The sequence below is a fragment of the Xanthomonas sp. 1678 genome (assembly GCF_031455575.1).
Lineage (GTDB): Bacteria > Pseudomonadota > Gammaproteobacteria > Xanthomonadales > Xanthomonadaceae > Xanthomonas_A.
On the sequence record NZ_JAVDSZ010000014.1, the window covers coordinates 56,338 to 112,014 of the forward strand.

Here is a 55,677-nt window from a genome sequence, read left to right on the forward strand (position 1 = left end):
TCGGCGGCGTGGTCACCGCGGTGCCGCTGATCGGCTTCGCCTACGGCGTGCGGCGCATCCCGCTGTCGCTGGTCGGGCTGCTGCAGTACATCGCGCCGAGCCTGCAGTTGCTGCTTGGGGTGTGGTTCTTCCACGAGCCGTTCGACACCGGCAAGGCGATCGGCTTCGCCGCGATCTGGATCGGCCTGCTGCTGTTCGCCGGCGAGAGCCTGTGGCGGTCGGGCTGGGGGCGGCGAGGGGCCGGGATTGGGAATTCGGGATCGGGGATTCGCAAGAGCCGAAGCCGCTCCCCTTGATAGCGCGGCGGCCTGCGCAGTCCGCTGTTACGAATCCAATCCCCACTCCCTGCTCAACCCCGGCCGACGCTCGCAGCCGGGCTGCCGGTCAACTGCTGCCCGGCGTCCACGCGCGGCGCCAGCGGCGACGGGCAGTGGCCGTCGTGGCGCTGCGCCGGCAGTTCGGCGAACCAGTCCTCCACGGTCGGCGCCAGCAGGTCCAGCCGCATCGGCAGGCTGATGTGGTTCTCGCCGGGCATCTCCAGGTAGTGCGCGCGCGGCGCGTCCAGCGCCAGCAGGCGGCCGTGCGCGACCGGGATGTGCTGGTCGGCGCCGCCATGCAGCAGCAGCACGCAGGCCGGGGCGGCGCGCGCGGCGGCGGTCACGTCGACCTGGTCCAGGTTCAGCGCCAGGCGCTGGTTGGCGTTGGCGATGACCGCATCCAGGTTCTGCCCGGCATAGCGCCAGCGCGCCAGGTCCATCGCCGCGCTGGCCATCAGGCCCTGCGGGCGGCTGGCGAGCATGTGCGGGATCATGTCGCGGATGCCGCGGCCGGCGTTGGCGAAGGATTCCATCGCGACCACGCCGTCGACGTCGCCGCCCAGCTTCTGCGCGGTGAACAGCGCGGTGGCGGCGCCGTAGGACACGCCGAACAGGTACAGCGGACCCTGCACCTCGCCGCGGGCGCGCAGCGCGCGGATCACAGCGACCACGTCGTCGGACTCGCGGGTGCCGTAGCCGGCCGGGCCGCCGCCGGAGCGGCCGTGGTTGCGCAGGTCGATGCTGATGCTGCGGTAGCCGGCCTGGGCCAGGTCCAGCGACCACGGCAGCAGCGAGTCGCCGTCCATCATCCAGCCGTGCAGCAGCACCACGGTGCCGCGCGGGGCGGCGTGCGCGCCGGGCTGCGGCGCGGCCACGTCCATCGCGAAATCGGCGCGCTCGTGGCCGTTGGCGTCGCGGCCGGCATGCTCGTAGCGGTAGCGCATGCGGTAGTCGCCCGGATCGATCGCCCGCCAGAAGATCGGGATGCCGCCGGGGGTGAGCACGTGCCCGCTGCGGTTGGGCAGGGTCGACAGCAGGCCCTGGATGCGTTCCTCGTCCATCAGCGGCGACACGCCGCCCGGCGCGACCAGGCGGTCGCTGAGCGAGGTGGAGGTGCCCGCGGCCACGCAGCAGGCCGCCAGGCACAGGCTGGCGCAGAGGACGAGCAGGAGGCGCAGGCGCGACGACATGGCGGTAGGCGGTGGATGAGCGGCCGCGCAGGCTACCGCCTTCGCCGGCGCGGCTCTACCGCAATTGGATGACGAAACGATGACGCGGGTCGGCAGGGTGCGCCGAGGCGGGACCGCCAGCCCGGTTTTTCCCGCTGCGGCCTGCGCTGTGGCGCATCCACCCGTCCCGACCGGGCCGTGCCGGGCCTGGCCGGCACCCGGTCGGCGTCGCGCGGCAGCGCCTCGCGTTCAGGTCGGGCCGCGTGGCGCCGGCCCGCGACACGCCGGGCCAGACCCGCGGGTCGCATTTGCGCAGGTGGAGGCCGACCCGCGACCTCGCTTCCGTGTGCCAGGCAGGTGCCGCGGTGCCCGGAATGGCGGCCTTACAGCGCGCGCAAGGCGGTGGTGATCGGCAGCCGCGCCGCGCGCAGCGCCGGGAACAGCCCGCCGACCAGGCCGATGCCCAGCGCCCACTTCAGCCCGCTCCACAGCAGTTCCGGCGACACCTTGAACTGGAACACCACCTGGCTGAAGTTGCTGCCCAGCGTGGACACGCTGTAGCCGTTGAACACGACCCAGGCGATCAGCCCGCCGAGCAGCCCGCCGAGCAACGCCAGCAGCATCGTCTCCAGCATCACCGCGGTCACCACCGGCAATCCGCGGAAGCCGATCGCGCGCATCGTGGCGATCTCGCGCGCGCGGGTGGCCACCGCCGCGTACATGGTGTTGAGCGCGCCGAACACCGCGCCTACCGCCATGATCGCGCCGATCACCGTGCCGAGGATGCTGATCAGCTTGCTGAGGTTGCCGCCCTGCTTGGCGTAGTAGGCGCGGGTGGTCTCCACGTCGAGCTTGAGCCGCGGGTCGGCGGCCATCGCCGCCTTGAACTGGGCGTAGCCGTCCTTGCCGGCGGTGCGCACGTTGATCGACTGGTAGGCGCTGCGGTTGTAGGTGGAGGCCAGGGTCTGCGCGTCGGCCCACAGTTCCGAATCGTGCGCGTCGCCGGAGGCGAACACGCCGACCACGGTCCACTGCTCGCGGCCCAGGCTCAGCGTCTTGCCCACCTCCAGCCCGCGGAACTGCGCCTTGGCGCCCTGGCCGACCACGATCTCGCGCAGGCCGGCGGCGAAGCGGCGGCCTTCCACGATCCTGACCTTGTCGTGCACCATCCAGCCGGCGTCGCCGACGCCGCGGAACTGCACGTTGGTGTCGGTGCCCTCGGCCTTGCTCGGCAGGTTGATCACCTGCGACAGCTCCGGGGAGACCAGCGGCTTGCCGTCGGCGCCCTTGGCCACGCCGGCCAGGCTGGCGATCAGCGGCACCTGGTCGCGGGTGATCACCGAGTTGGTCTCGGCGCCGGAGCCGCCGCGCAGCACGATGGCGGTGGTGTCGTCGCCGGTGCTGCTGAGCGTGGCCTGGAAGCCTTCGCCCATCGCCAGCATCGCCACCAGCACGCCGACCACGCCGGCGATGCCGACCACGATCACCGACGAGGCGCCCCAGCGCTGCGGCAGGCTGGCCACGCCGATGCGGGTGGCGGCCAGCGCCAGGCGGCCGCTGCGGGTCAGCAGCAGCCACAGCGCCACGCCGACGGCCAGCGCCAGCACCCCGTACCAGGGCAGCGCGATCCACAGCGCCAGCCCGAGGGCAAGCAGCAGCAGCGAGAGCAGATTGCCCAACCATTGTTTGAGTTTCATCAGTGCGTCTTCCGAGAATGCGATAGGGAACGATGCGGCGGCGGGCTCAGCGCCCGGCCAGCGCGTCCACGATCTTCAGCCGCTGCGCACGCAGCGCCGGCAGCAAGCCGACCACGATGCCGATGGCGACCATCAGCCCCAGCGCCACCAGCCAGGTCTGCGCCGGTACGCCGCGCATCGGCATCATGCCGCCGCTGGCTGCGGCCACGCCGGGGATGATCAGCGCCGCCAGGCCCATGCCGATCAGCCCGCCGAGCACGATCAGCAGCACCGACTCGACCATCACCAGGCTCAGCACGGTGCCGTCGCGGAAGCCGAGCGTCTTCAGCACCGCCAGCTCCGGGATGCGCTCGCGTACCGCCTGCGCCATGGTGTTGCCGGTGAGCAGCAGCAGGGTGAAGAACACCGCGCCCATGATCGCGGTGACGATCAGGCCGATGTCGGCGAACTGCTTGGCGAAGGCCTGCGAGAACGCGGCCTCGGTCTGGCTCTTGGTCTCGTGGTCCGAGTTCAGCGACAGCGCGTCGATCGCCTGCGCCACCCGCGAGGCCTGGTCGGCGCTGCCCAGCTGCACGGTGTACCAGCTGACCTTGTTCTTGATGTAGTCGTTGGACTCGTCGAAGTATTTCCAGTTCATCATCAACTGGTTTTCCGCCTGCGCGTTCTTGGCGTCCTTGACCTTGAAGATGGTGGTCAGGGTCAGCGGCCAGTCGTTGCTGCCGCCGCGCGGGAAGATGGTGGCCTGCAGCGGGATGGTGTCGCCGATCTTCCAGCCGTGCTTCTTGGCCAGCGCGGCGCCCACTGCCGCGGCGGTGCGGGTTTCGCGGAACGCCTTGAGCTGCGCCGGCGGCACGTCGTACTCGCTATACACGTCGAAGAAGTTCGGCGCCACCGAGAAGTTGGGGAAGAAGTTCTTCGGATCCTGGTAGATGCCGCCGAACCACATCGCGTAGGTGACCTTCTTCACCCCGGGCACCGACTCGATCTGCGATTGCAGGCTGACCGGCAGCGACTGGGTGATCGACAGCCGCGAGGACACGATCAGCCGGTTGGCGCCTTCGACGCTGCCGCCGGAGTTGAACGCCACGCGTACCGAGTCGAGCATGCCGAACAGCAGGAACGCGGCGACCACCGACAGCAGGGTCAGCAGGGTGCGGGTCTTGCTGCGGAACAGCTGCGCCCAGACCAACGAAAAGTATTTCATGTTCGATTCTCCAGGGAACGGTACGCCGTGGCGCGGTACGCGCGCAGCGGCTGGCCGCGATGCGGCAGCGACCGGTTCAATGCGCCACGAGCGGCGCGTCGGCCAGCTCGCCCTTGTCCAGGTGCACGGTATGGCTGGCGTACTCGGCGGCCTTGGGGTCGTGGGTGACCATGATGATGGTCTTGCCGTGTTCGCGGTTGAGCTGCTGCAGCAACTGCAGGATCTCTTCGGCGGCGTGGCGGTCCAGGTCGCCGGTGGGCTCGTCGCAGATCAGGAAGGTGGGATCGGAGACGATGGCGCGGGCGATCGCCACACGCTGCTGCTGGCCGCCGGACAGTTCGTTGGGGCGGTGGCTGCGGCGGTCGGCGAGGTTGACCAGGGTCAGGGCGATCTCGGCGTTGCGCTTGCGCTGGGCGGCGCTGAGGTTGGTCAGCAGCAGCGGCAGTTCCACGTTCTTCTGCGCGGTGAGCATGGGCATGAGGTTGTAGAACTGGAACACGAAGCCGACGTGCTGGCTGCGCCAGGTGGACAGTTGGCCGCCGCTCATGCGGTCGATGCGTTCGCCTTCGATCTCGATCTCGCCGCCGCTGGGGGTATCCAGGCCGCCGATCAGGTTCAGCAGGGTGGTCTTGCCGGAGCCGGAGGGTCCCATCAGGGCGACGAAGTCGCCGCGTTCGATCTCCAGGTCGATGCCGTGCAGGACTTGTACTTTCTCGGGCCCGCGCTGGTAGGTCTTGGTGACGTTGCGCAGTTTGACGAGGGTGGACATGGTGGTTTTCCTGGCAGTGGACGGAAGTAGATGTGCCGGTTGCGGTGAGGCAGTTTGCTGACGCTGGTGCTGTTTGCTGTTTGCTGTTTGCAGTTGCAGTTGCAGTTGCAGTTGCACTTGCACTTGCAGTTGCTTTGCTCTTCAGCTTTTTTGCTCTACCGGGTCCCTTACGTAGCGGCGAATAGGTCGGGAAAAACCCCGAAGGGGCGGCGCACAGGGATGTGCGCCGTTCGCGGCAGGGGCAGGATGCCCCTTCCGCGAATCCCGTCCTATTCGCGGACCCGGAGCGCGCAGCGCGGAGGGCGCGGAGTAGGGTGTGCTTTCTTTTGGTTACTTTTCTTTGCACAAGCAAAGAAAAGTAACTCGCCGCAGGCGAAAGCTTTGCTTTTGCTCCTTCAGTGGTGGAGCTCTTGTAGGAGCGGCTTCAGCCGCGACACTTTCCTGACAGAACCAGTCGCGGCTGAAGCCGCTCCTACAAAAGCAAACGCCCAAGCAAAAAAGCAACAGAAAAGCAAAAGCTTCCGCCCTTGGCGGGTCACTTTTCTTTGCTCGCGCAAAGAAAAGTAACCAAAAGAAAGCGCGCCCTGCCTACGCGCCCTCCGCGCTGCGCGCTACGGGTCCGCGGATGCACCGGGGATTCGCGGAAGGGCATCCTGCCCCTGCCGCGAACGGCGCACATCCATGTGCGCCGCCCTTCGGGTTTTTCCCCGGTCCATCCGCCGCTGCGGAAGGGAACCCGGAAAGTCAAAAGCCACAGCGGAGCAACAGCAACAGCAGAGCGGCAGCAACAGCGGAGCAGTAGCAACAGCAGAAGCGCAATAGCAACAGCAGAGCAGTAGCAACAGCAGAAGCGCAGTAGCAACAGCAGAGCTACAGCTACAGCTACAGCTACAGCAATATCAAGAGCGGTGTGGCAGTTGGAGCTTGTGCAGCCAATTGCAGGCTTGATCCAGCACGAGAAGAAACTAAAAGATGCGATGAAACGACTAGCTGGGGCGATACGCGGTATGGCAAGAACGGGACGGAAACAAAGCGAGCGCCGCCGTCTTTAGGGCGATGGAGCAAGGCGGTGGCGACAGGAACGACAGCGGACGACATGCAGTGATTCGCGCCAAAGCGCGGTACCTCACACGCGTCCGCCGCTATTGCTCGGTCGTCTCCGCCATCTTCACCTTGACCCCGTCGCGCAACGTCTCCGGCGGGTCCAGCACCACCGTGTCGCCCGCCGCCAGGCCCGACAGCACCTGGCGGTCGTCGCCCAGGGCGATGCCGGTCTTCAGCGCGCGCCGCTCGACGGTATTGTCTTCCTTCAGTGCGAACGCCACGTCCTGGCCGTCGCGCTTGACGATCGCCGCGCCCGGCACGCGCACGCCCTGCGGCTTGTCTTGCGCCTGCGCCTGCGGCGCTTCCAGGAAGCTCACCCGCACGCCCATCTCCGGCACGATCCGCGGATCTTTCTGCTTCAGCGCCACGCGCACCTTGACCGTGGCCTTGCCGCGGTCGGCCGAGGGGATGATCGCGATCACTTCGGCCGGAATCTTCCACTCCGGGTAGGCGTTGAGCGTGGCTTCAACCGGCATGCCCGGCTTGACCCGGCCGATGAAGGCCTCGCCCACCTCGACCTCGATCTCCAGCGATTCCATGTCCACAATGGTGCCGATGCCGGTGCGGGTGAACCCGCCGCCGGCCGACAGCGGCGACACGATCTCGCCCGGCTGCGCCGCCTTGGCGGTGACCACGCCGGAGAACGGTGCGCGCACGATGGTGTTGTCCACGTTGAGGTCGGAGATCGACAGCTGGTTGCCGGCCACCACCACGTTGCGCTGCGCGCTCTGCAGCTGCGCGCGCAGGGCGTCGCGCTGCGACAGCGCCTGCTCGTACTGCGAGCGCGACACCAACTGCTGCGTGGACAGGGTCTGCAGCCGCTGCGCATCGGCCTCGGCCTGGCGCAGCTGCGCCTGCATGTTCGCTACCTGGCTGCGCGCCGCGTCCAGCTGCGAAGCCGACAGCTGCCGTTGCGCGCCGGCGTCGATCGGGTCCAGCGTCGCCATCACCTGGCCCTGCTCCACGCGCATGCCTTCCTCGATCAGCACCTCGCGCACCTTGCCGGTGATCTTCGCCGACACCGTGGCCATGCGCCGCGCCACCACGTAGCCGCTGGCGTCCAGCACCGAGGCGCTGCTGCTGCCGGCGGCGATCGCCACCACCGGCGCGGTGGTCACCTCGATGGCCTTGCCGCGGCCGAACAGCAGCCAGCCGCCGACGCCGAGCGCGAGCAGCAGCACCAGGACCACGGCGATCCACAGCCCGCGCCGCGACGGCGGCGCGCTCGGCGGGGCCTTGCGGTCGATACGGAGTTCTTTGAGCAGGTCGGCGGAGGTACTCATCTTGTCCCTGGACGAATCGGTAGGCGCAGTGTGGACGGCGAGGGGTGCGCTTCCCAGTTGCCGGAAGTCACTTTCTGCGTGCGCTGCGGCAGGTGCGGCGCCATTCCCCGTGGCGTGGAGCGCAGCATGCGGCAATCGCGCAGCCATCGCCAGTGACAGCTGTCACCCGCTGCGGCTGACGGGCCGCACTGGGATGGGCCGGCGCCGCGGCGCAGCATGGCCACTCCCGCCACGACCGGTTCCTGCCGATGCACGCCGCTCCCGACACTCTCCCGCTGGCGCAGCTGCGCGCCGTGCACAAGCGCTACGGCGCGGTGGTCGCGCTGGACGGCGTGGACCTGCAGTTGCAGCGCGGCCAGCTGCTGGCCCTGCTCGGCGCCAACGGCGCGGGCAAGAGCACCGCGGTGGCGCTGCTGCTCGGGCTGCAGGTGGCCGATGCCGGCAGCGTGCAGCTGTGCGGGCAGGATCCGCGTGCGCTCGGCACGCGGCGCCAGGCCGGGGTGATGCTGCAGTCCGCCGGCTTGCCGGACACGCTGCGCGTGGGAGAACTATTGGACCAGGCGCGCGGCTACTACCGGCGCCCGCGCAGCGTCGCCGATTGCGTGGCGCTGGCCGGGCTGGATGGCCTGATGCCGCGCCGCTACGGCGGCTTGTCCGGCGGCCAGCAGCGGTGCGTGCAATTTGCGATGACGATCTGCGGGCGTCCGCAGGTGCTGTTCCTGGACGAACCCAGCACCGGCCTGGACATCGAGGCGCGGCAGGGCCTGTGGCGGGCGATCCAGGAACTGGTCGCGGACGGCTGCGCGGTGCTGCTGACCACCCACTACCTGGAGGAGGCCGAGGCATTGGCCGACCGGGTCGCGGTGCTGCAGCGCGGCACGCTGATCGCCGAAGGCAGCGTGCAGCAGCTGCGGGCGCGCTACGAGCAACGCACGATCCGCTGCCGCAGCGCGCTGGCCGCGGTGCAGGTGGCGGGCTGGCCGCAGGTGCGCAGTGTGGAAGCGCGCGAGGGCGTGCTGGAGATCGTCGCCGAACCGGCCGAGCCGGTGGTGGCGCGACTGCTCGCCGCCGATCCGGCGCTGGGCGAGCTGGAAGTCCGCCGCGCCGGCCTGGCCGACGCGTTCCTCGCCATCACCCGTGCGGAGGCCGCATGAACGCGCCCGATCCACGCCGTACCGGGCATGCCGCGTCCCCGGCGCATGGCACGGCGGCCGCGCGGCCGACCGACGCCGCCGCGCCGCCGTTGCGCGACCACGCCACGCTGCTGCGGCGTGACCATGTCGCGCTGCTGTTGCGCGAAATCCGCTACGAGTTATTACGCTGGATGCGCACGCCATCGTTCGCGCTGCCGACCTTGCTGTTCCCGCCCATGTTCTACCTGCTGTTCGGCGTGCTGCTCAATCGCGGCAATGCCGCCGCTGCGGTGTACCTGATGGCCAGCTACGGCGTGTTCGGGGTGATGGCGCCGGCGCTGTTCGGTTTCGGCGTGGGCCTGGCGCTGGACCGCGAGCGCGGCCTGCTCACCCTCAAGCGCGCCATGCAGGTGCCACCTGGGGCGATCCTGCTGGCGCGCACCGTGCTGGCGATGCTGTTCGCGCTGGCGATCGCATTGTTGTTGCAGCTGCTCGGCGGCATGCTCGGCGGGGTGCGGCTGGCGCCGTCGCAGCGCGCCTGGCTGTTGTTGATCGAAGTGCTGGGCACGCTGCCGTTCTGTGCGATCGGCCTGTACATCGGTGCCCGCGTCGGCGGCAGCGGCGCGCCGGCCGTGGTCAACCTGATCTACCTGCCGATGGCGTTCCTGTCGGGCCTGTGGATCCCGCTGCAGATGCTGCCGTCGCTGCTGACCACGCTGGCGCCGCTATGGCCGTCCTATCACCTGAGCCAGCTCGCGCTGCGCGTGGTCGGTCACGACGACGGCAGCGGAATCACCGGCCACATCGCCGCGCTGCTGGCGATGACGGTGGCGTTCTATGCGCTGGCGCATTGGCGTCTGCGCCGCGGCTGATGGCCGGCCTCCGCCGCGCCGCCGCCGCGCTGCCGGCATCGCCGCTTCCCGCCGCGCCGCGCGCCATCCCCATGCGCTCGCTATCCTATGCACCGCGGCGGCGCGTCCGCCCCTGGAGCCTGCCGTGATCGATCTGCTGCAAGCGTCGCCCGAATCGCTGGTCGCCCAGCGGATGAGCTGGACCACGGCCAAACGCAGCACGCAGTGGTTCGTGTGGCTGTCGCTGGTGTGGTCGATTTGGCTGTTCATCACGCCGCTGTACGAGCGGCACATCTTCCGCGACTGGTTCTGGCCGACGATGGTCAGCTACGCGGCGTTCCTGGTCCTGTACTACTGCGCCTACTACCGTGATCGCCGCTACCTGCGCTGGTGCGTGGCCGGCATGGCCGTACTGGCGTTCGTGCTGCTGCCGTACAACCCCGGTGCGCAGTGCTACATGATCTATGCCTGTGCATTCCTGGCGTTCTGTTTCCCGATCGGGCGCGCGCTGCTGGCGATGCTGTTGCTGCTCGGTGCGTTCGCCGCGGCCTGGATGCTGCAGGGCTGGTCGCTGCTGTACATGACCAGCGCGGTGGTGGTCGGCCTGTCGGTGGGGCTGATGAACATCAGCTTCGAACGCCGCGCCCGCGCCGACGCGCAGCTGCGCCTGAGCCACGAGGAAGTGCGGCGCCTGGCCGCGGTCGCCGAGCGCGAGCGCATCGGCCGCGACCTGCACGACCTGCTCGGCCACACCTTGTCGCTGGTGGCGCTGAAGTCGGACCTGGCCGCGCGCCTGCTCGCGCGCGATCCGGCCGCGGCGCGGCAGGAGATGGAGGACGTCGGCCAGGTCGCGCGCGAGGCGCTGGGCCAGGTGCGGCGCGCGGTCAGCGGCATCCGCGCCGCGCAGCTGGCGGCGGAAATGGCCTCGGCCAAGCTGCTGCTGGAATCCTCCGGGGTCACCTTCCGCTATCAGGTCGATGCCTTGCCGCAATGCGCGCAGCTGGAGACCGTGTTCGCGATGGTGCTGCGCGAGGCCGCGACCAACATCCAGCGCCACGCTGGTGCCGGCAACGCGCAGCTGCGGCTGTGGTGCGAACGCGGCCAGGCCTGGCTGGAGATCCGCGACGACGGCCGCGGCAGCGCGATGCAGCCGGGCACCGGCCTGGCCAGCATGCGCGAACGGCTGGAAGCGGTGGGCGGTTCGTTGCGGATCGACTCCGAACGCGGCCAGGGCACCCGCCTGCTGGCCGCCGCGCCGTTGCCGCGGACCGCCGAACCCGCACCCGGCGTGCCGGTCGCGCCGCCGCATGCCGGGCAGGACGCTGCGCTGCACTGAGCGCCGCGCTGCCGCGCTCTACAATGCGCGCACAACATCGGGGGAAGGCGTGATTCGACTAGTGCTGGCGGAGGACCAGGCGATGGTGCGCGGTGCGCTCAGCGCGCTGCTGGGCCTGGAAGCGGATATCGCGGTGGTCGCCAGCGCCGCCGACGGCGAAGCCGCGTGGCGCGCGCTGCAGGCGCACACGCCGGACCTGCTGGTCACCGATATCGAGATGCCCGGCCTCAGCGGCCTGGAACTGGCGCAGCGGGTGCAACGCCAGCAACTGCCGGTGCGCGTGGTCATCGTCACCACCTTCGCCCGTCCCGGCTTCCTGCGCCGCGCGCTGGATGCCGGCGTCGGCGGGTATCTGTTGAAGGACGCGCCGCCCGAACGCCTGGTCGATGCGATCCGCCAGGTGCACCGCGGCGGCCGCGCGATCGATCCGGAACTGGCGCTGGAGGCCTGGTCCGAGGCCGATCCGCTCAACGACCGCGAACGCCAGGTGCTGCGCCTGGCCGGCGAGGGCGCCTCGGCCGGCGACATCGCCGCCCGGCTCGGGTTGTCGCACGGCACCGTGCGCAATTATCTGTCCGAGGCGATCGGCAAGCTCGGCGTCGGCAACCGCATCGAGGCCGCGCGGCTGGCGCGGCAGAAGGGCTGGCTGTAGCGCGGCCGCCAAATGCGAAGGCCGGTGACGCGGCCCGCCGGCACTCGGGTCGCATCCAGGTCCGTCCGCTGCGTCACGACGGATGGCAGATCGGACGACCAGGTGAAGCGCAGCGAGCCGCTGCGCGGTTCGCCCGATGCCCGTAACCGTAGATCCGACCGGTTGCCAGCTCACTCACGTCTGCGTTGGATCTGCGGCTCGGGCTTCACCACACGATGGGCAACGCCGAGGCCGCATGGCGCCTTGCCGCACGATCGGCATCGTGCCGCCCGACGCGCGCCGATGCCGGCTCGCGCCGCAACCGCCGCTGCCGAGGATCGCCGGGTATGCCGGTTCGACAAGCGCCTATGAAATTGTGCGCAGCCGCGCGGAAGCGGCGCCGCCAGTGACTATGCTCGCCTGCATCGGTCGACGGGAGTGCGAGATGAAGTGGATGCGTGCGCTGTGCTTTGGGTGGTCGCTGCTGGTGGCGTGGTCGTTGCCGGCCGGCGCCGCGCTGGCGGCCGACGGGCAGTTCAAGGTGCTGGTCGCGGCGATTCCCAACAAGTACCACCACGACTACATCCCGGTGGCCAAGCCGCAGTTCGAAGCGCTGGCGCGGCAGCACTATTTCGAGCTGGTATGGGTCTGGAACGCCGAGGCGTTCGACGGCGACCTGTCGCAGTACGAGGCGATCGTGCTGCTCAATACGCCGGCCACCGACCTCAATCCGGCGCAGCGCGCCAATTTCCAGAAGTACGTGCGCGCCGGCGGCGGCGTGGTCGCGGTGCACAAGGCATTCGCGATCGCGCGCGGGCAGTGGGACTGGTACGACCGCCTGATCGGCCGCTCGTTCCGCACCCATCCCTACTTGCAGACTGCGATGGTCGACGTGGTCGACCACAATTTCCCGGCCACCGCCGGTCTGCCGCAGCGCTGGATGTGGTCGGACGAATGGTACGAATACGACCCGCCGTACAGCGACGACCTGGTCACGCTGATGACGGTGGACGAAACCAGCTACGACCCCACGCTGATCTGGCCCGGCCAGGTCGCCAAGGGCATGGGCAAGCAGCACCCGGTGGCGTGGTACCACCACTTCGAAGGCGGCCGCGTGTTCGCCACCGCGCTCGGCCACCAGGCCGAGGCCTACAACGACCCGCGCTACCTCGAACACCTGTACGGCGGCATCTACTGGGCCGCCACCGGCCACGGCATCGCCGGCGAGACCAAAGCGGCAACGCCGCGCCCACGCTGAATCCGCAGGCGCCACGCTTTGCTTTTCTGTAGGAGCGGCTTCAGCCGCGACAGAAACCGGACCTTCGCCGGCGCCCTGTCGGGGCTGAAGCCCCCCTACAGCACACCCGGCCCACACGTCCCGCGCTTTTTGTAAGAGCGGCTTCAGCCGCGACAGAAACCGGATCTTCGCCGGGCACTCTGTCGGGGCTGAAGCCCCTCCTACAGGAGCGCCCGGCCGGCACGCCACGCGCTTTTTTGTGGGAGCGACTTCAGTCGCGACGGGCATCACCGACCAAGCCCATCGCGACCGACGGGCCAGGTCCACCCGACGTCGTAGCAGAGAACAAACCCCTTAGACCTGTTCCCGCGACGCTGCCTGGTCCGCCACCACCGGCGCCGTCCCACCCCGCGCCATGCTCGAAAACACCCCGTCGCGGCGCACCCAGGCATGGAACAGCGCCGCGCACAGATGCCCCAGCACCGTGGCGAACAACAAATACGCCAGCCAGCCATGCGCGCTGCGCAGCCACGCATATAGCGCCGGGCTATGCGGCGCGATCGGCGGCAGCTGCGCGCCCGGCCACAGCACGATCGGATAGCCGCCGGCCGACAGCAGCGACCAGCCCAGCAGCGGCATCGCCAGCATCAACGCATACAACAACCAGTGCGAGGCCAGCGCCGCCGTCTTCTGCCACCACGGCAGATCGGCCGGCAGCGGCGGCGGCCGCTGGCGGAGGCGGTTGCCCAGGCGCACGATCGCCAGCACCAGGATCGCGATGCCCAGCGGACGATGCAGGTCGAGCAGCCATGGCCGCTGCGACACCGAGGCGACCATGCCTACGCCGACGAACAGCATGGTCAGGATCATCGCCGCCATCAGCCAGTGCAGCACGCGGGCGGTCAGATTGAAATGTCCGGAGACGTTCGCGCGACTCATTGCGCACCCCCATGTGCCTGGCCGGTCGCCTCGGGCGCTTGGCCGCGGCCGATCTCGCGCTCGCGGCGGTTGAACGAGTGCGAATACACCGCCGAGCGCGCGGCCAGGATCGGGTCGTCGGAGCCGGCGATGCCGCGCGGCAGGATCAGCGGGTCGTAGTTGAGGTCGCGGCACGGGCCGGTGGCCTGCGGCTCGGCATGGTCGAGCACCAGGGTGCCGGCGACCATCTGCTGCCGGTCCTGCGGCCAAGGTTGAGATGGATCGTTCACCGGGTCGCCGGGCGCGGCCACGGTCAGCACCAGGTCCCAGCGCAACGGGCCGCGCGCCAGCCGCGCCTGCAGGTCCTCGCCGAGGAAGTCGGCATCGGCCTGCGCACGCTGCGCCGCGGACAGTTCCTTGAACGGCGTTTGCGGCCGCATCGACCAGCGCACGAAACGGCTGCTGCCGTCGGCGGCGATGAAGCGGAAGCTGTTGACCCCGTTGTACTGGGTGTTGGCCCAGCTGTCCGACCAGGGCGCGGTCTTGGCCCACTGCTGGAACTTCTTCGCTTCCGGATAGCGTTGCACGAACGCGGCCATCTTCGCCGGGTCCGGCTTGCCGGTGGCCGGGTCCGGCTGCGCGGCCAGGGTCTGCGCCATGAAACCCTCCGGCGTGGCCACCACGAAGAACGGGAAGCTGTTCATCGCCGTGCGCCACTGCTGGCCGTCGTCGCTGCGCAGCAGCAGCGCCATGCTGCGCACCCGCGCGCTGGCATCGGCGCCATGCGGATCGCCGCCGCCGATCGACAGCCGCCCCAGCACCGGCACCGAGGTCTGGGCGAACACCCGCGCCGAGGACAGCGCACTGGCCTGGCCGTTGCCCTCGAAATGCCCGCTCACGCACATGCCCTTGCTGTGCGCGCGGCGAAAGCCCGGATGCGGCGGACCGCCGGCCTCGATGGCGTCGGTCATGCGCTGCGCGGTCAGCCGCTGCGGCCCGCCCAGCCAGCCGGCGCTCCAGGCGAAGGCGGCGGCGAGCACGGCGGCAATCGCGGCGATGGCCGCCAGCGGCAGCCAGGGCTGCGGGCGTGGTGGCGAGGGCGGGGCGGGGTCGGGATGGGACATGGGGGAACTCCTGTGGCGGCGGCGATTGGCAGTGAGACGTGCGGCGCCGCGGTCTATTCCCGGCGCAGGCGCTTTTTTTTTTTGCGTTGCCTGAAGGGGACTGCTGCCTCCGTTCCCTGCCGGCCGGCCGGCACGGGCGCGTGGTGGGGCGATCGCGACGGGCGCCTAACCCGGGCTTGGGGAATAATCCGTCTCGCCGCGCGTCCTAACCTGCGACCACCCTCACTCCGAACGCTGCCGAACCCAGCCATGCATGACCTCGACGACGAATCCCTGCGTGCGCTGATGCCGCGGTTGCGGCGTTTCGCGCAGTCGCTGAGCGGCGACGCGGCCAGCGCCGACGACCTGGTGCAGGCGGCGCTGGAGCGCGCGCTGCGGCGCTGGTCCACCCGCCGCGATGCCGATGCGCTGCAGCCGTGGCTGTTCGCGATCGTGTACCGGCAATTCGTCGACACGCGCCGCCGCGCGCAGCGCTGGCAGCGGGTGCTGGCGCTGTTCGCGCCGCAGCAGCCGACCCAGGCGCCGTCGGCCGAACAGGTGCACGACGGCCGCGCGATGTTGGCCGCCTTCGCGCAGTTGCCGGCCGAGCAGCGCGCGCTGCTGTTGCTGGTCAGCGTTGAGGGGTTCAGCTACCGTGACGCCGCCACCGCGCTGGACCTGCCGATCGGCACGGTGATGTCGCGGCTGTCGCGCGCGCGCGAGAAACTGCGCCAGATCGGCGAAGGCCGCAGCGGCCCCGGCCCTGCCTTGCGAGTGCTCAAATGACCGTGCTGCGCCCCGACGACGAAACCCTGCACGCCTATGTCGATGGCCGCCTGGACCCGGCGCGCCGCGCCCAGGTCGCCGCCTGGCTGCAGGCCCATCCCGCCCATGCCGCGCGCGTGGCCGGCTGGAAGCAGGACGCCGACGCGCTGCGCGCGGCCTGGGCCGGCGCCGAAGCGCTGCCGCCCAATCCCGCGTTGAGCGCATCGGCGCTGCGCGGCCGCGTGCGCCAGCGTCGCCGCACGCTGGCGGCGATGGCCGCCAGCTGCGTACTGATGCTCGGCCTGGGCACCGGACTGGGCTGGCAATTGCGCGACAGCCGCCTCGGTGGCGAACGCCTGCCGATGGCCGACGCGGTGGCCGCGTATCGCCTGTTCGCCGATGGCGAGCAACCGTTGGAATTCGATCCGGCGCGGCGGGTGGCCTTGCAGGGCTGGCTGCGCACCCATTTCGGCGAGGCCGGCGCGGTGCCGGACCTGCAGGCGCAGGGCTTCGCGCTGCGCGGCGGGCGCCTGCTGTCCACGCCCGAGGGCGCCGCCGCGATGCTGGTCTACCAGGACGCCGACGGCGCACGCATCGGCCTGTACCTGCGCCCGGGCAGCGCCCGCCTGCGCGACGGCGAACGCCGCGACGGCCGCCTGCTGGCGCAGTACTGGTCCGAAGGCGGCACCGCCTTCGCCCTGGTCGGTCCGGCCACCCAGACCCGCATGCGCCAGATCGCCCCGCTGCTGCGCGAGCAGGGCTGAGCCGGCGCGGCGCGAACCGCACTCGTAGCGAAGAATGCATGCGCCCCCTGGAGGAGCGGCTTCAGCCGCGACGAACGCAGCGGTGGACTTGCCGCACCCGTATCGCGTCGGGACTGAGGCCCCTCCCACAGTGCACCCAGCAAACAGGCCGCAAGGCTCCTTGTGGGAGCGACTTCAGTCGCGACGAGCGGAGCTGTGGAGTTGCTGCACCGTATTGCGTCGGGACTGAAGTCCCTCCCACAGTGCACCCAGCAAACAGGCTGCAAGACTCCTTGTGGGAGCGACTTCAGTCGCGACGAGCGGAGCGATGGAGTTGCTGCACCGTGTATCGGGTCGGGACTGAATCCCTCCTACAGTGCACCCAGCAAGCAGGCCGCAAGGCTCCTTGTAGGAGCGGCTTCAGCCGCGACGAGCGAAGCGGTGGAGCTGCCGCGCCCGGACAGCGTCGGGACTGAACTGCCTCCCACAGTGCAACCAGCGAGCAAGCCGCAAGGATCCTTGTGGGAGCGACTTCAGTCGCGACGAGTGAAGCGATGAGTTACTGATACCAGGACAGTATCGGGATTGAAGCACCTTCTATGGCGCACCAGCGAAGAGGCTGCAAGGCCCCTGTAGGAGCGGCTTCAGCCGCGACGAACGAAGCTAGGAACCTTGGTGATTCCGGTTGTCTGTCGCGGCTGAAGCCGCTCCTACAGGGAGTTCGTGCGCTCCGGCGAGCTGGTCCGCGCCTCCGCCACGACAATGCCTGCGACAAGCGGAGCGGCCGAGCTTCCGTGACCGGACAGCGTCGGGACTGAAGTCCCTCCCACAGTGCACTCAGCGAGCATTCGCAAGGCTCTTGTGGGAGCGACTTCAGTCGCGACGAGTGAAGCGGTGGAGTGCCGCACGTGTCGGGTCAGGACTGAAGTTCCTCTTGCAGTGCACCGAGCAAGTGGGGCGGTGAACCCCTCTGAGGACTGCGAATTTCTGTAGGAGCGGCTTCAGCCGCGACGAGCGGCGTCGGGAGTCAGGGCGGTTCAGGGTGTCTGTCGCGGCTGAAGCCGCTCCTACAGGGAGCTGCGCCGCAGCAACTTCGACCACACCAATACGACACCCACCAGACCTCACCCGGCGTAACGCGCCTTCAGCATCGCGTAGGCCGAGCGCAGCGCCAGCGCTTCGCCGCCGGCGGGGCGGCCGGGGCGGTCGCTGTCGTTCCAGGCGTACACGTCCAGGTGCGCCCAGGCCTGCCGTGCGGGCACGAAGCGCTCCAGGTACAGCGCCGCAGTCACCGCGCCGGCCATGCGCGAGCCGGCGTTGGCCAGGTCGGCGATCGAGCTGGTCAGGTAGCGCAGGTACGGGCGCCACAGCGGCATGCGCCAGACCGGGTCGCGGTGGCGTTCGCCGGCGGCGATCCAGGCCTGCGCCAGCGCGTCGTCGTTCGAGAACAGCGCCGGCAGGTCCGGGCCCAGTGCGATGCGCGCCGCGCCGGTCAGCGTGGCGAAATCCAGGATCGCGTCCGGCGCCTGTTCGCTGGCGTAGGTCAGCGCATCGCACAGCACCAGCCGGCCCTCGGCGTCGGTGTTGTCGATCTCCACGCTGATGCCCTGGCGGGTGGCGATGACGTCGCCGGGGCGGAACGCGTCCGGGCCCACCGCGTTCTCCACCGCCGCGATCAGCACAGTCAGCCGCAACGGCAGCCGCTGCGCCATCACCAGACCGGCCAACGCCAGCGCATGCGCCGCGCCGCCCATGTCCTTCTTCATGTGGCGCATGCCGTCGGCCGGCTTCAGGTCCAGCCCGCCGGTGTCGAAGCACACGCCCTTGCCGGCCAGCGCCACGTGCGGGTGCGTCTCCTCGCCCCAGCGCAGCACGATCAGCCGCGGCGCGCGGTGCGAGGCGCGGCCGACCGCGTGGATCGCCGGGAAGTTCTGCGCCAGCAGTTCCTCGCCGACGATGCTCTCGCACTGCGCGCCGTGCGCCTGCGCCAGTTCGCGCGCGAGCGCCTCCAACTGCTCCGGGCCCATGTCCTCGGCGGGCGTATTGACCCAGTCGCGCACGCGCACGCAGGCTTGCAGCAGGTCGCGCACTTCCGCGCTCGGCGTGGCCAGCAGGCGTGCCGGCAGCCGCGCCGGCTGTTTGTAGCGCGCGTAGCGGTAGCTGCCCAGGCCCCAGCCCAACTGCAGCGCGGCCTGCTCCTCCTCGCTCAGCTCGCTGGCCAGCCGCCAGCTGCTGCCGGCCGGCAGCGCCAGCGGCGCGTGCGCGTAGGCGTAGGCATCGCCGCGGTCGCCGACGCCCAGCACCGCCGCGGCCACGCCGTCGGCCCCCGGCAGCAGCAGCGCGGTGCCGGGGGCGGCCACGAACTGCTGCGCGTCCAGCCACGCCACCCACGCCGGGGACTGCGCGGCGCGCCAGTCGGCCAGGCGTTCGCGGTCCAGCACATGCAGCGGCAACGCGTGGGTGGAGGCGTCGGTGAAGCCGGAAGGCAGGGACATCAGCGGGTCCTTGTGGGTCGGGCGCGGCCGTCGGCCGGCGCGCTGGGAACGGATTAGTGGTGGCGGGCGGCCGTGCGGGCGCGGCTTATGCGTCCGCTCCGGCGGCCGGCTGGGTGGCGTCGAGCCAGTCGGCCAGGCCGGTGAGGGTGTCGAAGTGCAGGTCCGGCGGCGTGGCCGGATGCCAGGCCTGCGCGTCGCGGTTGATCCAGCAGCCGCGCAGGCCGGCCTGCATCGCGCCGAGCACGTCCATCTCGATGTGGTCGCCGACGTGCAGCACCTGCGCGCACGGCACGCCCAGGCGCGCGCAGGCGGCGTGGAAGATGCCCGGGTCGGGCTTGGCCGCGCCGTGCTCGCGCGCGCTGAGCTGGAACGCGAAATGCGGCGCCAGGCCGATCGTGGCCAGGTCGGCGTTGCCGTTGCTCAGCGCCGCCACCGGCACGCGCGCGGCGATCCGCGCCAGCGCCGCCAGGCTGTCCGGATAGCACTCCACCTGGTTGCGCGCGGCGTAGAACACCGCGTAGGCCGGTTCCACCAGCGCCTCGTCGGCGCCGCTGTCGCGCAGCGCGCGGCGCAGGGTCAGGCGCCGCATCTCGCTCAGGTCGTGGACCAGGTGCGGATGGGCGGCGAACACCTCGTCGCGCAGCTGCCGCATCGCCGCGATCGGGAAGCGCTCGGCGGTGCGCGGACTGTGCTGCAGCAGCCAGTCGTGCAGCACCTGCTCGATGCGCGCGCCGATCGGCGCGAACGGCCACAGCGTATCGTCCAGGTCCAGCGTGATCGCGCGAACGGGGAAGGAAGGCAAGGAAGTCACCTGGCGCATTTTACGCCAACCGGCCGCCACGGCCGTCGCCCCAGGTAGACGCACACCGACCCCGGCGCCGCGCCGCCCGCTTTTTCGAATCCCCAGTCCCGAGTCCCGTGTCCCGGCCTCATTCCAACAACCTGGCCCAGCGCTGCATGCCTTCCACCCGCGCCAGCACCATCTTGATGCACACCAGCAGCGGCACCGCCAGCAGCAGCCCGACCATGCCCCACAGCCAGCCGAACAGCATCAGCGCCAGGATCAGCATCAGCGGCGAGATCGCCATGCGCCGGCCGAGCACGATCGGCGTCACCACCTGGCCCTCGAGCACGTGCAGCGCCAGGTACACGATCGCCGGCAGCGCCGCGCTCAGCGGATCGCGGAATTCCACGAAGCCCATCAGCAGCATCAGGATCGCGCCGATCAGCGGGCCCACGTACGGGGCGAAGTTCAGCAGCGCCACCACCGTGCCCCACAGCAGCGCCTCCTGCAGCGGGATCTTCAGCAGCACCAGGATGCCGGCGAAGATCAGCCCGACCAGGGTGTTGATGACGCTGATGGTCAGCACGTAGCGCGACACCTCGCGCTCGATCGAACGCAGGATGTCGGCGGTGAACTTCTGCTGCTGGCGGTTCGGCAGAAGCGCGATCGCATGCCGCTGCAGGTTCTCGCCGAATACCATGAAGAAGAACGTCAGCAGCACCACCGCCAGCGCCGAGGCGGCCAGCCGCGGGGTGCGCACCAGCGCCTTGTACGGGTCGTCCATCTGCGTGCGGATCACCTGCACGCGGCGCCCGCTCTCGCCGCCGGCGGCGCGCGCGAAGTTCTCCGCGGCCTGGTTGGCCTGCTGCATCGGTTTGGTCAGGTCGCGCACCTGGGTGGCGATGTGGCGCATCTGCCCGGGCGCCTGCTGCACCCACTCGGCGGCCGGGCCGGCCAGCTGCACGGCCAGCGTCGCGGTCACCGCCATGCCCGACAGCAGCACCAGCAGCGCGCCGAGGAAGCGCGGCAGGTACAGCCGCTGCAACCCGCGGATGATCGGGTTGCCGACCAGGGCGAAGAACGCGGCCAGCAGCACCGGCAGCACCACTTCCTGCGCCGCCCACAGGGTGTAGCCCACCGCCAGCGTCGCCAGCACCACCAACGACACCGGTCCGCGCGGGCGCGGTGCCGGCGGCGGCGGGAGGGTGTCCGCGTGGGGCGGTGCCACGTCGCCGGCGTCGGCCACGGATTCGGAGAGTGTGCTCATCGGACCTGCGCTGCGTACGTGGCCCCGGCGCGCGTCCTGCGGACGCACGCTGTTCGGCGCAAAAAGAAGGTGGCGGAGTGTAGGCCGATCCTGGCCTGCGCGGTATGAAGACGGCGTGGCGACAGGCGCCGGCCGGCCGCGGCGGCGCCGCTCAGCGCTCGGACACGTCGGTGGCCGCTTCGGCCGGCTGCGGTTGCGCCTGGTCGTGCGGCGCCGCGGGCGCTGCGTAGGACGCGGTCGGTTCCTGTCGCGGCGGCACGCCCGCAGCGGCGGCCGCGGCCGGATCGACCGCAGCGGCGGCATCCTGCGCGGTGTCCGCCGCGCGCTCGGCGTGGTCGGAGGCTTCCTTGGCACGGGTCGCGGTCAGCAGGCTGGAGATCGCGCTGATCATCTGCAGCCAGCGTGCGCCGCCGATCTTGCCGATCGCCGCCGCCGGTTCAGCGCGGCCGGCCAGGAAGCCGGCGCCCAGTCCCACCGCGACGATGCGCAGCGGCGTCCAGCCTTCGCGCCAGACCCGCTGCAGCGTGGTCCACTGTGTCCGCATCTGTTGCTGACGGCCTTCCAGCACGGTCTCGGCGCGGGCGATGCGGTGCTGCAGTTGGTCGAATTTCATCGGTGCGTCTCGCTCGCCGCGGCTGTGCTGCCGCCGGCATGGTCCTCGTCGTCGTCGCCGCCGATGCCCAGCTTGGCCAGCTGGCGGCGGGTGGCGTCGAGCTTGCTCATCTCGAAATAGCGCAAGGCCTGCCAGGCGCCAAGCGCGGTGACCACCAGGCTGAACGCCGCGGTCGCCGAGATCGACGCCAGCCACGACCAGCCCAGCCGCTGCAGCACCGCGATCAGCGCGCCCATCAGCAGCATCCACGCCGAGGCGCCGAACGCCACCGCCACGGTCAGCCACACCAGCGCGCGCGCCAGGGCGGCGCGCGCCAGCGCCAGGTCCGCCGCCACCAGCTTGCGCAGCGCGCGGCTGGCCTCCAGCGTGGCGGCCAAACCTTCGCGGCCAGCGTTGCCGAATTCGCGGAACGATTCCTCCAGCGACGGCCGTTCGGCCGCCGCGGGATCGGGCGCGGCAGCGGCGCTGTCGCGGGCCTGCTCGTCGCTCACGTGGCTTACTTGTCGCTGCTGCGCGCCAGCTTGGCGATGATCCAGCCGGTGGCGAAGGCCACGCCGAACGAGGCCAGCGGACGCTCGCGGATCAGCTCGGCGGCGCTGTCGACCAGGTCGCGGCCCTTGTCCAGCAGCACGTCGACCTGCTCCTTGGCGGCGGCACCGCCGAACTCGGCAGCGGCCAGGCCGGACAGCGCGCTGTCGGACAGTTCGGACTTGATGTTGGCCTTGCCCAGCTTCAGCTCCTCGCCCGCCGCGCCGGCGGCGCCCTTGATCGCGTCGCCGGCGTAGCTGGCGGCCGACTTCAGGTGCGAGCCGGCTTCGCTGAGGTTGTCCTTGAGGTTTTCGGTATTGGTGGGGCTGGTATTCATCGGGTATCTCCTGAGGGATGTGGGGCTACCGCCCGCTGCGCACGGACGCTTCGCGGATCGCGGGCGACAGCAATACCATCGGCGTGGTGTACGGCTTGTTAGGCTTGGCCGGTCCACAGTGTCGCCGCTCGCACGGCGCGCGACCAGAGGAGGAACGCAATGCGTGCTTACGGCAGGAAGGGCGGCCGCTCGGGCGTGGTCGCCTACGACATCGGCCCGGACTGGATCGTGCTGCGCTTCGTCGATGGCGGCACCTATCGCTACGACCATCGCCACCCCGGGCCCTACCACGTGGCCGAGATGCAGCGCCTGGCCGAGGCCGGGCGCGGCCTCAGCACCTATCTCAACCAGCACGTACGCGACGACTACGCCGCGCGCCTGGAGTGAGTGCGGCCGCCGGCGGCGGCGCGCCTCACTGCATCAGCAGGTCGGCCTGCGCGCCGCCGCGGATCACCCGCAGCACCAGCTGCGCCGGCTTGCGCGCGAAGTTGGCGCGGTAGCTGGCCAGGTCGGCGAACTCGCCGGTGGACGCGGCCACCACGATGTCGCCGCCGGCCAGGCCGTTGCGCGCCGCGCGGCTGCCGCGCGCCACGCTGCCGACCAGCACGCCGTTGATGCCGGACTGGCGCAGCGACTCGGGCAGGTCGGTGAAGGTGGCGCCGGTCAGGCGCGGGTCCAGCGATTCGCCGCTCACCGCGCGCGGCTGTTCCTTCAGCGTGGCCTTGATCTGCAGCGGCTTGCCGTCGCGGCGCACGTCCAGCGTCACCGTGCTGCCCACCGGCTGCAGGCCTTCGTAGTTGTGCAGCGCCTCGGCGCTGTCCAGCCGCTCGCCGTTGGCGCCGACCACCACATCGCCCGGCTGCAGGCCCGCGCTGGCGGCGGTCGAACCGGCCAGCACCCGCGTCACCAGCGCCCCGCGCGCCGCGTCCAGGCCCAGCCCCTGCGCCATCTGCGCGGTCAGGTTCTGGGTCTCGATGCCGAAGGTGCCGCGGATCATCACCCCGTTGTTCTTCAGCAGCTGATCGACCACCGCGCGCGCCAGGTTCGACGGGATCGCCAGGCCCAGGCCGATGTTGCCGGCCATGCTGCCCTGCGGGTTGAAGCTGGCGGTGTTGATGCCGACCAGCTCGCCGTGCAGGTCGACCAGCGCGCCGCCGGAGTTGCCTGGGTTGATCGAAGCGTCGGTCTGGATGAAGTTCTGGTAGCCCAGGCCGCGGATGCCGTTGCGGCCCATCGCCGAGACGATGCCCGAGGTTACCGTCTGGGTGAAGCCGAACGGGTTGCCGATCGCCACCACGAAATCGCCCACCCGCAGCTTGCTGCTGTCGCCCAGGCGGATCTCGGTGAGCTTGTCGGCCTTGATCCGGATCAGCGCCACGTCGGTGTCCGCGTCCGAACCCATGAACTCGGCCTTGAAGCTGCGCCCGTCGGCTAGGGTCACCTGCACGTCGTCGGCGTTCTCCACCACGTGGTGGTTGGTCAGCACGTAGCCGTTCTTGGCGTCGATGATCACGCCCGAGCCCAGCGACTCGTTGATCCGCTCCTGCGGGATGTCCGGGAACAGGCGGCGGAAGAACGGGTCGTTGAAGTACGGATTGCGCACCCGCACCACCTGTTTGGTGTTGATGCTGACCACCGCCGGCATGGTCTGCTGCAGCATCGGCGCCAGCGACGGCAGCGGCTGCCCGGCCACCGAGGCCGGCAACGCCGCGCTGCCGGCCACCGTCTGCGCCACCGGCGCGGCGGGGGCGGGCGCCGCCTCGGCGCGGTTGTCCAGGTGCGCGTTGATCGCGGTGGCGGCGAAACCGCCGAAAGCGGCGGCGGCGGTCAGGGTCAGCAGCGTGGGCAGCGGGCGCATGGGTCGGGTTCCGGGATGACGCGGCGAAGGACGCAGGGCAGATGGGCGCCAGGGCGCATAAATCAAGATGAACGAGCGGCGTTTAACCGCCAGTGAAAGCGCGGCGCGGGCGAACCCCGCGGCAGGTACGGCAATGCCGCCCGGCCCCGGTTCCGACGTTGACAGCCGGCCGGCCCAGGGTTAGCGTGGGCACTTCGTTTTGCCACTACATGTAGCGGTGAGGCGGGAAAGCAACCCAACTACTGGGGTTTTCGCTGGGGTGCAACCCCAGGGGGCGCACGCAGTGACGCAGGGCGTGAACGTGAAACGGGCGGTCGAACGCCCTACGCATTCCCATTCGGCCGAAGGGCGGCGCCGTGCGCGCTGCCGCGGCTGTCGTCGTCGCGCAGCGCAAACCGCATACAAATAAGAGACACGGCGGACGGCCATCCCATCCGCCCCATCGGGACAGGTTCGAGGAGAACAGAAAAGAATGAGCACGGTGCGCCTGGAAGTCGTCCAGACCGAGTCCAAGCAGAACCCCATCCCGATGCAGCCCGCGTCGCAGGATATCTGGGACAAGAAATACCGCCTGAAGACCAAGCAGGGCGAGCCGCTGGATGCCGACATCGACGGCACCTACCAGCGCGTGGCGCGCGCGCTGGCCGATGCCGAGGCCACCGAGGAAAAGCGCGCCTACTGGTTCGAACGCTTCGCCTGGGCGCTGCGCCGCGGCGCGATCCCGGCCGGGCGCATCACCTCCAACGCCGGCGCGCTGGAACACAAGCCGGCCACCAGCACCATCAACTGCACCGTGTCGGGCACCATCACCGACTCGATGGACGGCATCCTGGAGAAGGTCCACGAAGCCGGCCTGACCCTCAAGGCCGGCTGCGGCATCGGCTACGAGTTCAGCACGCTGCGCCCGCGCGGCGCGTTCGTGGCCGGCGCCGGCGCCTACACCTCCGGGCCGATGTCGTTCATGGATATCTTCGACAAGATGTGCTTCACCGTGTCCTCGGCGGGCGGGCGCCGCGGCGCGCAGATGGGCACCTTCGACGTGTCGCACCCGGACGTGAAGGATTTCATCCGCGCCAAGCGCGAGGACGGGCGCCTGCGCCAGTTCAACCTGTCGCTGCTGATCACCGACGGCTTCATGCAGGCGGTGGAGAACGACGCCGACTGGCCGCTGGTGTTCCCGGTCAACCGCAAGGAAGAGGGCGACATCGACCTGGCCGACGCCAACGCCGTGGTCTGGCGCGACTGGCCCACCCACAGCAACTACATCGTCCGCGACGACGGCCTGGTCGCGTGCAAGGTGTACGGGCAGATCCGCGCCCGCCACCTGTGGGACATGATCATGGTCTCCACCTACGACTACGCCGAGCCGGGCTTCATCCTGATCGACCGCGTCAACGAGATGAACAACAACTGGTGGTGCGAGAACATCCGCGCCACCAACCCCTGCGGCGAGCAGCCGCTGCCGCCGTACGGCGCCTGCCTGCTGGGCTCGATCAACCTCACCAACTTCGTGCGCGACCCGTTCACCGCCCAGGCGCGCTTCGACTGGGAGGAATACAAGGAAGTGGTGCGCGTGTTCACCCGCATGCTCGACAACGTGGTCGAGGTCAACGGCCTGCCGCTGCAGCAGCAGCGCGACGAGATCCTGCGCAAGCGCCGCCACGGCATGGGCTTTCTCGGCCTGGGCTCGACCATGACCATGCTGCAGATGAAGTACGGCAGCCCGGCCTCGTGCGAGTTCACCGAAGCCATCTCCCGCGAGATGGCCGTGGCCGGCTGGGAAACCGCGCTGGCCCTGGCCAAGGAAAAGGGCCCGGCGCCGATCATGCAGGAGACCTTCGAGGTCACCGCCGCGATGCTGCGGCAGCGCCCGGAAATGGCGCAGGACGGCTGGCGCGTGGGCCAGCAGATCGAAGGCAAGCTGCTGCACGCCAAGTACAGCCGCTACATGCAGCGCATCGCCGAAGTGGCGCCGGCGCTGGTGGACGAGCTGGCCGAAGTGGGCGCGCGCTTCACCCACCACAGCTCCATCGCCCCCACCGGCACCATCTCGCTGAGCCTGGCCAACAACGCCTCCAACGGCATCGAGCCCAGCTTCGCCCACCACTACAGCCGCAACGTGATCCGCGAAGGCAAGAAGTCCAAGGAGAAGGTGGACGTGTTCTCCTTCGAGCTGCTGGCCTACCGCCACCTGGTCAACGCCAAGGCGATGCCGTTCGCCGAGGCCGCCGACGCGCAGCTGCCGGACTACTTCATCTCCGCCGACGACATCCACCCCAAGGAACACGTGGACGTGCAGGCCGCGGCGCAGAAGTGGGTGGACAGCTCCATCTCCAAGACCGCCAACGTTCCCACCGACTACCCCTACGAGCAGTTCAAGGACATCTACCGCTACGCGCACCAGCAGGGGTTGAAGGGCTGCACCACGTTCCGCTTCAACCCGGCCGCCTTCCAGGGCGTGCTGGTCAAGGAAGCGGACCTGGAGAACACCACCTACCGCTTCGAACTGGAAGACGGCAGCGTGGTCGAGGTGAAGGGCAACGAGCAGATCGAGTACGACGGCGAAATGCACACCGCCGCCAACCTGTTCGACGCGCTGAAAGAAGGGTATTACGGCAAGTTCTGATGCCGCGTTCTTCCTCCCTGCGTGCCGGCGCAGGGAGCGGCCGCGGTAGGCGAAACCGGGGACGCGGCATGCCGGCCTTTCCCCCAACGCTTCCCTACCGCGCATCGTTTGTCGCCGCATCCGGTTCCACGCTTCGCTGCAATCGGTATAGCATCGCCCGCGTTACATAAACACTGACACCCTGAGGAGGGTTTTTTATGAGCAACGGTAATGGTGTGACGGCGACGCTGACGCAAGTCGCCGAAAACGTGAAAGAGACCGCCAGCAACATGGGCGAAGCGATCGCCGCCACCGCCAGCGACGCCGTCGCCAGCGTCAAGCAGACCGCCGAGAACGTGCAAAAGCGCGTGCAGGACCAGGTCGCCAAGACCCGCAAGGCGGTCAAGAAGGCCGAGAAGGCCGTCGCCAAGCGCGCGGAGAAGGCCGGCAAGTCGGTGAAGAAGACCGTCGCCAACGCGCGCAAGAAGCTGGAAGCGGCCAAGGCCAACGCCCAGTCCGAAGCCGCCGCGCTGAAGAAGGCCGGCAAGAAGACCGCCAAGAAGGCCACCGCCAAGAAGGCCGCGGGCAAGACCGCCGCCAAGAAGACCGCGACCAAGAAGACCGTCGGCAAGAAGACCGCCGTCAAGAAGGCGGCAGTGAAGAAGGCCGCAGTGAAGAAGGCCCCGGCCAAGAAGGCCGCGCCGAAGAAGGCCGCCAAGAAGGTCGCCGCGAAGAAGACCGTCGCCAAGAAGTCGGTGGCCGCCAAGAAGGCCCCGGCCAAGAAGAGCGTCGGCGCCCGCAAGGCCGTCGCCAAGAAGAGCGTCGGCAAGGTCGCCAAGGCCGCCAAGAAGAGCACCGCCAAGGTCGCCAAGAAGACCACCGCGGTGAAGAAGACCGCCGTGCGCAAGAGCGCCGGCAAGAAGGCCGCGGCCACCCGCGCCAAGAAGTAAGCCGTCCCACGCTGCATCCTCTCTCCCGCGCGCGGGAGAGGGGCAGGGCGAGGGACGCGCGCCCCATTACGACACGCACACCAGGAACCGCATCATGGCCGTCAAGATCGACAAGAAAATCAAGGGCTACGCCGTCGTCACCGCCGAAGACAAAGCGCGCGACGCCGCACCGCCCGTGCCCGCCGCGTCGATCGACCGCGCCACCGCCGAGGCCGAAGTGCCGGTGGACAACATCATCCACATGCACGAGCGCATCGAGCGCCCGGATGTGCTGATCGGCAGCACCTACAAGATCAAATCGCCGTTGGTGGAACACGCCATGTACGTGACCCTCAACGACATCGTGCTCAACGCCGGCACCGAGCACGAACTGCGCCGCCCGTTCGAGATCTTCGTCAACTCCAAGTCCATGGAACATTTCCAGTGGATCGTGGCGCTGACCCGCATCATGTCCGCCGTGTTCCGCAAGGGCGGCGACGTCACCTTCCTGGTCGACGAGATGAAGGCCGTGTTCGACCCCAAGGGCGGCTACTTCAAGGCCGGCGGCGTGTACATGCCCTCGCTGGTGGCCGAACTGGGCAGCATCGTCGAAGAGCACATGAAGTCCATCGGCCTGCTGCACGACCCGGAGATGAGCGACCACCAGCGCGCGCTGATCAACGAAAAGCGCAAGCAGTACGAAGAGCGCTCAAAAAAAAACAATGAAATGAAGCCGGCTGTTCCTTCTTCTGCGGGAGAAGGTGCCCGCAGGGCGGATGAGGGAATGGTTGTCGCCAACTCCACCGCCGACCACGAAGAAGACATCGCCGTCACCGGCGACGGCGCGAGCTTCCCGCCGTCGGCCACGATGTGCCACAAGTGCAACACCAAGGCCCTGGTCATCATGGACGGGTGTGCTACTTGTTTGAATTGTGGGTATTCGAAGTGCGGGTGAGGTTGACTCATTGGCCCCTACGGACGGCACGAATCTTCAGAGCATCCGTGCGTGGCTTCCCGCGGGCAGCGTAATCCCTTCATCTGGCGACCAGACCGCTACATCGTACGGCTGCCCCCGGTAAGGGTCTCCGACGAGAGCCAAACCGTCACGAAACAGCGCATATTGGTAAGGCGTATCGGCGTCGGCGCTTGCAATGGGACCCAGCGCGGAGAGCGCGAAGCCCGCCGGTGCGACGGTTGGAAGCCTCATCGCCACAGGCAGCCCAGCCGATCGGCCGCTGACCGCACTGCTCAATGCATTCAAGAACTCGCTTCCGGACTTCTCTTCGATTACGAACCAGCCGAAGCTAGCTCTAGGGCGAGTTAATAGCGACGATCGCGCGCGCCAAGCAAGTCGCCACCAGTCGGCATTATCGACGAACAGCTCTTCGATCCACCAGAGAGGATAGTCTTGCCTCCAAAGCTCCGGAGGCGACGCCAAATAGGTTCGTCCGGCATAGCCAAATCGAAGAAATGGAACATCATATCGCTCGGGAGTTGGAGAGCTTGGCGATTGGATCCAGTCGATCCATTTGGCTACCTCTTGCGCTCCCATCAAGAGAAAGTTCGAGCGATGGGTCGATAAGACCATTGCCGCTGGCGTGCCTTCTGTCATTGCATCTATCTGCAGGACGCTTAGCGGCGATTTCTGCTTCCGCGGCTTCGAAATCCGCGTCTCTGATACGGCTAAGAAGCTTCCGGCTACCGTCGGCTTTGAACCGAATGCGATTGAATAGCCGTGGATGATCTTTCCAAACGGCGATGGCTTGGACACAAAAGGCTTTACTTGCTTGAGGTACTTTCCCTTCGCCGCATTCGCTATCTTGGCAGCACTCGCATCTTTGGCGAACGAACCGTGTGCCTCGGCGAGCACGACGCCGTGGCCGGACACATTGCCACCCTCGTAAATGAAGTCCGCATGGGGATTGAGCGACGGCGAAAGGCACGCAGCGTTTGCTCGCCATGCGTAGCCTAGAGCATCCATGTAGAGGTGGGCAATGCCAGCACCGACCTTGGCCGCGAACTGTGATCCGGCGGTATCTGCGAGGAATTTGAAATGAGTTTCGAGCGCAAATGAAGATCCATCTTGGAGCAAGGTCTCCAGTTCGATCAATGCGCATTGTTGCAGTCCTTCGAGCAGGGCGACAGGTGCATCATCCAAAGTTGTCGCGGTCCTCGCGATCGCGGCTGCCAAGGCGATCGAATTGAAAGACAGAATCGGATGCGCCGGCGGCGCCACAAAATGCGGCGAGACCGGGCTTGGTACGTGGCCGTGCTTCGTGTGCTTAGTCAAGCCAATCACCTTGGTCGACGTCCCCAGTCCGGCAGTCGATACGGGTCCGCTCATTCCTTCGGCTCCGCAGCCTGCGCGACCAGGTCGACAAGTTTCCACCCTTGGTCCTTGGCGGGGCCTATGAGGGCCATTGCTTCGGATTTGCGGAGTGCGAGCCCCAACAACTCGCGTGGCCTAGTCACGCCCACAAAGACATTTGTCGCGGCGGTGAGCCTTATCCCGGTAAAGAGCTCGTCGGTAACGCCGAACGCGCGTGGAAGCACTGTAGTCAGATCGATGCACTGCTCGTCCGCACTATTGCCTTTCCAAATCTCGCTCTCAAGGACGAGAATGCCATCTACGCTCTTGCCCTTGACTGAGTGGATTGACCCCAGCCGCAACGTGAGATCGTCGAATTGAATCTGTTTCGAGGAGCGGTGCTCTGGGTCGGCAAGATCGGTCTTCTGTTCGACGGCAAAGGTGCAAAAGTCTGCGATATCGCCCTCAGAGCCCTGAGGAGCTGGACTGAACATTGGTAGCAATGGAAATCTGGGGTCAGAGTAGACTTTCGAACGGCGCATAGCCTGCATTTCTGTCTACAAAGTTTGTTGACCACGACTTTGGCAAAGAGCACTATCAAATCGCTGCGTCAAATCACGCAGCCGGGATTGGCGTCCCGTGTTCGAAGGCGCAACCAGCGCCCCATTCTCCGATGTCCGGCGCTTTTTTGTTGGCCGCATCGACGGCGCGAATGCTTGCCGATTTACGGCGGGCGGTGCGCGGGAGCCTTCGGGCTCGCCGGAGCCTTTGACCGGTACGCCAATCGTGCACCGTCCGCCACCCTCGATTGGCGTCGGGGGAGCGGACTCCCTTCTCAAAGGAGCCCGCATGTCCTGCAAAGCAACCACACCCAAAAGCACCTCTGCTCCCCGTCGCCGCACCCGCAAGCCAGCGAACCCGTTCGACGCGGCCGCCACCACCTCAACGATGCTGGGGCTCTCCCTCGGCAACCTGTCGCGCACCACGCTGTTCAATCCGGTTCCGACGGAAGACGAACTGCGGCCCAAGCGCTCGCACAGCCCGCGCTGTCCTACGCAATGCACAGTGGGCTATGTCTGCCAAGACGTGCTGGTGGACGGCCGCCGGCAGAGCCGGCGCATTCCCACCCTGCGCCTGAGTGGCCAGTGGCTGGCAGAACTGGGATTCGCGCCGGGCAGCAAGCCGCACATCGCCATTGTCGATGGCGCCTTGGTGATCACGTCCACGTCGGACGCCAAAAGGATGCTGAGCCGTCGCGCCGACTGATCGAGCGAGTGTTGGTGCTGGCCGGAGGCGAGGCGGATTGCCCGTTAGGATCAGGACATGCTCGTGCCGTTATAGCCACGCGCCCATCGTTCGCGCGCGACACGAACGATGGGCACACGCATCGGCCCAAACAATGGGTAGGTCTTGATGTGGCAGAGAGCGCTCAGCGCTCAACCTTTGAACTTCCAGCCTGCGGTTGGCTACCGCGCCTCGACCCCCACCTATGAGCTCGGCAGGGCGGTGGACCTTGCTAGGGGCCGGTGGCTGAGGCGTGGCCCCGCCGCATGTTGACCGATAGCGGGCCAGGCCAGCAACCGCAAAAAAAGGAGATTGGCCGTCTCAGAATTTGCAACAAAGGAGCGATACGATTTGTTGGCGCCGGGCACTGCCTGCGCACCGCGGGTGCCCCTACAACGCTATCGAAGCTCAAGGATGACGCTATGTCGAACCCCCACGTTCGCCTCTCCCGCCGTATCGGCGTGCTTTGCTTGTTGCTGCTTGCGGGCATGCTGGTTTCACCGCTGAGCCCAGCAGCGCCGCAGCGGCAATACGGGCCACCCTATTCAGCCAACTCCCCGAGCGGTTCAGCCGCCTTTCCAACGGTCGGCCAAGCGGTACAGTTCATCCATGACGGGATCATGCGGCTGTGTGAAAGCGGTTCAAATGGTTGTGTCGATCCGCCCGTCATCACGGATTCTTACAGCGACGGGTTCACTGCTGCCTATGTTTATTCGAATGGGAAAGAGTGGGGGCGGGTCTATGCGAACGACAACATTCCAGGCCAAGGCTCGCCAGCTAAGAATGCGGGCAGCTGCAACACCATGTGCACCGGCGGTCTGGGCCAGAAGGGCGACAACACGGGCCCGCATGGCAGCAGCGGCGACGCGGCGCTGAAACAAGGCGGCGTGCATCGGGGCAGTTCCTTCGAAGGCGATCCGATCAATACCGCCACCGGCAACATGTTCCGCCAGGACACCGATTACGATTCTCCGACTTGGCTGACGCTGCGCCGTTTCTACAACAGCAAGACCTTCGTCACCCCGGTCGCGCTGGGCAAGCAGTGGCGCCATTCGTTCGAGCGCACCCTGGATGTCATGTTGTCCGGCATTGCCAATGGCGGCAGCCGGGTCGAGGCCCGGCGTCCGGATGGCGGCGTGGAGCGGTTCCGCCTGAGCAATGGGGTGTGGACGACGGACCCGGACATGCCCGACATCCTGACCGAGCGTCGGGATGGTGCTGGCCTGTTGCTGGGCTTTGCGTTGGATGTGAGGGCCACGCAGCAGACGGAGATCTACGACAGCAATGGCCTGTTGCGCTCTGTGTTCGACCGCATGGGCCAGACGGTGCTGACCCTGGACTACAGCGATCCGCCGACGGTGCCCGGCACCAAGACCCCACCCAACCTACTGCAGCGGGTGACCGACGCGGGTGGCCGCTCGCTGAGCTTCGCTTACGACAGCAATAGCCGCCTGAGCACGGTCACTTTGCCCGACGGCGGCACGCTGACCTACGGCTACGACACCACCGGCAACCTGACATCCGTTCAATATCCGGATGGCAAGACCCGCCAATACGTTTACAACGAGCAAACGCTCACCTCCAAGGCCAATCTGCCCACGGCACTGACGGGGGTGATCGACGAGAAGGGCGTGCGTTTCGAAAGCACGGGCTACGCCGCCAATGGCAAGGCAATCTCTTCCAGCTTTGCTGGCAACGTCGATGCAACATCGGTCGAATACGCGGCCTCGACCCAGAACTGGGGCATCCCTGCCACGGTCACCTCGCCCTTGGGCACCAGGGTATTCCTGGGCTTTACCGATAGCGGCTATGGCGCGTTGAAGCCAACCGGCGCCAGTGTGGTGTGCGGCGAGCAGTGCAACCAGCCGTGGAAGTCGCTGACCTACGACGCTAATGGCTATCCTGCGTCGACGACCGACTTCAAGGGCGCCATCACCAAGACCACCTACGCGGCTGGCGGCCTGCTCACCCAGCAGATCGATGCTTCGGGCACCGCGCAGCAGCGCACGACCAACACTACCTGGAACGCCAGCCTACGCGTGCCGCTGACCCGAACCGTGCTCGATGCTGCCGGCGCTACGGCGGCCAAGACGGCATGGACCTACAACGCGCGCGGCCAGCAGACGGCACGCTGCGACGTTGATCCCGCCGTGTCCGCAGCCATGAGCTACAGCTGCGGCAGCGCGGCCAACGCGCCGGCCGGCGTGCGCCAGTGGCTCACCAGCTACTGCGATACCGTGGATGGCACGCAATGCCCGCAAATCGGCTTGGTGCTGAGCCAAGACGGCCCGCGCACCGACGTGGCCGACACCACCACTTACCGCTACTACATGACTGCCGACGAATCCGGCTGCGCCAGTGCCGGCGGCGCCTGCCATCGGGCAGGGGACCTGTATCAGGTGGTCGATGCGCTGGGCCGGGCCACGACCTATGTGGCTTACGACCGCAATGGCCGTCCGACGCGCACCCAGGACGCCAATGGTCTGATCCGCGATCTCACCTACACCCCGCGCGGCTGGGCGGCATCGAGCACGTTGCGCGCGAATGCCGACGGCACGCCGTCGGACCAGGATCAGACCACGCTCGTCGCCTACGATGCCGTGGGCAGCGTCAGCAAGGTCACCGACCCCGATGGCACGTTCGTCGCCTACGGTTACGATGCCGCGCATCGCCTGACCGACGTGACCGATGGCGCCGGCAACAGCATCCACTACACGTTGGATGCCTCCGGCAACCGGGCCAAGGAAGACACCAAGGACGCGTCCGGCGCGCTCAAGCACACGCTGTCGCGGATCTACAACAAGCTCGGCCAGCTGGCCACCCAGGCCACGGCCGAGGCCGATCCCACCGACTTCAGCTACGACCTCAACGGCAACGTCCAGCTGATGACCGATGCGCTCAAGCGCAAAACGCAGAACGACTATGACCCGCTGAACCGGGTCAAGCAGGCCCTGCAGGACGTTGGCGGCATCGCTGCGAAGACCCAGTTCGAATACGACGCCCTGGACCGCACCACCAAGGTCACCGACCCCAAGGGCCTGGCGACGAGCTACCAATACAACGGGTTTGGCGACGTGCTGAAGCTGACCAGCCCCGACACCGGCGTGACCAGCTACACCTACAATAGCGCCGGCAACCTGGCCACCCGGACCGACGCGCGCGGCACCAAGACCAACTACGTCTACGACGTGCTCGGCCGCCTGGCCAAGGCGACGTATGCGGACCAGGCGCTGATCGCAAGCTATACCTACGACGCCAGCCAGAACGTCTGTGCAGCCGGCGAAACCTTCGCGCTGGGACGCCTGAGCAAGCTGCAGGACGGCAGCGGCCTGACCCAGTATTGCTACGACCGCTTCGGGCGCGTGGTGCGCAAGGTGCAGACCACCAACGGCAAGGCGCTGACGGTGCGCTACGCCTACACCAAGGGTGGGCGCCTGAGCCGGGTGACCTATCCGGACGGCGCGGTGGTGGACTACGTGCGCAACGCGCTGGGCCAAGCCACGGAAGTTGGAGTGACCGTAACCGGCGGCAGCCGACAGAAGCTGCTGGGCGGTGCCACTTACTATCCGTTCGGCCCCAGCGCCGGCTGGTCCTACGGCAACGGTCGGCCGCTGCAGCGCGTGCTCGACCAGGACTACCGCCCGCTGGCGATCCAGGACAGCCGCAGCGACGGCCTCAACGTTGGCTTTGTCTTCGACCCGGTCGGCAACCTCACCGCGCTGACTGCGCCGGGCAATACCGCCCCCGTGGTCAGCCTGGGCTACGACACGCTGGGCCGGCTGACCGCGTTCAAGGACGGCCCGACCGGCACGGTGATCGACGGCTACAGCTACGACGCCACCGGCAACCGGCTCAGCGCCCAGGTCAACGGCAGCACCCAGACCTACAGCTACCCGACCGACAGCCACCGCTTGGCAAGTGTGGCTGGCGCGGCGCGCAGCTACGATGCGGCCGGCAACACCACGGCCATCGACGGGACCGCACGCGAGTTCGCCTACGACGCGACGGGGCGGCTGAGCCAGGCCAAGCGCGGCGGCACGCTGGCGATGGAGTATCGCTACAACGACCGTGGCGAGCAGGTGCGCCGCTTCCTGGGCACGACCAACACTTACGCGGTCTACGACGAAGCCGGCCATTGGCTGGGCGACTACGACAACACCGGCGCACCACTCCAGCAGACGATCTGGCTGGACGACCTGCCGGTGGGCGTGCTGGCCGGCACCGCCTTGAACTACGTGCAGCCGGACCACCTCGGCGCACCGCGGACGGTCATCGACCCGGTGCGCGACGTGGCGATCTGGAAGTGGGACATCAAGGGCGAGGCGTTCGGCAACTCGCCGCCGGACCAGGATGCGGATCGCGATGGCACGGCGTTCGTGTTCGGCATGCGCTTCCCGGGGCAGCGCTACGACAGCGCGACGGGGCTCAATCAGAACTACTTCCGGGACTACGACACGAGCAGCGGTCGTTATGGACAGAGCGATCCAGTAGGTTTAGGGGGCGGGCTCAATACTTATGCCTATTCGGAATCTAGTCCGCTTTCTTATAGTGATCCGTATGGGTTAACTATCGTTGTTCCGCCGTGGTTGTCGATATCTTCACCGAAGCCGACTGTGGCGCCCCGCCCAATAACTACTCCTCTTGATCCTGCCATTCCGTTTCCTGGATCTTCGCCCAATGACCCTTCGGGTGAATACTGTCAAAGTCTTGCGAGAAAAATCGAAAACACCAAGAAGGAGATATACGAAAAAAGGTATCCAGATCTTATCAAGGACCCCAATCCTCTTCCTTGGCGGATAGGCCCAGGAGAGAAGTTGAAAGATACTATCCGAGGGCATGAGAAGTTGCTTAATAGAAGGCTAAGAGAGTTGAGAGGGCTTGAGGATGAATATGACAAAAAATGTCGTATAATGGCTTGCCTTTAGGCTCTAATCTTCGTGGGTTTACAAGTGGCTGCCAAAAAGACCGAATTTCAGAGGGCTGCGGGGAAGCTCATTTCTGCAATCCAAAAGGAATGGGGTGAGGAGCTTGGTGAAAAAAATGCTGATTTTTCGGAAGATGTTATGAATGCTGCACATGATATTCTTCAATGCAGAAGTTCTGATAAATTAAGAGCGATGCTGGGCGGAAAGAGTGTTAAGCAGCATTTGGGAGATGTTTGGGTGCAGCGGCATCCCAGTGTGAAGGCGGCCATTGTGGAATTGGAAAGAATCATTGCCAGTGATTTGGGGGCGTAACAGGATGCGAGATTTCCAGGCCACTTCACCCGCCACTGTCGGGGGCGGAGGCTAAAACCCCACCTAAGCGCCACAGATCAAAGGCCTCGCATGCGGGGCCTTTGATTTCGCTCGATCGAGTTCATGCCATGATGCTGAGGATTGATTTTTTGGGGTGCTTGGCGCTTTTAGTTTCCTGCGGGAAAAACGATCATAAGGTCGATGCAGTCCCCGTGTCAGGGGACGGGAGTTGCAGGACGCTTGATGTTGTTTCCAGTCGGGCGAATGCCGAGAGTGGAGAGCTTTCGGCAATCAGAAGGATGCGCGACTATTACCTGGATTGCGTCTTGCACGACAATGGCCCGGAGGCCTTGCACTGGGGACAGTTGGCTGCTGAGAAGGGCGACAGCCGAGACAAGGAAACCTACGAGAGCCTCAAAATGACATTTGTCCCCAAATGAACCAAAATTTTTTGGTTGTCTATTTCTTATCGTTAGCCATTTCTTTGGGTTGGTTTTTCATGGCTTGGCGGAAAGGGAGCGCGGTTATTCCTTCCGTGTTCCTGGCCATGGACATGATTTTTGGTGTTGTTCTGGTGAGGCTGGCTGCTCGAGGTGCTCCTGGTTTGTGCTCATCTGAGCAATGCGCATCAAGAGTTGTGCGAGTTTTTGATTTTTCCACTTACATGATGATGGCTTTTGTGGTCATTACTGTCGCTTTGCTTTTTATGGTTGTAAAGCAAAGAGGTTGATTCGCTGGTAGACGTGGTGCTGGCGTGCGGGGTTTTCTGACACTGCAATGGGGGTCTGGCTGATCGACCTCCCATGTCAACGATGGCAACCCTCTCGCGCACCACGCTGTTCAATCCGGTTCCGACGGAAGACGAACTGCGGCCCAAGCGCTCGCACAGTCCACGCTGCCCGACGCAATGCACGGTGGGCTATGTCTGCCAAGACGTGGTGGTGGACGGCCGCCGGCAGAGCCGGCGCATTCCCACGCTGCGCTTGAGCGGCCAGTGGTTGGCGGAGCTGGGGTTCGCGCCGGGCGGCAAGCCGCACATCGCCATCGTCGATGGCGCGCGGTGATTACCGCTGCACAAGGCACCGCATGGGATGAGAGACTGGGGGGCCAAGATAATTCTCATGCCGATGGAAAGTGCACACGCGATGAAACGCTTTCTCGCGATCTTGCCCGGACTCTTTCTGGGTCTGGTGAGCTGCGGCGAAGCAGCAAGCCGTGGTCCTATCGGCCGCCTGATAAATAGCGTGGACGCATCGGCAGGGAAGAAAATCGAAGTCGAAGCGTGCTTCCGCTCTCAGCGTCATGGCATCGCGTTACACGACTGCGATACGCCGGATCGGCTGCTCGCGGCCGAATTGACACCGGAGGCCTTGGTATCCGAGGAAGGGAAAGCGCTTTTGGCGGCGGGCTATGCGCAATGGCCGCCAGGATCTGGCGTGGGAATGGAAGTCCGTGTGATCGGGCACATCCGTCGCGCGGAGGGCCAAGCCCCGGATGTCGTGTTCGTGGTGTCCAGGGTCGCGAATTTCCGAGTGGTCGCGTTGCACTCGCTGCGTTAAATCACGTAGCCGGGCTTGGCAGCCCGACATTCAGGCGCACCAGCGCCCATTTTCGATGCCTGGCGCTTTTTTGTTGCCCGGTGTTGTCGTGGGCGATAGCCCGCATGCTTCATGGGCTCGCCCGGAACGCTCAGTCCGCCGCCGGCATCACGATGAAGGCTCCCGGCGCAGGAAGCTTGCGCTCGTCGATCCAGTCCGCGGTCACGTCGAACAGGTGCGCGGGGTAGGTCTTCGCTTCGCCGTCGGGCGTGGCGATGGTTTCGATCAGGCCGTGGTCGGCGTTCGGGAACACGACCACGGCGAGATCGCGCCGGCGTTGCTGCAGTTGCCGGAGCAGTGCCTGGGTGACGGCGTTCGGCGCCTGGCGGTCGCGGCCGCCGAGCAGCCAGAGCTGGCGCGGGGCGATCGTCTCGATCACCGGCAGCGGTTCGTAGCCGAAGGTGAGGCCTTGCGCGAGCGCGGGGCCATTGGCCTGGATGTCGGCGCTGGAGAGCGTCAGGAACAGGCCGGTGTAGGAGCGCGGTTGGATGGCGTTGCGCCACGGCGCGTCGGCGTGCCTGGCCTTGAACGCCTCCAGTTCCGTGAACCCCTCGCGCATGTTCGAGCGCACGATGCGTGCGGTGATGTCGGTCAGTTCCCTGGCCTGGGCCACCGCGGCGTCGTCGAATCCCGCGCGCCGCACTTGCTGTTCCACCAGCTCGCGGTCCTGCGCGATGGGGCCTTCCGCCATCGCGAAGGCGGGCACCACGAAGTCCAGCGGGACCAGGGTGGCGGTCAGCGGCGCCACCCAGCCGCCCTGGCTGCCGCCGATTACCCCGACCCGCCGCACGCGCGGCGCGAGCCGGCGGACTTCCTCGACCGCGGCCGCGGTATCGCGTGCGCGCGCATGGAAATCCGAGGATGGGGCGCCGGCGGAGGCGCCGGTGCCGCGCTTGTCGTAGACGAAGACCGCCACGCCGCGGCGCGCCAGTTCGTATTGCCACACGTTGTCGTCGGTGCTGGGGTCGTTGTTCGACCCTTCGATCCACACGGCGGCGGCCGTGGCGCGGCCGCCGACGGGCAGCACGAGCTTGCCGTGCAGTGCGATGCCGTCGCTGCGGAAGGTGGTCTCCTGCTCGACCAGGCGCAGGCGGGTGCCGGTCGCGGTCGCCTCGCCCTGGGTCAGTTGCAGCGTGCCGGTGCGGCAGGGGGCGAAACGGACGTACACGGCGTCGGCGCCGTAGCCGCCGCTGGCGTCCAGGCGCAAGGAGCCGAAGCGGCCGTTCGACAGGGTGTAGTGGAGTTCGCGCTGTTTCCCGCCGTCGCCGGTGATGGTCACCGACTGCCCCGCAGGCAGGGCGTACACGCCCAGCAGGCAGCGCAGGTCCGCGTCCAGGCGGGTGTGCGGCATGGCATCCAGCGGCGGCGCGGGCGTGGACGCGGACAGCGCCGCGCCGAGGAGTGCGGCCGTGATGAGTCCCAGCATGGTCGCGCCTTGTCGTATCGAAACCGCATCCTCGCAGGCACGGTCGCAATGGCACAGTGCCGAAGGTCCGGAGGACGGTCGGGCGCGTTGGGTCATGGCCAGGCAGCGCGGTAGTGGGTTGGTGCGTCGCGTATGCGTGGCGTGCGAGCTACTTTCTGCTACGTATCCGTCTTATGCATGCCGGATGTTCCAGCGGTCAGCTCGCTCCATCATGGCGAGTGAGCCGCTGCTGCCATTTTGCTGCGCGGACCCAGCCGCACGTCCAATGCATAGCGCCCGCCGCCGCGCGCGGCGATGTACAGCGCAAGAAAGCCCATCAGGACCGGAAACTCGATGCCGCGGTCCAGCCAGGGCCAGGTCGGCCCCAGTGCATAGCTGATCGCGGCCATCTGCAGGACGATCAGCAGCGCGACCAGCCTTGTGCCGAGCCCGATCGCCAGCATGAGCGCACCGCCCGTCTCCAGCAGCATGACCAGAAACGCCAGCTGCGGCGCGAAGGGGAGGCCCAACACGTTCTGGATGAGGGCGATCGATCCGGCCATCGGGTCCTGCATCGATCCATGCGGAATGCGCAGCGCCTTCGGCAGGCCGTGGGTGAAAAGCACTGTGGCGAAGACGATGCGCAGCAGGGCGTAAAGAGCGGGTTCGAGGCGCGCGACGCTGCGCCCGGCGGACCAAGCGGCGCGCGGCGGCGATGGGGTGCGGACGGTCATCGGGACTCCTTGAGGGAATGCGCGAGCGCTGGTGCGACGTCATGCTGCCAAGGAAGGGTGACGCATGTTGGCTGGACTTCGTCATCGTGGTTTTTGGCAGCAAGGTCAGCGGCGTACGTGCATGACCCGCCACCGCCTTTCCGCATCCGATGGCGTCACTTGCCTTTCGGCGGCAAGCCCATTTTCTCCAGCGTCAGCGTTTCGTCGGCGCGGCCCCAGCCGCCGTCCGCGACTTCTTCGACGAGGACCATGCTGTACGGACGCACCTCCTCGCCGAAGTACTCGACGAACATCGCCGTGGTGCGGTGGATGATCTCTTCCTTGCGGGCGTGGTCCAGGATTCCTTCCGGGAACTTGTAGTTGGCGAATGGCATGGTGATGCTCCGTTGGTGGTGAAACAGGATTGAAAAAAGCCGTGTGGGTTGCAGCGACGGCACTGCACCTGATCTCGCCAGGCACGTTGCAGCTGCGCTGGACGCAAGCGTCAACCGGCCGCGGCTGGTGTCGCAGCTGGCGCCAGCAAATCGCCCAACTCGATGCGGCGCAAGAACTCCGCACGGATACGGTCGGCCACTGCCGCGACCACTGCGCAGCCGTCGTCGGAAGGATCGACATGCACGCGGAACGGGCGGCGGCCGAAGGGCGCACTCACCACGTCGACGACCGCGCGCGCGACGCTGGCGGGGTCGGCATCGGGCGGCTCGCATGCGGCGAGGTTCGTCAGCGCGGTGTCGGCCAGGCCGCGGGTGGGGCCTGCGTCGTACGCGTGTTGGCGCGCGTCGTCCGCGGGTTTGCCGGCATGGGCGAAGTGGTTGGTACCTTGGGTGAACGCACCGGGCACGACGATGGAGCTCTCGATGCCCCAGCGCGCCAGTTCCGCGGCGTAGCTGACCGCCAGCGCGTCCATCGCCGCCTTGGCCGCGAAGTAGGGCGCCAGGAACGGCGGCGTGCCGCCGCGGTGGCTGCTGCTGCCGATCCACAGCAACAGGCCTTTGCCTTGCGCGCGCAGCTGCGGCAGCGCGGCGCGGTTGACCCGCTGCGCGCCGAGTACGTTGACGTCGTAGAGCTGGGCGAACTGCTCGGGGGTGAACGCCTCGGCGGCGCCGAACGCCATGTGCCCGGCGTTGTGCAGCAGCACGTCGATTCGGCCTTGCTCGGCGACGATGCGCGCGATGGACGCGTCGGCGGAGGCCTGCGATTGCACGTCCAGCTCGATCGTGTGCAACTGCACGCCGTGCTCGGTTGCGTAGGCCTTCGCGCGCTCCACTTGCGGCGCGTTGCGCCCGCCGGTGTCGCGCATGCTGGCGTAGACGATGTGGCCGGCGTCGGCGAGCGCGCGGGCGCTCATCGCGCCGAAGCCGCTGGAGGCGCCGGTGACCAGGATCACTTGGCTCATGGGAGGAGTTCCTTGAACGGGGAGCGCATGCGGCGGCTCAGGCGAAGCCGCCGTTCGCGCGCAGGACCTGGGCGTTGACCCAGCCGCCATCGGGGCCGGCCAAGAACGCCACCACGGCGGCGATGTCGTCGGGTGTGCCCAGCCGTTCCAGCGGGGCCAGCTTGGCGCTCTGCTCGATCTGTTCGGGGCTCTTGCCATTGAGGAACAGCTCGGTGCCGACCGGGCCGGGCGCGACCGCGTTGACGGTGATGCCCTTGCCGCGCAGCTCGTTGGCGAGCACGCGCACCAGCCCTTCGACGCCGGCCTTGGAGGCGATGTAGGGGCCGTAGCCGGGGAACGCCTTGGCGATGACGCTGGTCGACAGCGCGATGATGCGGCCGCCTTCGCCGAGCTGCGCGGCGGCCTGGCCCAGCACCAGGAAGGTGCCACGCAGGTTGGTGGCGATCACCCGGTCGAAGTCGGCCAGGCCGTCCGCGGCGATCCACGCCATCGGCATGACGCCGGCGCTATTGACCACCACGTCGATGCGGCCGAAGGCCTGGCGCGCGGCATCGAACAGCGCGGCGACGTCCTCGGGGTTGCCGACGTCGCCCTGGACGGCGATGGCCTTGCCGCCGGCCGCCGCGATGGCCGCCACGGTGTCCTGCGCCTTGGCGGCGTTGCCGGCGTAGTTGACGACGACCGCGAAGCCGTCGGCGGCCAGGCGCTGGGCGATGGCCTGGCCGATGCCGCGCGAGGCGCCGGTGACGATGGCGGTCTTGGATGCGTGCGTATGCATGGCGTGCTCCAGAGAAGAGGGGCGGACTGCCCGTGGAGCGCCATTCTTCCGGTTGACGCCATTGGGATAAATCCTGCTAAGTTGCCAACTCAATTCAATGACAGACAACAATCGGGCCATGGACCGCTTCGACTCGCTGCACCTGTTCACCCGCATCGTGGAGCTGGGCAGCTTCAGCCAGGCCGCGGCGGCGTTGGACATTCCCCGCGCCACCGCCACCTACGCGATCAAGGCGCTGGAAGCCCGGCTCGGCACCCGCCTGCTGGACCGCACCACGCGCACCGTGCGCCCGACCCTGGACGGCCAGGCGTTCTACGCGCGCTGCGTGCACGTGCTCAGCGAGTTGGACGACGCCGAAGCCTCGTTGCGCCAGGTCGCGTCCAATCCGCGCGGCGTCCTGCGCGTGGACATGCACGGCACGCACGCGACGCGGATCGTGTTGCCGCGCATCGACCAATTCCGCGCGCGCTATCCCGGCATCGAGCTGGTCGTCAGCAGCGGCGACCGGCTGGTCGATCTGGTCCGCGAAGGCGTGGATTGCGTGATCCGCGCAGGCACCCCGCGCGACTCCTCGCTGGTGGCGCGGCGGTTGGCGATCATGCCCCAGGTGGTCTGCGCCAGCCCGGACTATCTCGCCCGCTTCGGCACGCCGCGCCATCCCGACGACCTTGCCGCGCATCAGGTGGTGAAGTTCTTTTCCAGCGGCGGCGCCACCGACAACACCCTGGACCTGCGCGTCGGCGGCCAGGTGCGTGCGTTCGCGCTCGACGGGTGGATGTCGGTCAACGATGCCGAGAACAACGTCATCTGCGCGCTGCGCGGCTGCGGCTTGATCCAGCTGCCGCGCTTCCATGTCGAAGACGAGTTGCGGGACGGACGCCTAGTCGAAGTGCTGGCCGACTGGCCGAGCCCGGACTTCCCGCTGTCGGCGATGTATCCGCAGCACCGCCAGCTGTCGCCGCGGGTTCGCGTGTTCGTCGATTGGCTGAGCAAGCTGTACGCAGAGAAGTTCGGACATCCGGGGGAAACGCTGGGCTCTCGGAAGAGTGCTGGAGATGCGCTGCTGTGTAGTGCTGTCGAAAACGCGGCGCAATTTTCGTAGACTTTCGAGAAAGGGAAACGAAGTGCAAATGGGCCCAGATACGCTCGATGGACCCCGGTGTGATGCGCCTTCCCGTCATCTCAGCAGCTCCACTACCTGAAATCTCACACGTCTGTAGCGCCGCCCCGTGCGGTTGATATCGCTTCCCGCGAGATCAAGGTCTAACAAAAGGGCATCAATGCAAGGACGCGAAACGTCATCTGCCGGATGGAGCGAGTTGCTGGTCGTCGTGGCGATCGCGTTCGGGCTCCCCATCTACTGGAGCTTTTCGGCGGTGCTGGCGGCCGAGGTCGATGCGTCTTTCTCGGAAGCCAGCCTGTGGTCGATGGTCTTCTATGAGCTGCTGGTCATGGCGGTGCTTGGTCCGGCGCTGTGGCTGCGTGGATGGAGTGCGCAGGCATTGGGTCTCCATTGGCAGAGGCGGGACATCTGGCAAGCACTGGGACTGCTGATCGTATGCATCGCGGCGTGCTATCCGTTGAGCTTGCTCGGGGCGTTCATGGCCGAGGGCGTGAATCCCTCCATGGATGCCATGGTCGCCAGCAACCTGTCGCTGGCCGCGATCGTGGCGATCTCGTTGGTCAATCCCGTTTTCGAGGAAGTGTTCGTCTGCGCGTATGTGATACGCGCGTTGGAGCGACGGCATGGCCGCGCGTTCGCGGTGAACGTCAGTACGGCGATCCGAGCCTCGTATCACTTGTACCAAGGCCCCATCGGCGCAATTTCATTGGTCGTGGTGGGGCTGATCCTCGGATGGTGGTTCGCACGCACAGGCCGGCTCTGGCCCGCGATCATCGCCCACGGCTTGATGGACCTGCTCGCGCTGATGGTTTATGCCTAGCATGTGGCGCAACAGAAGGCGCGGAGCAGCGTCTTCCGCCGGACCATGGTCCATGGCGCGCTGCGGCGCGATTCGGATCTCGGAAGATATGAGTCGCAGCTGCTTCGGATTGGGCGGGCCGCTGCTGAGGCGTGACATCAAGTGCCGTATTGGGCCAGGGAGACATCTGTGAGAACAATGATCCTGATGCTGGCAGCAGCAGTGCTTGCGCTTCCTCGCGGGGCTGTCGCGCGCTCTTCAGAGGATGAGGTGGCGGCCGCAACGTCTTATGCCCAAAGCGTGGGAATCCCGATGGAGGAGGCTGCCAGGAGGCTGTATATGCAGGAGCATGCCCAGGCCCAGGTGTCCCGCATTGTCGACCGCTATAGCGGTAGGTTGGCGGGCGCGTACTGGGAAGACATGCCAACGCTGCAGTTCGTGATACGGCTCAAGGGCTCGGCGCCGGTGACGCCCGTGCCGAACGTGGAAACTGCAAGGGGAGAGCTTCCCATCGTGATAAAGATGGGAGCACCGGCTACCATCGATGAGCTTTGGGAAAAGATCAAACGGCATCACGCCGATCTGTACGAAACGGTTCCAGGACTGCAAGGGATCTTTGTCGATGAGCGCACAGGGGATATCGTGCTTCATGTGTACAGCGAGACGCTCGATCGCCGCGACTACAGCAGTCGGATACCGGCCTTGAGGCGTAAGCTGGATGCGCCGGTCAGGATCGAGTTCTTGTCCGGGCCCATGCGCAATTCCCTGGAGTGATGTTGCCTCGCGTGCAACGCATTAGCGGTTGCTCGTGCAGATGGAGCCAACGCGGTGACCTGCGCACTGTTCTTGCGCTCCACGGCAGCGATCAGGGCATCGAACGGAATTCCGGAGTGGCATGCCACTGCCGGCACGTATCCAGGTTCAAACGGGTCATTTTTTACTGCAACGCGACGAGACAGTCAGTAACGGCAACGCACGCCACGCGCGCAAGCGCCAGGGTGCCATGCGATGCAGCCGGCCAAGAGCCGGTGCGCGCCGCGGCCTAGTAGCGGTAGGACACCATGAAGCTGGCGGTGCGCGGGATGTCCGGCCAGACTTCGAAGGTGCTGAAGGCGTGGGTGTAGCCGCGCTTGTCGGCCACGTTGTCGACGCGCATCCCCATCGTGAGCTGGCGGCTGATCTCGTAGTCCATCGACAGGTCCATGCGCCAGTACGACGGCAGTTCGAAACTGCCCTCCACGTCGCCGGTGCGGGTGCCGGTGTAGGTGGAGGACGCACCGAGGCGCAGGCCGCTCAGGACGCCCTCGCTGAAGCGGTAGTCGCTCTGCAGCACGAAGCTGTGCCTGGGCACGTTGCGGATGGGCGCGCCGACCAGGGTGGCGTTGGTGTCTTCCACCGTCTTGGCGCGCGTGTAGGCGTAGCCGGTCTGAACGGTCCAGCCCTGCATGCCCAGCCGCGCGGAGAGGTCGACGCCTTCCGAGCGCTGCTTGCCGATGGCGGCGAGCGCGCTGGGATTGTCGCGATCGGAGACCGCCACGTGCTCGCGTTCGAGCCGGAACAACGCGCCCGTCGCCACCAGCCGCCCATTCCAGAACGAGGACTTTGCGCCGACTTCGTACTGCACGCCGGTTTCCGGCTCCAGCGGCGTGCCGCTCGCGGTCAGCCCGGACACCGGCAGGAACGAGGTCGTGCGGTTGGCGAACAGGGCCAGGTTCTCGTGCGGCGTGTAGAGCAGGCCCAGCTGGCTGGTCCAGGCGTCCTGCTTCTGCTTGAAGCTGCCGCTGCCGCCCCGGCCCGTCAGCGAGGCCGTGTCCTGCCGATACGTGGACCAGCGCGCGCCCACTACCGCCCGCAACGTGTCGGTCAGGCCGATGCGGTCCTGCGCGAACAGGCCGAGGGTGCGGATGGCTTCCTCGCTGGTGCTGCTGCGCGAGGGGAGGGGGACGACCTCGGGCCTACGGTCGAACTGGTAGACCGGCGCGTAGAGGTCCAGGCTGTCGGCCAGCCCGGTGGTGTTGGCGTTGTGGCGTTTGAAGCGCGTGTAGTCGCCGCCGGCCACGAACTCGTGGGTGATCGCGCCGGTGCTGGTCTGCCAGGCGAGGTCGTTGTGCGCCGACCATGCTTCGCCGCGGCTCTGTCCATCGAGCACCGCGCGGGTCAGCGTGCGTTGCGGCTCGTCCCAGCCGAGCACGCCGAAGATGTTCTCTTCGTCGACCTCTTCCCGCGTCCACGAGACCGCGGCGCGGTAGCGGACGCTGTCGCTGAAGCGATGCTCCAGGCGCGCGCTGACGTCGGTATTGCTGCGCACGGACGGATCGAACGTGGGATCGACCAGGCTGAGCGAACGCGGCAGCGGGCCGTTCGGGTTAGCCAGCACGGTGCCTTCGGCCGGCACGCCGTTGAAGAAGCCTTCGATGCGGTTGCGGGTGTGGAACGCCTCCAGCGTCACGGTGGTGCGCTCGCCCAGATCGATGGCCAGCGAGGGGGCGATGAACTGGTGCTGCCGGTTCCAGAAATCCACGAACGACTTGCTGTCGTCGAAGGCGCCGGTGACGCGGAAGCGCACGGCGCCGTCGGCGGACAGCGGGCCTGTGAGATCCACGGTGGCGCGCCAGTCGTCGAAACGCGCGTACTTCACCGCGCCCTCGAAGCCCCAGACGCTTTCCGGCTGCTTGGTGACGATGTTGACCACGGCGCCCGGCTGCAGCTGCCCGTACAGGACCGAAGCCGGGCCCTTGAGCACTTCGATGCGTTCGATGGCGACTGCGTCGCGCGCCTGGCGCAAGGCGTTGGCGGTCATGCCGTTGACGGTCTGGTTGGCCGCGAAGCCGCGGATCAGGTAGGTGTCGCCGAACGCATCGAGCGTGGAGCCGTCGCGCGAGGCGCCCGGCACGAAGCGCAGCGCATCGCCCACGGTTTCGCTTCCGGTCGCCTCGATCATGGCGCGGTCGATCACGTCCACGGTCTGCGGAATCTGCAGCGTCGTGTCGCTGGTCACGCGCCCGTAGACGGAGATCTGGTCCAGCGTGACCGGATCGGTTGCCGCGTCCTGTGCGGCCGCCGACTGGCTCGCCAGGCCCAATGCAAACGCGATGGCCAGAGGCAGGCGGTTGGGACGGGGACGCAAGAACATGGTCGATTCCGGAATGAGATTTAATCTCATATGGTAGCTGAATGGGGAGGGTTCGCGTCTTTTGGGCTGCTTGGCGACCACCAGGAGTGCGGCTGGACCGCCGGCGCAAGCTGTTCGGTACACCGCAGGATTCTCGTGGGGAGGTCGTAGTGTTGCTCCCGCGAGCGCGGCTGCCCGCGCAAGCCAGTCGTGTAAGCTCGCGTTTTTCCCTGGGGGGAGGGGTGTCATGGTCAGGATGCTTGCGGCTTTGTTGTGCGTGCTGGCGCTGCCGGCGTCGGCCCAGTCGGCCTACAAATGCAAGGACCCCAAGCTCGGGACGGTGTACCAGTCCGTGCCCTGCGCGAACGGCACCGAGCAGAAGCGGTGGGAGACCGCGGCGTCCGCTGCGCCTGCCGGCGGCCAAGGCCCGCAACGGGCATCGCAACCGCCTGCCGGCCAGAACGGCCAACAGGCGTCTGCCGGCAGCGGCCAGGAGCCCAGCTTCGGCGCGAGCCTGATCAGTTCGGTGCGCACGCCGGGTCCGGAAGCCTGCACGCGCGCCAGGCACGTGCGCGACAGCGCCCGCACCGACCCGGCCATGAAAGACGACCGCGACTTCATGCAGGCGGTCGAGAAAGCCGTGACCCAAGCCTGCAAGTGAATCGGCGGCGCCGCGCCGCGGCAGCGACGGTGTGCGCTGCCGGCCTGGAGCGGCAGCGAAGGTCATGTGCGGCTGCGATCCGCCTCATGGACGCAGCATCGGCATGCACGGCTGGCGATCCCGGCCTTAGACGACTTGGGCGATCGCGAGTGGGTCCCTCAATGTGCGCAGCAATCCACGCCGTTGCGGCCGACGCGAGAGGCCGTGACCGCTAGGACGATGTCGTCTGTCGTGCGATGGAACGCGGCAAAGTCCCGGAGCGTGGCCGATGCCATCACGAGCGGCGGTATCGCGGCGATCTGGCGGCGCAGGCAGCGCCGATCAGCACGGCGCTGCCTGGCCGGTCGCATAGCGCAGGCCCTGCCGCAGCTGCGCCAGGAAATTCGGGTCGGCGTACACCGCCGCGTCGTGGCCCAGGCCGGTGTACCAGGCACGGCCGCCGTCGAAGCCGTGGCACCAGGCGATGGGGTGGTCCGCGCCCATGCTGCCGCCTTCGTACAGGCTTCGTCCACAGTGGCGATGACCTGCACCTGGGCGCGCGGGTTGCTGCGGTAGTCGTAGATCTCGTCGCGGATCGGCCAGGACGCGCCGTCGGGGCGGCCGTCGCGCTCGGGTTGCACGCGGGTGGATTGCAGTCCGGGCGGATGGCCCTTGAACCACGCGCCGACCAGGCGCCCGTACCACGGCCAGGTGTAGCCGGTGTCGGCGGCCGAGTGCACACCGACGAAGCCGCCGCCGTTGCGCACGAAGCCCTCGAACGCGCGCTGCTGCGCCGGGTCGAGGATCTCGCCGGTGGTGCTGGCGAAGACCACTACGCGGTAGCGGGCCAGGTTGGCTGTGGTGAAGTCGTTCGCGTCCTCGCTGTGGTCGGCGACCAAGCCCTCTTCGCTCGCCAGCTGGCGCAGCGTCGCTACCGCGGTGGGAATCGACTCGTGACGGAAGCCGGCGGTCTTGCTGAAGATCAGCATGCGTTCCGGCGTCGGCGTCGGCGCGGCGGCGGCGACGACGCCGGCGAGCAGGGTGACGAGCGGGAAGGCGAGCGGGTGCATGATGGGATTCTGCCTCGGATGCCGGCCGGCGGGGAGCGGGATCGCGGATGGGACCGGCGTGCGCCTTGCCCAAGATTACACGCGCGTCGCGCCGGCGTGCGCCGCAGCCGAAGGCGCTTTCGTGCATGCAGGGCCGGAACGCCGGCCGCGGAGAGTTCTGGCACGCTGGCTGGCGGTGCGCAAGATGAAGCAGAATTCCTCTCCCTTCCCGAGTTTGGAAACGCGATGTCAGGACGATGCAAGTGGGCCGCGGTGCTGCTGTGCACGGCCGCGTTCGGCGCCGCGGCGGCCACGCCGGCGCCGGTCGAGTACGGCACCAAGAACGGTTGGGGCAGCCTGCAGATCAGCGGGCAGGGCGGCGTCCGCCAGTTCGAGATCGAGGCGGTGGGCGCCAACGGCCATACCTGCGCGCTGTCGGGGACGCTGCGCGGCGAGATCGCCGAGGCCACCGATGGCAGCGACACGCCGTGCCGCGTGTCGTTCAAGCGCACGCCTGGCGGGTTCGAGGTGACGCCCCTGACCGAGGACAGCTGCCGCGACTATTGCGGCGCGCGCGCCGGCTTCGACGGCGAGTACCTGGCGTTGCCGCCGGGCTGCACCGCGGCGGCGAGCGGCAAGCGGCGCGCGGCGTATCTGGCCGACTATCGCGGCAAGCGCTATGCGGCCGCGCTGGCGGGCATGGATGCATTCGGAAAGGAGTGCGGCACGTTCTTCAACTGGCTGGAGCGCGACCGCTTCGCCAACGATCGCGCCATCGCCCTGCTGCGCCTGGGCCGCCCCAAGGACTGCCTGGCCGCGCTGGACAGCACCATCGCCGGCGCCAGCCGCGACGAGGATTCGCTGCAGCAGGAGCTGGACAAGAACGGCAGCATGCTGCCGCCAAGCGATTGGGACAGCTATCTGCCGATCGCCAAGTCCACCTGGTTCAACCGCAAGCTGTGCGAGGCGGCAAAGTAGCCTCGGCTATCCGTCGCGACGAACGAAGCGCCTCCACTCGCCCCTGTAGGAGCGGCTTCAGCCGCGACAGAAACCTAGGGCGACCGGAGCGGCCGCAGCCCCCCTGCAATGCCTTCCCGACGCTATCGCAAGCTGTCGTAGGCGCGCCTCCGCAGCTTTCGCACTCACGCACCGGCCGCCAGCATCAACCACTTCCGCGTCAGCCTGGCGGCGTGTCTGGTGCATGGCCGGCAACCAGCGCCGACGCCACGATCGCATGCACCTGCCGCGCCAGCGCTTTGCGGTCGGCGTCGTGGCCGATCGCGATCGGCGCGTGGAAGGTCACCCGGACCACGGCGCCGGACAGGCGTAGGAAGCGCGCGACGTGGGCGCCGGCCTGCATCGTGCCGTAGAACGCGTAGGCGTCGCGCTCGCCGCCGTGCGCCAGGCTGCGGCCGTCGACGGACAGCAGGTCCAGGGTGACCGGTTGCAGCGTCCATGGCCGGGCGTCGGCGTCGCCGCCCAGGAACAGCGAGAACAGGCTCGACTTGAACGGGGCGACGCGCTCGCCGGAGGAGGTGGTGCCTTCGGCGAACAGCACCACGTCGTGGTCGGGGCGGATCTGCGCGGCGACGGCTGCGGCCACGTGGGCCGCGTCGGTCCGGCGGCGGCTGATGAACACGGTCTGCGCCAGCGCGCCGAGATGCCGCATCCCCGGCCAGCGTTCCATGTCGTTCTTGGCGATGAAGCGCGCGCGCAGCAGGCTGCCCAGCACCACGATGTCGAAATGCGAGAGATGGTTGCCGACGAACAACGTGCCGCCGCCGCTGCGGGGGACGCCGACGCGTTCGACGCGGATGCCCATCAGCGTGCGCAGGCAGGCGAACCATAGCCGCGGCAGCACGAAGGCGCCGCGTCCGCGGGTGAAGCGCATCAGCAGCCATTGCGGCGGCAGCAGGATCGCGCTGATGAACGCGAAGATGGCGAGCCTGACGACGCTGCGCACGCTGGCGAGAAGGGAGCGCGACGCTGGCCGCGGTTGGGCAGGAGGCATGGCGTGGAGGGGCGTGGGCGGCGCTGGAGGCAGGGCGCAGTTTACCGTGCGATCGCGCTGTCGCCGTTGGTCGGGCGCCGCCGTGACCCTCTGGCGGTTGACGCCAGGCCCTGAGGTAAACTGCGCGGACTTGACGACGCGCAAGCCGTGTTCCATCGCCAGCCCCAGTCGTGAGAATCCGCACAGGCCGCCTGCCTGTGGCTCACTTCATCCCAGGGGCTTTCCCATGTCCGTTTTCCATCTTCGCGGCGCTGCCGTGCGCCTGAGCGTGTTGTCGGTCGGCCTGTCCATCGCGCTGTCGGCCGCGGCGCAACCGGACGCCGGTGCCGATCCGACCACGCTGGACGCGATCAACGTCAAGGCCGAACGCGAACGGTCGTACACGGTCGAGCAGACCGCGGCGGCGACGCGCCTGTCGCTGACGCCGCAGCAGACGCCGCAGTCGATCAGCGTGGTCACCGCGCAGCGGATCGAAGACCAACACCTGACCTCGGTACGCGATGTGCTCGACAACGTCACCGGCGTGTCGTCCAACGCCTACGACACCGAACGCGTGTTGTTCTATGCGCGCGGATTTCCGGTGGAGAACATGGCCTACGACGGCGTGCCGGTGGCGCCCGGGCTGAATTCCGGATCGGCCGACGCCAGCCTGGACACCGCCATCTATGAGCGCATCGAAGTGTTGCGCGGGGCCAGCGGCCTGCTCACCGGCGCGGGCAGCCCGTCGGCGACGATCAACTTTGTGCGCAAGCGCGCCGATAGCCGCACGCTGCAGGCGGACGCATCGTTGAGCGCGGGATCGTGGGACACCTGGCGCGGCACCGCCGATGTCGCCGCGCCGCTGGCGGCCGACGGCAGCGTGCGCGGCCGCGTGGTCGGCGCCTACGAGCAGGGCGATTCCTACCTGGACCGCTACAGCAAGGAGAAGACCGTGCTGTACGGCGTGGTCGATGCCGATCTCGGCGCCGCCACCACGCTGAGCGTGGGCTACGACTACCAGAAGAACCGGCCGCAGGGCGTGACCTGGGGCACCTACCCGGTGTTCTACGACGACGGCAGTTTCCTGGAATGGCCGCGTGGTTTCAGCAGCGCCGCGGACTGGACCTTCTGGAACACCACCACCGCCACCGCCTTCGCCGACCTCAAGCACACGTTCGGCAATGGTTGGTCGCTGCGCGCGCTGGCCAGCCACCGCGCCACCGACGGCGACATGGCGCTGTTCTACGTCTACGGGTTCCCGAACCACGTCAGCGGTGAGACCGTGGAGCCGTCCGCCTACCGCAGCCGCGACCGCGGCCTGCAGAACATGGTGGACGTGTACGCGTCCGGGCCGTTCCGCGCCTGGGGCCGCGAGCACGAGCTGGTGCTGGGCTTGAGCGGTTCGCGCTACAGCAAGCGCTCGTGGGTGAACGCCACCGAGGCGCTGGCGCCGGTCGGCGATTTCCTGCAGTGGGACGGCCGCTACCCGTTTCCGCAGTTCGCCGCCGATGCCGACAAGGCCACCGACATCCGCACCGACCAGCAGGGCGCCTACGCCGCCGCGCGCCTGTCGCTGGCCGAGCCGTTGACGCTGATCGCCGGCGCCCGCTACAGCCGCTGGAAGAACGACACCGACGACCTCTACAGCGGCGTGTTCCGCCACGACCACCGCAAGACCGTGCCCTATGCCGGGCTGGTCTACGCGATCACCCCGGTGTATTCGGCGTTCGTCAGCTACACCGAGATCTTCGATCCGCAGGACAACCGGCGCCGCGACGGCAGCTTCCTCGATCCGGTGCTCGGCAGCAGCCGCGAGATCGGGATCAAGGGCCGCCATTTCGACGGCCGCCTCAACACCGCGCTGGTGCTGTTCGACACCCGCCAGGACAACGTGGCCGAGGCCGAGGTCGGGCAGACCCTGCCCGACGGCCTGACCCAGGCCTACGTGGCGGTGGACGGCACGCGCTCGCGCGGTTTCGAACTGGAAGCGTCGGGCGAACTGAGCGAAGACTGGAGCGCGTCATTCGGTTGGTCGCATTTCGAACTGGAAGGCCCGGACGGCGCCGACCTGCGCACCGCGCTGCCGCGCACGCTGGTGCGCGTGTTCACCACCTATCGGCTGCCCGGCGCATGGAACCGGCTCACCGTGGGCGGCGGCGCCAACTGGCAGTCCGCCAGCCACGCCGCGGTGGACGGCCCCGACGGCCCGCAGCGCGTGGACCAGGCCTCGGTGACCCTGCTCAATGCGATGGCACGCTACGACATCAACGCGCAGGCCGCGCTGCAGTTCAACGCGAGCAACCTGCTGGATCGCAAGTACTTCGTGCTGGACGAGTACAGCAACCTGTACTACGCCGCAGGGCGCAGCGCGACGCTGAGCTTCAGCTACAGGTTCTGAGCCGCCGCCGCGCTGCGGCGTCGTCGCAGCGCGGCATGCAGCGGCATGCGCGAACCGCATGCCGCGGTGGCGGCGCAGCGGTCGTCGCGCGTCGTCGCTTGCGCCTTATTTCTTCAATTCCAGCACCGGCACGAAGCCGCCGTAGATCATGCGCTTGCCGTCGAACGGCATCGGGTTGACCGCCGGATCCATGCGCGGATCCTCCATCATCTTCTTCATGCCGGCATCGCGGGTGGCCTTGTCCGGCCACTCGATCCACGAGAACACCACCGTCTCGTCGTCCTTGGCCTCCACCGCGCGGAAGAAGTCGGTCTGCTGGCCGTGCGGCACGTCGTCGCCCCAGCATTCGAGCACGCGCAGCGCGCCGTGCTCGATGAACACCGAATCGACGCGGGCGTGTTCCAGGAACTTCTCCTTGTTGGCGGTGGGCACCGCCAGTACGAAACCATCGACATACGACATGGGAACCTCCGGGGTTCGGCGCACCGGGATAGGCGCCTTGCTGGATACGACGTGCGAGGGTGGTCGGAATCGACACGCGGTTGCTTGCAGCGAAGAGTATGGCGCCATGGCTTCGCCCAGGGGATGGCGCAGGAGTGGCCGGTCCCGGGCGTGTCGCGATGGCCGATCGCTCCCACTGCCGATCGGAGGCCGGGATGGCGCTGGAGTTGCTGTTTGTCTACTTTTTATTGTGACCAACCTCTGGAAAATCCCCTTCTTGAAACCTATAGTCGGTGCGGGGTCTTGGTTTCGAGGTTGCCGGGGGCGCAGGGGCGTTCGACCTGCATGCGGGCGCGTGTCCTTTTGCGGCATCGGTACCAGTGGCGTTTGCGCCGCTCGCTATCGTGCGGCTGTCCGATCGGAGCTAGGGGGTTCTGATGAAACGGTTGCTTTCGATGGCGCTCGCCTCGTGCGCGCTGACGGTCCTGCTGAGTGGCGATGCCATTGCCTACAAGCTGTATACGCACTCCACCCCGGAGGAGCGCAGGCTGGCCGGCATCACGTCGAGTTTCTATGTGAACCTCGAGCGGTTTGTTGCGCAGCGCTCGCTGTACGCGTTCGCCGAGCCGGTGCACGAAGAGATCACCAACCGCATTTATGGTTGCGAGGCCGATGCTTGCGCCGGTGGACAAGCGTTGAGCGCACCGGCGGCGGTATTGGCCGGGGTCCGCTGGAACGACGATCCGCCGTTTCGGGTCATTGGCGTGCAGCCGCGCGGAAGCAAATGCAAGGCGCGCGACACGATCCGCTTCGAGACGCAACCCAGCTGTTGGGTCGCGTTGTTCATGGATGCCAACAAGGGCGCCGCGGCAGGCAAGGAATATGGTCCTGGCGATGCGATGCTGTACCGCACGCACTTCGGCGACCTGCAGTTCCTGCACGCGATGGCGCTTCGCGATGGCGAGGCCGCACTGGAAACCAAGCAGCGCATCATGGGCTGGATCGAATTCACCTGGCGCGCTTCGCAAGGCGAGTACGTGCTGGATACGCGGCTCAAGGACATCGCCAATCCGACCCTGCAGCAGGCGTTCGGCCGCAGCGAATGGCGACTGCTGGACCTGTTCACGCTCGGCGCCAGCGGCGGGCTTCGCGCGAGCGTGGACGATGTGGCATTCGGCTCGCTGTTGCACACGCTCCAGGACAGCTATGCCGAGGGCCATGCCATGCGCGAGGAGTCCAGCGGAGCCAGGCAATGCGCAGGCCCCGGCTTCAATGTCGCCGCACCCGGCGCCATTCTCGAATTCCATGCCTACAACCACCAGGACCACGCCAGCCATGCCGAGGCCGACTCGCGCAGTGCGTTCGTCGTGCGCCTGCACGAGCCGGGCGACGTCGTGGAGATCGGGCGTGCGCTGGTGCAGGCGCGCAACCGCAGGCTGGGATGGGCCGAGATGCAGCCCTTCTTCGAGTGTGTGTTGACCCTGCAACATCCCGACGCGCTTTCCGGGCCGGGCGATTTCGCCAAGCGTTGAGCGCAGGCCGGGAGCGCCACGCCGCTGGCGGATCATCCCTGCGGGGTGGGCCATTGCTGCGTCCGATCCGGTCAGGGCCGATCAGGTGCCATCTGTGGGAGCGACTCAGTCGCGACTGAGCTACCGGGAAAGCGCGTCGCGACTGAAGTCGCTCCCACAAAGGCACTCTGCTGGGTG

The 55,677-nt window shown here is 67.6% G+C and carries 51 protein-coding genes and 1 pseudogene (1 of these 52 only partly in view); 26 read left to right on the top strand and 26 right to left on the bottom strand.

The genetic code is table 11. The features are described 5' to 3' along the window. Window positions 1-296: the 3' portion of an EamA family transporter RarD gene (gene rarD / locus J2Y70_RS19970; RefSeq protein WP_309921604.1), read on the top strand. The gene continues 661 nt to the left of window position 1, outside the view; 296 of the gene's 957 nt are visible here — the last part of the coding sequence; its start codon lies off the left edge, out of view; it ends in the stop codon at window positions 294-296. Window positions 297-349: 53 nt separating this feature from the next. Here the strand turns inward: rarD and J2Y70_RS19975 are convergent, their stop codons facing one another. From J2Y70_RS19975 to J2Y70_RS19995, 5 genes are all read right to left on the bottom strand, one after another. Beyond that, entirely contained in the window at window positions 350-1,507 is a 1,158-nt protein-coding gene (locus tag J2Y70_RS19975) for an alpha/beta hydrolase (RefSeq protein WP_309921607.1), read from the bottom strand. Window positions 1,508-1,869: 362 nt separating this feature from the next. After that, window positions 1,870-3,183 carry an ABC transporter permease gene (locus tag J2Y70_RS19980; protein WP_263396764.1) on the bottom strand — a complete coding sequence of 438 codons (1,314 nt, stop codon included), beginning with the start codon at window positions 3,181-3,183 and terminating at the stop codon, window positions 1,870-1,872. Window positions 3,184-3,229: 46 nt separating this feature from the next. Continuing rightward, window positions 3,230-4,387, bottom strand: a complete 1,158-nt coding sequence (locus tag J2Y70_RS19985) for an FtsX-like permease family protein (RefSeq protein ID WP_309921612.1) — start codon at window positions 4,385-4,387, stop codon at window positions 3,230-3,232. A 76-nt stretch (window positions 4,388-4,463) separates the two neighbouring features. Continuing rightward, on the bottom strand, window positions 4,464-5,156 hold the full coding sequence (locus J2Y70_RS19990) for an ABC transporter ATP-binding protein (RefSeq protein ID WP_263396766.1): 693 nt from the start codon (window positions 5,154-5,156) through the stop codon (window positions 4,464-4,466). A 1,142-nt stretch (window positions 5,157-6,298) separates the two neighbouring features. Then, complete coding sequence (locus tag J2Y70_RS19995; protein ID WP_309921615.1) at window positions 6,299-7,543, bottom strand: efflux RND transporter periplasmic adaptor subunit; 1,245 nt, start codon at window positions 7,541-7,543, stop codon at window positions 6,299-6,301. A gap of 248 nt (window positions 7,544-7,791) precedes the next feature. On the opposite strand from J2Y70_RS19995, the gene J2Y70_RS20000 reads away from it, so the two are divergent. The 5 genes from J2Y70_RS20000 to J2Y70_RS20020 all read left to right on the top strand — a co-directional run bounded on the left by J2Y70_RS20000 (window position 7,792) and on the right by J2Y70_RS20020 (window position 12,752). Then, the gene (locus J2Y70_RS20000) at window positions 7,792-8,697 is read left to right on the top strand and encodes an ABC transporter ATP-binding protein (protein WP_309921619.1); all 906 of its coding nucleotides are present in this window, start codon (window positions 7,792-7,794) and stop codon (window positions 8,695-8,697) included. Continuing rightward, window positions 8,694-9,548, top strand: a complete 855-nt coding sequence (locus J2Y70_RS20005; RefSeq protein WP_309921621.1) for an ABC transporter permease — start codon at window positions 8,694-8,696, stop codon at window positions 9,546-9,548. Before J2Y70_RS20000 ends, J2Y70_RS20005 begins: the two co-directional genes overlap by 4 nt. 124 nt (window positions 9,549-9,672) lie before the next feature. Next, window positions 9,673-10,863, top strand: a complete 1,191-nt coding sequence (locus J2Y70_RS20010; RefSeq protein WP_309921624.1) for a sensor histidine kinase — start codon at window positions 9,673-9,675, stop codon at window positions 10,861-10,863. Between the two features lie 49 nt (window positions 10,864-10,912). After that, entirely contained in the window at window positions 10,913-11,515 is a 603-nt protein-coding gene (locus tag J2Y70_RS20015; RefSeq protein WP_263396771.1) for a response regulator transcription factor, read from the top strand. A gap of 424 nt (window positions 11,516-11,939) precedes the next feature. Next, window positions 11,940-12,752, top strand: coding sequence for a ThuA domain-containing protein (locus J2Y70_RS20020; RefSeq protein WP_309921629.1), 813 nt, complete (start codon window positions 11,940-11,942; stop codon window positions 12,750-12,752). Between the two features lie 333 nt (window positions 12,753-13,085). Here J2Y70_RS20020 and J2Y70_RS20025 read toward each other — a convergent pair whose 3' ends face one another. Both J2Y70_RS20025 and J2Y70_RS20030 read right to left on the bottom strand, forming a co-directional pair. Next, complete coding sequence (locus J2Y70_RS20025) at window positions 13,086-13,670, bottom strand: cytochrome b (RefSeq protein WP_309921632.1); 585 nt, start codon at window positions 13,668-13,670, stop codon at window positions 13,086-13,088. Further along, a complete protein-coding gene (locus J2Y70_RS20030) occupies window positions 13,667-14,773 on the bottom strand; it encodes a catalase family peroxidase (protein WP_309921634.1) in 1,107 nt (368 codons plus the stop codon). Before J2Y70_RS20030 ends, J2Y70_RS20025 begins: the two co-directional genes overlap by 4 nt. Before the next feature lie 249 nt (window positions 14,774-15,022). Here J2Y70_RS20030 and J2Y70_RS20035 point away from each other — a divergent pair, with 249 nt between their 5' ends. Continuing rightward, window positions 15,023-15,538, top strand: a complete 516-nt coding sequence (locus J2Y70_RS20035) for an RNA polymerase sigma factor (RefSeq protein WP_263396775.1) — start codon at window positions 15,023-15,025, stop codon at window positions 15,536-15,538. Next, window positions 15,535-16,281 carry an anti-sigma factor gene (locus tag J2Y70_RS20040; RefSeq protein WP_309921637.1) on the top strand — a complete coding sequence of 249 codons (747 nt, stop codon included), beginning with the start codon at window positions 15,535-15,537 and terminating at the stop codon, window positions 16,279-16,281. Before J2Y70_RS20035 ends, J2Y70_RS20040 begins: the two co-directional genes overlap by 4 nt. Before the next feature lie 1,103 nt (window positions 16,282-17,384). Here the strand turns inward: J2Y70_RS20040 and J2Y70_RS20045 are convergent. The 6 genes from J2Y70_RS20045 to J2Y70_RS20070 all read right to left on the bottom strand — a co-directional run bounded on the left by J2Y70_RS20045 (window position 17,385) and on the right by J2Y70_RS20070 (window position 22,284). Beyond that, window positions 17,385-18,755 carry a leucyl aminopeptidase family protein gene (locus tag J2Y70_RS20045; protein ID WP_309921640.1) on the bottom strand — a complete coding sequence of 457 codons (1,371 nt, stop codon included), beginning with the start codon at window positions 18,753-18,755 and terminating at the stop codon, window positions 17,385-17,387. 85 nt (window positions 18,756-18,840) lie between these two features. Continuing rightward, window positions 18,841-19,557, bottom strand: coding sequence for an HAD-IA family hydrolase (locus J2Y70_RS20050; RefSeq protein ID WP_309921643.1), 717 nt, complete (start codon window positions 19,555-19,557; stop codon window positions 18,841-18,843). A 127-nt stretch (window positions 19,558-19,684) separates the two neighbouring features. Next, window positions 19,685-20,806 carry an AI-2E family transporter gene (locus J2Y70_RS20055; protein WP_309921646.1) on the bottom strand — a complete coding sequence of 374 codons (1,122 nt, stop codon included), beginning with the start codon at window positions 20,804-20,806 and terminating at the stop codon, window positions 19,685-19,687. Window positions 20,807-20,957: 151 nt separating this feature from the next. Continuing rightward, the gene (locus J2Y70_RS20060; RefSeq protein ID WP_309921649.1) at window positions 20,958-21,419 is read right to left on the bottom strand and encodes a hypothetical protein; all 462 of its coding nucleotides are present in this window, start codon (window positions 21,417-21,419) and stop codon (window positions 20,958-20,960) included. Then, complete coding sequence (locus J2Y70_RS20065) at window positions 21,416-21,910, bottom strand: phage holin family protein (RefSeq protein ID WP_309921652.1); 495 nt, start codon at window positions 21,908-21,910, stop codon at window positions 21,416-21,418. Before J2Y70_RS20065 ends, J2Y70_RS20060 begins: the two co-directional genes overlap by 4 nt. 5 nt (window positions 21,911-21,915) lie before the next feature. After that, entirely contained in the window at window positions 21,916-22,284 is a 369-nt protein-coding gene (locus tag J2Y70_RS20070; protein ID WP_263396782.1) for a hypothetical protein, read from the bottom strand. Window positions 22,285-22,443: 159 nt separating this feature from the next. On the opposite strand from J2Y70_RS20070, the gene J2Y70_RS20075 reads away from it, so the two are divergent. After that, window positions 22,444-22,671 carry a hypothetical protein gene (locus J2Y70_RS20075; RefSeq protein WP_263396783.1) on the top strand — a complete coding sequence of 76 codons (228 nt, stop codon included), beginning with the start codon at window positions 22,444-22,446 and terminating at the stop codon, window positions 22,669-22,671. A 25-nt stretch (window positions 22,672-22,696) separates the two neighbouring features. Here J2Y70_RS20075 and J2Y70_RS20080 read toward each other — a convergent pair whose 3' ends face one another. After that, window positions 22,697-24,142: a Do family serine endopeptidase gene (locus J2Y70_RS20080; RefSeq protein WP_309921657.1), complete on the bottom strand. Its 1,446-nt coding sequence runs from the start codon at window positions 24,140-24,142 to the stop codon at window positions 22,697-22,699. A 472-nt stretch (window positions 24,143-24,614) separates the two neighbouring features. On the opposite strand from J2Y70_RS20080, the gene J2Y70_RS20085 reads away from it, so the two are divergent. From J2Y70_RS20085 to J2Y70_RS20095, 3 genes are all read left to right on the top strand, one after another. Then, a complete protein-coding gene (locus J2Y70_RS20085; RefSeq protein WP_309921661.1) occupies window positions 24,615-26,768 on the top strand; it encodes an adenosylcobalamin-dependent ribonucleoside-diphosphate reductase in 2,154 nt (717 codons plus the stop codon). 197 nt (window positions 26,769-26,965) lie between these two features. Further along, on the top strand, window positions 26,966-27,697 hold the full coding sequence (locus tag J2Y70_RS20090) for a hypothetical protein (RefSeq protein ID WP_309921664.1): 732 nt from the start codon (window positions 26,966-26,968) through the stop codon (window positions 27,695-27,697). 94 nt (window positions 27,698-27,791) lie between these two features. Beyond that, window positions 27,792-28,631 (top strand): NrdJb, encoded by an 840-nt coding sequence (locus tag J2Y70_RS20095; RefSeq protein ID WP_309921667.1) that lies wholly within the window; start codon window positions 27,792-27,794, stop codon window positions 28,629-28,631. Window positions 28,632-28,667: 36 nt separating this feature from the next. Here J2Y70_RS20095 and J2Y70_RS20100 read toward each other — a convergent pair whose 3' ends face one another. Next, window positions 28,668-30,020 carry a hypothetical protein gene (locus J2Y70_RS20100; protein ID WP_309921670.1) on the bottom strand — a complete coding sequence of 451 codons (1,353 nt, stop codon included), beginning with the start codon at window positions 30,018-30,020 and terminating at the stop codon, window positions 28,668-28,670. After that, window positions 30,017-30,526: a hypothetical protein gene (locus J2Y70_RS20105; RefSeq protein ID WP_309921674.1), complete on the bottom strand. Its 510-nt coding sequence runs from the start codon at window positions 30,524-30,526 to the stop codon at window positions 30,017-30,019. Before J2Y70_RS20105 ends, J2Y70_RS20100 begins: the two co-directional genes overlap by 4 nt. Window positions 30,527-30,833: 307 nt before the next feature. On the opposite strand from J2Y70_RS20105, the gene J2Y70_RS20110 reads away from it, so the two are divergent. The 7 genes from J2Y70_RS20110 (at window position 30,834) to J2Y70_RS20140 (ending at window position 38,064) form a co-directional block, all read left to right on the top strand. Further along, on the top strand, window positions 30,834-31,250 hold the full coding sequence (locus J2Y70_RS20110; RefSeq protein WP_309921677.1) for a SymE family type I addiction module toxin: 417 nt from the start codon (window positions 30,834-30,836) through the stop codon (window positions 31,248-31,250). Window positions 31,251-31,690: 440 nt separating this feature from the next. Then, window positions 31,691-36,193, top strand: a complete 4,503-nt coding sequence (locus J2Y70_RS20115) for an RHS repeat-associated core domain-containing protein (protein WP_309921680.1) — start codon at window positions 31,691-31,693, stop codon at window positions 36,191-36,193. 24 nt (window positions 36,194-36,217) lie between these two features. Next, complete coding sequence (locus J2Y70_RS20120) at window positions 36,218-36,505, top strand: hypothetical protein (RefSeq protein WP_309921683.1); 288 nt, start codon at window positions 36,218-36,220, stop codon at window positions 36,503-36,505. 128 nt (window positions 36,506-36,633) lie between these two features. Beyond that, window positions 36,634-36,945: a hypothetical protein gene (locus tag J2Y70_RS20125; RefSeq protein ID WP_309921686.1), complete on the top strand. Its 312-nt coding sequence runs from the start codon at window positions 36,634-36,636 to the stop codon at window positions 36,943-36,945. Then, the gene (locus J2Y70_RS20130) at window positions 36,942-37,235 is read left to right on the top strand and encodes a hypothetical protein (protein ID WP_309921689.1); all 294 of its coding nucleotides are present in this window, start codon (window positions 36,942-36,944) and stop codon (window positions 37,233-37,235) included. The genes J2Y70_RS20125 and J2Y70_RS20130 overlap by 4 nt, the downstream gene beginning before the upstream one ends. 82 nt (window positions 37,236-37,317) lie before the next feature. Continuing rightward, window positions 37,318-37,569, top strand: coding sequence for a SymE family type I addiction module toxin (locus tag J2Y70_RS20135; RefSeq protein WP_309921691.1), 252 nt, complete (start codon window positions 37,318-37,320; stop codon window positions 37,567-37,569). A gap of 81 nt (window positions 37,570-37,650) precedes the next feature. Beyond that, window positions 37,651-38,064: a hypothetical protein gene (locus tag J2Y70_RS20140; RefSeq protein ID WP_309921694.1), complete on the top strand. Its 414-nt coding sequence runs from the start codon at window positions 37,651-37,653 to the stop codon at window positions 38,062-38,064. 130 nt (window positions 38,065-38,194) lie between these two features. On the opposite strand, the gene J2Y70_RS20145 is transcribed toward J2Y70_RS20140, so the two are convergent. The 5 genes from J2Y70_RS20145 to J2Y70_RS20165 all read right to left on the bottom strand — a co-directional run bounded on the left by J2Y70_RS20145 (window position 38,195) and on the right by J2Y70_RS20165 (window position 42,416). Next, window positions 38,195-39,529, bottom strand: coding sequence for an alpha/beta hydrolase (locus J2Y70_RS20145; RefSeq protein ID WP_309921696.1), 1,335 nt, complete (start codon window positions 39,527-39,529; stop codon window positions 38,195-38,197). Window positions 39,530-39,738: 209 nt separating this feature from the next. Further along, a complete protein-coding gene (locus J2Y70_RS20150) occupies window positions 39,739-40,242 on the bottom strand; it encodes a DoxX family protein (RefSeq protein ID WP_309921699.1) in 504 nt (167 codons plus the stop codon). 155 nt (window positions 40,243-40,397) lie between these two features. Continuing rightward, a complete protein-coding gene (locus tag J2Y70_RS20155) occupies window positions 40,398-40,616 on the bottom strand; it encodes a tautomerase family protein (protein ID WP_309921701.1) in 219 nt (72 codons plus the stop codon). 110 nt (window positions 40,617-40,726) lie between these two features. Next, the gene (locus J2Y70_RS20160) at window positions 40,727-41,638 is read right to left on the bottom strand and encodes an SDR family NAD(P)-dependent oxidoreductase (RefSeq protein ID WP_309921703.1); all 912 of its coding nucleotides are present in this window, start codon (window positions 41,636-41,638) and stop codon (window positions 40,727-40,729) included. Between the two features lie 37 nt (window positions 41,639-41,675). Continuing rightward, window positions 41,676-42,416 (bottom strand): SDR family oxidoreductase, encoded by a 741-nt coding sequence (locus tag J2Y70_RS20165; RefSeq protein WP_309921706.1) that lies wholly within the window; start codon window positions 42,414-42,416, stop codon window positions 41,676-41,678. Between the two features lie 118 nt (window positions 42,417-42,534). On the opposite strand from J2Y70_RS20165, the gene J2Y70_RS20170 reads away from it, so the two are divergent. From J2Y70_RS20170 to J2Y70_RS20180, 3 genes are all read left to right on the top strand, one after another. After that, on the top strand, window positions 42,535-43,518 hold the full coding sequence (locus tag J2Y70_RS20170; protein ID WP_309921709.1) for a LysR substrate-binding domain-containing protein: 984 nt from the start codon (window positions 42,535-42,537) through the stop codon (window positions 43,516-43,518). Window positions 43,519-43,735: 217 nt separating this feature from the next. After that, a complete protein-coding gene (locus tag J2Y70_RS20175; RefSeq protein ID WP_309921712.1) occupies window positions 43,736-44,359 on the top strand; it encodes a type II CAAX endopeptidase family protein in 624 nt (207 codons plus the stop codon). A 177-nt stretch (window positions 44,360-44,536) separates the two neighbouring features. Continuing rightward, a complete protein-coding gene (locus J2Y70_RS20180) occupies window positions 44,537-45,112 on the top strand; it encodes a hypothetical protein (protein ID WP_309921715.1) in 576 nt (191 codons plus the stop codon). Between the two features lie 268 nt (window positions 45,113-45,380). Here J2Y70_RS20180 and J2Y70_RS20185 read toward each other — a convergent pair whose 3' ends face one another. Further along, the gene (locus tag J2Y70_RS20185; protein ID WP_309921718.1) at window positions 45,381-47,471 is read right to left on the bottom strand and encodes a TonB-dependent siderophore receptor; all 2,091 of its coding nucleotides are present in this window, start codon (window positions 47,469-47,471) and stop codon (window positions 45,381-45,383) included. Window positions 47,472-47,727: 256 nt separating this feature from the next. Here J2Y70_RS20185 and J2Y70_RS20190 point away from each other — a divergent pair, with 256 nt between their 5' ends. Continuing rightward, complete coding sequence (locus J2Y70_RS20190; RefSeq protein WP_309921721.1) at window positions 47,728-48,111, top strand: DUF4124 domain-containing protein; 384 nt, start codon at window positions 47,728-47,730, stop codon at window positions 48,109-48,111. Between the two features lie 321 nt (window positions 48,112-48,432). Here the strand turns inward: J2Y70_RS20190 and J2Y70_RS20195 are convergent, their stop codons facing one another. After that, on the bottom strand, window positions 48,433-48,594 hold the full coding sequence (locus J2Y70_RS20195; protein WP_309921748.1) for a ThuA domain-containing protein: 162 nt from the start codon (window positions 48,592-48,594) through the stop codon (window positions 48,433-48,435). A gap of 50 nt (window positions 48,595-48,644) precedes the next feature. Continuing rightward, window positions 48,645-49,160 (bottom strand): annotated as a pseudogene (locus J2Y70_RS20200) (ThuA domain-containing protein); the annotation flags it as partial. A gap of 225 nt (window positions 49,161-49,385) precedes the next feature. Here J2Y70_RS20200 and J2Y70_RS20205 point away from each other — a divergent pair. Then, complete coding sequence (locus tag J2Y70_RS20205) at window positions 49,386-50,117, top strand: hypothetical protein (protein ID WP_309921723.1); 732 nt, start codon at window positions 49,386-49,388, stop codon at window positions 50,115-50,117. A gap of 199 nt (window positions 50,118-50,316) precedes the next feature. Here J2Y70_RS20205 and J2Y70_RS20210 read toward each other — a convergent pair whose 3' ends face one another. After that, window positions 50,317-51,150: a lysophospholipid acyltransferase family protein gene (locus J2Y70_RS20210; protein WP_309921727.1), complete on the bottom strand. Its 834-nt coding sequence runs from the start codon at window positions 51,148-51,150 to the stop codon at window positions 50,317-50,319. A 226-nt stretch (window positions 51,151-51,376) separates the two neighbouring features. On the opposite strand from J2Y70_RS20210, the gene J2Y70_RS20215 reads away from it, so the two are divergent. Beyond that, window positions 51,377-53,527 (top strand): TonB-dependent siderophore receptor, encoded by a 2,151-nt coding sequence (locus J2Y70_RS20215; protein ID WP_309921730.1) that lies wholly within the window; start codon window positions 51,377-51,379, stop codon window positions 53,525-53,527. 105 nt (window positions 53,528-53,632) lie between these two features. Here J2Y70_RS20215 and J2Y70_RS20220 read toward each other — a convergent pair whose 3' ends face one another. After that, complete coding sequence (locus tag J2Y70_RS20220) at window positions 53,633-53,989, bottom strand: DUF1428 domain-containing protein (protein ID WP_263396808.1); 357 nt, start codon at window positions 53,987-53,989, stop codon at window positions 53,633-53,635. Window positions 53,990-54,405: 416 nt separating this feature from the next. On the opposite strand from J2Y70_RS20220, the gene J2Y70_RS20225 reads away from it, so the two are divergent. Next, window positions 54,406-55,500: a hypothetical protein gene (locus tag J2Y70_RS20225; RefSeq protein WP_309921733.1), complete on the top strand. Its 1,095-nt coding sequence runs from the start codon at window positions 54,406-54,408 to the stop codon at window positions 55,498-55,500. Window positions 55,501-55,677: the final 177 nt, after the last annotated feature.

What these genes read in the sequence shown, in the direction of transcription:
- J2Y70_RS20210 (WP_309921727.1), bottom strand. Translation starts at nt 51,150, where the DNA reads ATGCCTCCTGCCCAACCGCGGCCAGCGTCGCGCTCCCTTCTCGCCAGC.
- J2Y70_RS20095 (WP_309921667.1), top strand. Translation starts at nt 27,792, where the DNA reads ATGGCCGTCAAGATCGACAAGAAAATCAAGGGCTACGCCGTCGTCACC.
- J2Y70_RS20005 (WP_309921621.1), top strand. Translation starts at nt 8,694, where the DNA reads ATGAACGCGCCCGATCCACGCCGTACCGGGCATGCCGCGTCCCCGGCG.
- J2Y70_RS19975 (WP_309921607.1), bottom strand. Translation starts at nt 1,507, where the DNA reads ATGTCGTCGCGCCTGCGCCTCCTGCTCGTCCTCTGCGCCAGCCTGTGC.
- J2Y70_RS20180 (WP_309921715.1), top strand. Translation starts at nt 44,537, where the DNA reads ATGATCCTGATGCTGGCAGCAGCAGTGCTTGCGCTTCCTCGCGGGGCT.
- J2Y70_RS20075 (WP_263396783.1), top strand. Translation starts at nt 22,444, where the DNA reads ATGCGTGCTTACGGCAGGAAGGGCGGCCGCTCGGGCGTGGTCGCCTAC.
- J2Y70_RS20060 (WP_309921649.1), bottom strand. Translation starts at nt 21,419, where the DNA reads ATGAAATTCGACCAACTGCAGCACCGCATCGCCCGCGCCGAGACCGTG.
- J2Y70_RS20110 (WP_309921677.1), top strand. Translation starts at nt 30,834, where the DNA reads ATGTCCTGCAAAGCAACCACACCCAAAAGCACCTCTGCTCCCCGTCGC.
- J2Y70_RS20000 (WP_309921619.1), top strand. Translation starts at nt 7,792, where the DNA reads ATGCACGCCGCTCCCGACACTCTCCCGCTGGCGCAGCTGCGCGCCGTG.
- J2Y70_RS20035 (WP_263396775.1), top strand. Translation starts at nt 15,023, where the DNA reads ATGCATGACCTCGACGACGAATCCCTGCGTGCGCTGATGCCGCGGTTG.
- J2Y70_RS20100 (WP_309921670.1), bottom strand. Translation starts at nt 30,020, where the DNA reads ATGAGCGGACCCGTATCGACTGCCGGACTGGGGACGTCGACCAAGGTG.
- J2Y70_RS20135 (WP_309921691.1), top strand. Translation starts at nt 37,318, where the DNA reads ATGGCAACCCTCTCGCGCACCACGCTGTTCAATCCGGTTCCGACGGAA.
- J2Y70_RS20115 (WP_309921680.1), top strand. Translation starts at nt 31,691, where the DNA reads ATGTCGAACCCCCACGTTCGCCTCTCCCGCCGTATCGGCGTGCTTTGC.
- J2Y70_RS20105 (WP_309921674.1), bottom strand. Translation starts at nt 30,526, where the DNA reads ATGCGCCGTTCGAAAGTCTACTCTGACCCCAGATTTCCATTGCTACCA.
- J2Y70_RS20030 (WP_309921634.1), bottom strand. Translation starts at nt 14,773, where the DNA reads ATGTCCCATCCCGACCCCGCCCCGCCCTCGCCACCACGCCCGCAGCCC.
- J2Y70_RS20085 (WP_309921661.1), top strand. Translation starts at nt 24,615, where the DNA reads ATGAGCACGGTGCGCCTGGAAGTCGTCCAGACCGAGTCCAAGCAGAAC.
- J2Y70_RS20150 (WP_309921699.1), bottom strand. Translation starts at nt 40,242, where the DNA reads ATGACCGTCCGCACCCCATCGCCGCCGCGCGCCGCTTGGTCCGCCGGG.
- J2Y70_RS20170 (WP_309921709.1), top strand. Translation starts at nt 42,535, where the DNA reads ATGGACCGCTTCGACTCGCTGCACCTGTTCACCCGCATCGTGGAGCTG.
- J2Y70_RS20130 (WP_309921689.1), top strand. Translation starts at nt 36,942, where the DNA reads ATGAACCAAAATTTTTTGGTTGTCTATTTCTTATCGTTAGCCATTTCT.
- J2Y70_RS20055 (WP_309921646.1), bottom strand. Translation starts at nt 20,806, where the DNA reads ATGAGCACACTCTCCGAATCCGTGGCCGACGCCGGCGACGTGGCACCG.
- J2Y70_RS20020 (WP_309921629.1), top strand. Translation starts at nt 11,940, where the DNA reads ATGAAGTGGATGCGTGCGCTGTGCTTTGGGTGGTCGCTGCTGGTGGCG.
- J2Y70_RS20195 (WP_309921748.1), bottom strand. Translation starts at nt 48,594, where the DNA reads ATGGGCGCGGACCACCCCATCGCCTGGTGCCACGGCTTCGACGGCGGC.
- J2Y70_RS20155 (WP_309921701.1), bottom strand. Translation starts at nt 40,616, where the DNA reads ATGCCATTCGCCAACTACAAGTTCCCGGAAGGAATCCTGGACCACGCC.
- J2Y70_RS20145 (WP_309921696.1), bottom strand. Translation starts at nt 39,529, where the DNA reads ATGCTGGGACTCATCACGGCCGCACTCCTCGGCGCGGCGCTGTCCGCG.
- J2Y70_RS20045 (WP_309921640.1), bottom strand. Translation starts at nt 18,755, where the DNA reads ATGTCCCTGCCTTCCGGCTTCACCGACGCCTCCACCCACGCGTTGCCG.
- J2Y70_RS19985 (WP_309921612.1), bottom strand. Translation starts at nt 4,387, where the DNA reads ATGAAATACTTTTCGTTGGTCTGGGCGCAGCTGTTCCGCAGCAAGACC.
- J2Y70_RS20040 (WP_309921637.1), top strand. Translation starts at nt 15,535, where the DNA reads ATGACCGTGCTGCGCCCCGACGACGAAACCCTGCACGCCTATGTCGAT.
- J2Y70_RS20125 (WP_309921686.1), top strand. Translation starts at nt 36,634, where the DNA reads ATGATGCTGAGGATTGATTTTTTGGGGTGCTTGGCGCTTTTAGTTTCC.
- J2Y70_RS20070 (WP_263396782.1), bottom strand. Translation starts at nt 22,284, where the DNA reads ATGAATACCAGCCCCACCAATACCGAAAACCTCAAGGACAACCTCAGC.
- J2Y70_RS20090 (WP_309921664.1), top strand. Translation starts at nt 26,966, where the DNA reads ATGAGCAACGGTAATGGTGTGACGGCGACGCTGACGCAAGTCGCCGAA.
- J2Y70_RS19980 (WP_263396764.1), bottom strand. Translation starts at nt 3,183, where the DNA reads ATGAAACTCAAACAATGGTTGGGCAATCTGCTCTCGCTGCTGCTGCTT.
- J2Y70_RS20185 (WP_309921718.1), bottom strand. Translation starts at nt 47,471, where the DNA reads ATGTTCTTGCGTCCCCGTCCCAACCGCCTGCCTCTGGCCATCGCGTTT.
- J2Y70_RS20080 (WP_309921657.1), bottom strand. Translation starts at nt 24,142, where the DNA reads ATGCGCCCGCTGCCCACGCTGCTGACCCTGACCGCCGCCGCCGCTTTC.
- J2Y70_RS20160 (WP_309921703.1), bottom strand. Translation starts at nt 41,638, where the DNA reads ATGAGCCAAGTGATCCTGGTCACCGGCGCCTCCAGCGGCTTCGGCGCG.
- J2Y70_RS19990 (WP_263396766.1), bottom strand. Translation starts at nt 5,156, where the DNA reads ATGTCCACCCTCGTCAAACTGCGCAACGTCACCAAGACCTACCAGCGC.
- J2Y70_RS20220 (WP_263396808.1), bottom strand. Translation starts at nt 53,989, where the DNA reads ATGTCGTATGTCGATGGTTTCGTACTGGCGGTGCCCACCGCCAACAAG.
- J2Y70_RS20205 (WP_309921723.1), top strand. Translation starts at nt 49,386, where the DNA reads ATGTCAGGACGATGCAAGTGGGCCGCGGTGCTGCTGTGCACGGCCGCG.
- J2Y70_RS20025 (WP_309921632.1), bottom strand. Translation starts at nt 13,670, where the DNA reads ATGAGTCGCGCGAACGTCTCCGGACATTTCAATCTGACCGCCCGCGTG.
- J2Y70_RS19995 (WP_309921615.1), bottom strand. Translation starts at nt 7,543, where the DNA reads ATGAGTACCTCCGCCGACCTGCTCAAAGAACTCCGTATCGACCGCAAG.
- J2Y70_RS20225 (WP_309921733.1), top strand. Translation starts at nt 54,406, where the DNA reads ATGAAACGGTTGCTTTCGATGGCGCTCGCCTCGTGCGCGCTGACGGTC.
- J2Y70_RS20165 (WP_309921706.1), bottom strand. Translation starts at nt 42,416, where the DNA reads ATGCATACGCACGCATCCAAGACCGCCATCGTCACCGGCGCCTCGCGC.
- J2Y70_RS20140 (WP_309921694.1), top strand. Translation starts at nt 37,651, where the DNA reads ATGAAACGCTTTCTCGCGATCTTGCCCGGACTCTTTCTGGGTCTGGTG.
- J2Y70_RS20215 (WP_309921730.1), top strand. Translation starts at nt 51,377, where the DNA reads ATGTCCGTTTTCCATCTTCGCGGCGCTGCCGTGCGCCTGAGCGTGTTG.